The following is a 57,464-nucleotide window of genomic DNA, read 5'->3' as shown; positions in this document are numbered from 1 at the left end:
GTCGGCCGCGGCCTTCGCCGACTCCCGCTCGGCCTTGGCGGCCTGCTCGCCGGCGACCCGGAAGTTCGTCATCTGGTCGGCCATCTGCGTTGCCATCTGCCGCTGCATGGCCAGCTTGTCGATCAGCCCTTGCGGCGATCCGGCGGTCAACATGGCCGTCATGCCGTCGACGCGGCCGCCCATGTAGGTCGCGGCGGCGAGCTTGTTGACGGCGCCCTGGTACGACGCCAGCCGGGCCCTGGCCGCGTCGACGGCGGCCTGGGCGTCGTCGTGCTTCTTCTCCGCCGCATGCTCGGCCACCAACTTGTCGTTCAGGTCGAGCTGCGCGCTGTGCATCGCCTCGGTGGTCTGCTCGGCCTGGCGGGACAACTCGTTGAGTTTCGCCAGCGCGTCGTCGGCCGGGTCGGCCGAGACGTGCGCAGCAAGGACACCCGACAACACAGTGAAGCCCGCTAGCGTCCCGATGGCAGTTCGTGTGACGAAACGCGCAAACGGGTATCTAGAGTCAAGCCTCAAGATTTGCTTCCTTAAACGGCCACCGACGCGCAAGCGCCGTCGAGCTGGGTTTAGGTCTCAAACAGGTTACGAAACGATATCGACGTTTGTCCAAAGCGGGCGGTTAAGAAATTGGATAGATTTCTGTCATTATCGTGTGAACGACACTGACCGTCTCGTAAACCTTTGGCACACAAAGCATCTTAGGCGACGCCCGAATCGTGCTCGCGGCGGATAGGCACTAACCGCAAACGCGGAGCCAGGCCGACATCGGCAAGCACCGCCAACGCAGCGCATTCGTCTTCCAACAAAGTTTCCGGGACCCCGAGTATCACGCTGACTACACAATCGCGGCATCCGCGCCCGCGCACGGCGCACTCGTCGCAGTCGATCACGACCGGGGCGCCCGCATCCGGCGCCTCCGCGCCGTAGCTGTCGGGTCTGCTGCTTCGTGCCATCGGGATCGGTCCTCTCGGTCGGGCTGGGTGAACGTCGGGTCGGACTGTCCGAACCGTAACCGCAGCCACCGACAACCAGCCGGCGCCGCGTTTCGGCCGGCAACGGCCCCGACTCGCCCCGGCGTGGGAGCCGCGCGGGTGTCGGTGGTCGCGCTTAACCTCGCGGCCATGGGTGCCGGTGGTGCGACTCAGCTCAGCTTCGCCGACTTGGGGTCGCCCTTCGCCACCGCCGACGCCACCGCCGACGTCCCGCTGCGCGACACCACCTTCGTGGTGGTGGACTTGGAAACCACGGGCGGCCGCACGAAGAGCACGGACGGAAACGCCCCCGACGCCATCACCGAGATCGGGGCGGTCAAGGTTCGCGGCGGCGTGGTGCTCGGCGAGTTTGCCACGCTCGTCGATCCCGAACGCAGCATCCCCCCGCAGATCGTGCAGCTGACCGGCATCACCACCGCGATGGTGTCCGACGCCCCGACCATCGACGCGGTGCTGCCGATGTTCCTCGAGTTCGCCGGGGACGCGGTGCTGGTCGCCCACAACGCGGGGTTCGACATCGGATTCCTGCGCGCCGCGGCGGCGCGGTGCGAAATCCCCTGGCCCCGGCCGCAGGTCCTGTGCACGGTGCGGCTGGCCCGCCGGGTGCTCAACCGCGAGGAAGCCCCCAGCGTGCGGCTGGCCGCCCTGGCGCGGCTGTTCGCCGTCGCCACCCAGCCCACCCACCGCGCCCTCGACGACGCGCGCGCCACCGTCGACGTGCTGCACGCGCTCGTCGAGCGGGTGGGCAACCAGGGCGTGCACACCTATGCCGACCTGCGCGCCTACCTGCCGGACGTGACCCCGGCCCAGCGGCGCAAGCGGGTCCTCGCCGAGGGCCTGCCCCGCCGGCCGGGCGTCTACCTGTTCCGCGGGCCCTCGGGCGAGGTGCTGTACGTCGGCACCGCCGTCGACCTGCGCCGCAGGGTCGGCCAGTACTTCACCGGCGCGGACCCGCGCGGCCGGATGAAGGAGATGGTCAACCTGGCCACCGCGGTCGACCACGTCGAATGCGCCCACGGGCTGGAGGCCGGCGTCCGCGAGCTGCGGCTGCTGGCCGCGCACGCCCCGCCCTACAACCGCCGGTCGCGATTCCCGCACCGGTGGTGGTGGGTGGCGCTCACCGACGAGGCGTTCCCGCGGCTCGCGGTGGTCCGAGCGCCCCGCCACGACCGCGCCGTCGGCCCGTTTCGCCTCCGCCCCGACGCCGCTGATACGGCCGCCCTGTTGGCCCGCTTCACCGGCCTGCGAACCTGCACCGCCCGGCTGGGGCGCTCGGTCCTGCACGGCCCGGCCTGCGCCGAGGTCGAAGTGTCGCCCTGCCCCGCGGCGCGCGACGTCACGGCCACCCAGTACGCCGCGGCCGTGGCGCACGCCGCGGCGTTGATCGACGGCCTGGAGAACGGCGCCCTGGCCGCCGCCGTGGACCAGGTCACGGCGCTGGCCGAACGCCGACATTTCGAGAGCGCCGCCCGCCTGCGCGACCGCACCGCCACCGCCGTCGAGATCCTCTGGCGCGGCCAGCGGCTGCGCGCCCTGGCCGCCGTGCCCGAACTGATCGCCGCCGCGCCCGACGGGGAGGGCGGCTACCACCTCGCCGTCGTCCGGCACGGTCAGCTCGCCGCGGCGGGGCGCGCGCGGCGCGGGGTAGCCCCGATGCCGGTGGTCGACGCGATTGTGGCTGGCGCACAGGCGATTCTGCCGAGCGCGGCCCCGCTGGGCGGTGCGCTGGTGGAGGAGTCCGCCCTGATCGCGCGCTGGCTGGCCGGGCCGGGCGTGCGCATCGTGCGCGTCGACGACTCCCCCGACGCCGCCGGCTGGGCGTCACCGCTGCGCTCCGCGGGCGCATGGGCGGCGTGGGCGACCTCGGCGCGCTCTGCGCGGTTGGCGTACGAGCAAGCGGCCCAACGTGATTCAGAGCTGCTGGCCGAACCGCACCCATCGCGCGAGCAGCTGTTCGGCCGCACCGGAGTCGATCGCCGCGCTGGCGCGCTGCAGCCCGTCCTCCCACGCCGGCAACCATTCAGCGCGGCTGGATAATCCGGCGTGCGCGACGATCGCCCCGGCGGCGTTGAGCACGACCGCGTCCCGGACCGGGCCCTTGGCGCCGGCCAGCACGGCGCGCACCTCCGCCGCGTTGGCGTGCGCGTCGCCGCCCAGCAGGTCGCCCAGATCGGCCCGGGCGAAACCGAATCCGGCCGGATCGAAGGTCAGCCTGTCCACCGTCCCGGCCTGCACGCGCCAAATCGTGCTGGTGGTGGTCGTGGTCAGCTCGTCGAGCCCGTCGTCGCCGTGCACCACCAGCACGCTGGACCGGCGCGCGGCGAACACCCCCGCCATCACCTCGGCCAGGTTGGCGAATGCGCAGCCGATCAAGCCGGCCCGTGGCCTGGCCGGATTCGTAAGCGGCCCAAGCAGATTGAACACTGTCGGCACGCCGATCTCGCGGCGCGCCACGGATGCGTGCCGGTACGACGGGTGAAAAAGCGGCGCGAAGCAGAACCCGATGCCCAGCTGCGCGAGGCTCTGCGCGACCTGCTCGGGTTCCAGCTCGATGCGCACCCCGAGCGCCTCCAGCGTGTCGGCACCGCCGGACAACGACGACGACGCGCGGTTGCCGTGTTTGACCACCGGCACGCCCGCGGCGGCGACCACGATCGCCGCCATCGTGGACAGGTTGACCGTGTTGACGCCGTCACCGCCGGTCCCGACGATGTCCACGGTGTCGTCGCGCATACCGGCCGGCAGCGGGCGCGCGTGGCTCAGCATGACGTCGGCCAACTCGCTGACCTCGGCGGAGGTGGGCACCTTCATCGTCATCGCCACCGCGAAGGCGGCGATCTGGGCCGGGCTCGCGTCGCCGGCCATGATCTGCGCCATGGCCCAGGCGGCCTGGCCGCGGGCCAGGTCGTGCCCGCCGGTCAAGCTGGCCAGGATCCGCGGCCACGACGGCGCCGTCCCCGCCGCGCCGGCGGCGGAACCCCCGAGGGAGGAAGCCTCAGATGACAGAGCCACGCGCCGATGGTCCCACGAGGACCGGACCTCCCCCAACCACCGCGGAGGGCCGCCCGCTCCGGGCGTGGTCGCGACGCGAAAACATCAAATGCCGCCCCGGGTGGAGTTCAACAACTACAAAGCGTCATACTTGCGGATGTGACCAGCGCTGTAGGGACCTCAGGTACTGCAATCACGTCGCGGGTTCATTCGTTGAATCGACCCAACATGGTCAGTGTCGGCACCATCGTTTGGCTCTCCAGCGAGCTGATGTTCTTTGCTGGCCTGTTCGCGATGTACTTCACCGCGCGTGCGCAGTCGGGCGGAAAGTGGCCGCCGCCGCCGACCGAACTCAACCTCTATCAGGCCGTCCCGGTGACGCTGGTGCTGATCGCATCGTCGTTCACCTGCCAGATGGGGGTGTTCGCGGCCGAACGCGGCGACGTCTTCGGGCTGCGCCGCTGGTATGTGATCACCTTCCTGATGGGGCTGTTCTTCGTTTGCGGGCAGGGCTACGAGTACTACCACCTGGCCACGCACGGCACCACGATCCCGGGCAGCGCCTACGGCAGCGTGTTCTACCTGGCGACCGGGTTCCACGGGCTGCACGTCACCGGCGGTCTGATCGCCTTCATCTTCTTGCTGGCCCGCACCGCGATGAGCAAGTTCACCCCGGCGCAGGCCACCGCGAGCATCGTCGTGTCCTACTACTGGCATTTCGTCGACATCGTGTGGATCGCGCTGTTCACCGTGATCTATTTCATCCGATGAGCCGACGGCTCCGAATAACGGAATGAACAGGAGTGCTCGGTTGAAGAAACTGGGGTCCATGCGAAACCGGAAGCCGCGAAAAGCCGCGAGTGATCGCTCCCGGCGGCGCCTGCGCCGCCGCTTGTCGGGCGGGCTGCTGCTGCTGATCGCGCTGACCATCGCAGGCGGGCTGGCCGCCGTGCTGACGCCGCGCCCGCAGGTGGCCGTCGCCGACGAGTCGTCCTCGGCGCTGCTGCGGACCGGCAAGCAGCTGTTCGAGACGTCCTGCGTCTCGTGCCACGGCGCCAACCTGCAGGGCGTGCCCGACCGCGGGCCCAGCCTGATCGGGGTCGGCGAGGAGGCCGTCTACTTCCAGGTGTCCACCGGCCGGATGCCCGCGATGACCGGCGAGGCCCAGGCGCCGCGCAAGGAGCCGATCTTCGACGAGGCGCAGGTCGACGCCCTGGGCGCGTACGTGCAGGCCAACGGCGGCGGTCCCACCACGGTCCGCAACCCCGACGGCAGCCTGGCCATGAAGTCGCTGCGCGGCGACGACCTGGGCCGCGGCGGGGACCTGTTCCGGCTGAACTGCTCGTCCTGCCACAACTTCACCGGCAAAGGCGGGGCGCTGTCGTCCGGCAAGTACGCGCCGCCGTTGGAGCCGCCCAACGAGCAGCAGATCCTGGCGGCGATGCGGACCGGCCCGCAGAACATGCCGAAGTTCTCCGACCGCCAGCTGTCCTTCGAAGCGAAGAAGGACATCATCGGCTACATCAAGGCGGTCACCGAGGAGCGCCAGCCCGGCGGCTACGGCCTGGGCGGCTTCGGGCCCGCACCCGAGGGCATGGCGGCCTGGATCATCGGGATGGTCGCCGCCATCGGTTTGGCGCTCTGGATTGGGGCACGAGCATCATGAGCCGCGCCGAGACGATGCAGTGGGGGCACGCCCCCTCACCGCGGTGCGGTTGGGGGAACCCCCGCCCGCTTGCGGGGGCCGGCGCGATGTGGAGGAGCGGCGCATATGAGTGACGTGAATGCCGTCGGCGGCTCTGACACCGACAAGGGCGCCGCGCCAAGCGAACCCGACGAGGCGGCCCTGGCCGCGATGTCGCGCGAGGAGCTGGTGGCGCTGGGCGGCAAGCTCGACGGCGTCGAGACGATCGTCAAGGAACCCCGCTGGCCCGTCGAGGGCACCAAGGCCGAGAAGCGCGCCGAGCGCGGGGTTGCCCTGTGGCTGCTGCTCGGCGGTGGCTTCGGCCTCGCGCTGCTGTTGGTCTTCCTGTTCTGGCCGTGGGAGTACAAGCCCAAGAACGCCGCCGGCAGCCTGCTCTATGACCTGGCCACCCCGCTGTACGGGCTGACCTTCGGGATGTCGATCCTGTCGATCGCGATCGGCACCATCCTCTACCAGAAGAGGTTCATCCCCGAAGAGATCTCGATCCAGCAGCGGCACGACGGCGCCTCCCGGGACATCGACCGCAAGACGGTCGTGGCGAACCTGACCGACGCCCTGGAGGGCTCGACGGTGCGCCGCCGCAAGGTGATTGGGGCGTCGCTGGGGCTGGGCCTCGGCGCGTTCGGTCTGTCCACCCTGGTGGCCTTCGCCGGCGGCCTGATCAAGAACCCGTGGAAGCCGGTGGTGCCGACCGCCGAGGGCAAGAAGGCCGTGCTGTGGACGTCCGGCTGGACCCCGCGGTACGCGGGCGAGACCATCTTCCTCGCGCGGGCCACTGGGTCCGCCGGCGCGTCACCGTTCATCAAGATGCGGCCCGAGGACCTCGACGCCGGCGGCATGGAGACCGTGTTCCCCTGGCGGGAGTCCGACGGTGACGGCACCACGCCGGAATCGCAGGAAAAGCTGCGCGCGATCAACCAGGGCGTCCGCAACCCCGTGATGCTCATCCGGGTCCGGCCGTCGGACATGCCCCGGGTGGTCAAGCGCCAGGGCCAGGAGAGCTTCAACTTCGGCGAGCTGTTCGCCTACACCAAGGTCTGCTCGCACCTGGGTTGCCCCGCTTCGCTTTTCGAGGAGCAGTCCTACCGGATCCTGTGCCCCTGCCACCAGTCGCAGTTCGACGCCCTGCACTTCGCCAAGCCGATCTTCGGCCCGGCGGCCCGCGCGCTGGCGCAACTGCCCATCACGATCGACTCCAACGGGTATCTGGTCGCCAACGGTGACTTCATCGAGCCCGTCGGACCGGCATTCTGGGAGAGGACGACAACATGAGTCCCAAACTGAGTCCCCCGAAACCGCCGAAGATCGGCGATGTCCTGGCCCGTCAGGGCGAAGACATCGACACCCGCTATCACCCGTCGGCGGCGGTGCGCAGGCAGCTCAACAAGGTCTTCCCGACGCACTGGTCGTTCCTGCTGGGCGAGATCGCGATGTACAGCTTCATCGTGCTGCTGCTCACCGGCGTATACCTGACGCTGTTCTTCGACCCGTCCATGGCCGAGGTCACCTATAACGGCGCCTACCAGCCGCTGCGCGGTGTGGACATGTCCAAGGCGTTCGCTTCGACCCTGGACATCTCGTTCGAGGTGCGTGGCGGCTTGTTCGTCCGGCAGGTACACCACTGGGCCGCACTGATTTTCGCGGCGTCCATCATGGTGCACCTGGCGCGCATCTTCTTCACCGGCGCGTTCCGCCGGCCCCGCGAGGCGAACTGGGTGATCGGTTCGCTGCTGCTGATCCTGGCCATGTTCGAGGGGTATTTCGGCTACTCGTTGCCCGACGACCTGCTGTCGGGCATCGGCCTGCGCGCGGCGCTCTCCTCGATCACGCTGGGCATGCCGGTGATCGGCACCTGGCTGCACTGGGCGCTGTTCGGCGGCGACTTCCCTTGCGGCGGTGTGGGTAACGAGTGCGCCACCCTGGGCACCATCATCCCGCGGATGTACGCCCTGCACATCCTGCTGCTCCCGGGGATCATCCTGGCGCTGATCGGGCTGCACCTCGCGATGGTGTGGTTCCAGAAGCACACCCAGTTCCCCGGCCCGGGCCGCACGGAGCAGAACGTCGTGGGCGTGCGCGTGATGCCGATCTTCGCGGTGAAATCCGGCGCGTTCTTCGCCGCGATCGTGGGTGTGCTCGGCCTGATGGGTGGGCTGTTGCAGATCAACCCCATCTGGAACCTGGGCCCCTACAAGCCATCTCACGTCTCGGCCGGCTCGCAGCCCGACTTCTACATGATGTGGACCGAGGGCCTGGCGCGTATCTGGCCGCCGTGGGAGTTCTACTTCTGGCACCACACCATTCCGGCCCCCGTCTGGGTGGCGCTGCTGATGGGCCTGATCTTCATCCTGCTGATCGTCTACCCCTTCCTGGAGAAGCGGTTCAGCGGTGACTACGCCCACCACAACCTGCTGCAACGGCCGCGTGACGCCCCGGTGCGCACCGCGATCGGCGCGATGGCGATCTCGTTCTACATGTTGTTGACGCTGGCGGCGATGAACGACATCATCGCGTTGAAGTTCCAGATCTCGCTGAACGCCACGACGTGGATCGGCCGCATCGGGATGGTGATCCTGCCGCCGGTGGTCTACTTCGTCGCCTACCGGTGGTGCGTGGCGCTGCAGCGCAGCGACCGCGAGGTGCTGGCACACGGCATCGAGACGGGCATCATCAAGCGGCTGCCGCACGGCGCGTACATCGAGCTGCATCAGCCGCTCGGCCCGGTCGACGACCACGGCCACCCGCTACCGCTGGAGTACCAGGGCGCGGCGCTGCCCAAGCGGATGAACAAGCTGGGCTCGGCCGGTTCACCGGGGCACGGCAGCTTCCTGTTCGCCGACCCGGCGTCGGAGGATGCGGCGCTGCGCGAGGCGGAACACAGCTCCGAGCAACGTGCCCTCACCGCCCTGCGCGAGCACCAGGAGACCACCGTCGGTTCAAACGGCAAGAACGGCGAGCACCACTAGCCTCGCGCTGGTTCGCTGACGGCCGTGCCGCATTGTTGGTGAGCGGCTCGTAGGACGGAGCCTGCGGTCAGGTACGCGGGCTTCAACTGGTCGCGCGCTTCGACGGGTAGGTCGGCCGCGCAGCGCAACACCATCAGGGCGAGCGCGCTATAGGTCGCGTACGGGATGACCAGCAGGTTGATGCGCGCGTCGGCCCCGATGACGGTCATCACGTGCTGGCGTTTCCGTTCCCACCCGGACCAGTTCAGGTCGGGTGGTCGCTGCAGCGGTGGCCAGTTGACGTGGATGGACTCGATTTCCCCCAGCAACGGGGTCAGGACGGCGACCAGCTCGGGCAACTCGTTGGTGATGCGGTCCGCGCGCGGCCACCACGCGCCGTCGATCGCCCGCCCGAGCTCACGCCCCACCGACAGGCGGACGGGGTTGGCTCGGCGCCGGCGTTCCGGCGATGCGGTCATCGACGCGCTCCGCGGTCGCGGCCAGGCACTGTTGCAACATCCACGGGCGGTTTCCTTCACGTCGGCGTCGTTCGCCCCGGCGAGCGCGGGGCGGACGGAGGAATCGCATTGCCCGTGAGTGGCCCGTACCGGTCGCACGGACCACCGCTGACAACGAAACGGCTCATAGTCGACGCTACGCCCCCGATGACCCGTCGGGACTGCCAGGGTGGCGCGCGGACGCGGAATCGCCCGGGCGCCGCGGAAACCAGGGCCCGCCCCCGCTGTTGCACTAGAGTGGCGAGTGCCTGACCGTGGCGCTGTCCTGGTGAGCGGGGGGCCAAAACGGTGAGGACGGGCGTAATGGCAATACAGGACTGGGCCGATGCGCCAGAGATCCATCCCTCGAAGATCCGCGTCGGAGACACCATCGGCACGCTGCGTCCCACGAAACTGCGCTACACCGTCAGGATGATCAGCGGCCCGCAGGCGACTCCCCGGCGTTGGACGTTCTTCGGCCGTGACGACCACGGCGCACAGCACACGGGCACGTTCGGCGAGGACGAATTGGTTCGCAGGTACGCCAAGGCGTCCTGATCGGCGCCTACTCGGCGTCGACGACCCGGCGCAGCTGGCGAACGTGCAGCCATTCGATCGCCGGCATCCCGGCGGTGACGACGCCGGCGATCGCGTACGCGACCCACGACGGGCCGTCGTGGCCCACGGCCATCAAGTAGGTCGCCGTCGCCACCGCGACCAGCGCCGCGCCCATCGCGGTGACCAACAGCACCGTGCCGCGCAACCAGACCCGATCGACCGTCTCACCCGACCATTCGGCATCGGGCGACGCGGCCGGCGCCTGGGGCCTCGGCTGCCGCGCCCGCTCGGCCGCGGTGCGCGGCGCCTGCGACATCAGCCGCACCGGGGGCCGGCTGGGCGCGGTCATCCCCCGGCCGGCCAGGTCGGTCTGGGCCATTCGGCGCGCCCGAATCAGCATCGGGATCGCCCCGGCGATGATCAGCGCCGAGACGACGATCACGGCATACAGCACCCACGAGGTGGAATGCGTGCTATCGGCCGCTTTGTGAAAGCCGCGGCCCAAGTCCGTCAGCGCGACGGCCGCGGCGACGCTCACGCCGAGCAACACCAGCCAGACGGCCGCGCACGCACCGATCAGGATGCGGTCGATGACGTCCGGTGAAATGGTGTCGTCGCCACGGCGGTACGCCGAATACCTGCTCACCATCAGCAGCTCGTCTGCGGTGCGTCGTTGGTGTTCGACGACAGGACCGTTCCGTCGCTCGTCGTGATCGAGCAGTTGAGCCGGCTGACCCGGAAAAGGCTGGACGCCTCGACGGAGCCCACGTCGGACTGCGAGATCGGCGTGACGGTCATCGACCACGGGATGTACACGTTGTGCTGCGTACGCCGCCGCCCTGAGGCGTCGACGTAGGTCACCGAGATGATGTCCCCGGGCGCCTTGGTGCCGGTGACCGAGTAGGTCACCTGCCGCGGGCCGGCCGGGGTGGTCGGCGGCGGCGGCGCCGCGGCGGTCGAGGTGGCCGGCGGCGGCGCGGGCGCGGGCGCCGGCGGTGGCGGCGGCGGTGTGGGCGTCACCGTCACGGTCTGGGTCTCCGTTGCTGTCGGGGGCGGCGGCTCGGTCGTCGTCGGCGGCGGCGGCGGAGGCGGCGGTGGCTTGGTGGTCGTGATCTCGTCTTGCAGCGGCGGCGTCGATCTCACGGTGGTGGTGGTGTTGGGGTTGGCCAGCTTGGTGGTGTCGGTGCGCGCGAACAGCAGCGACACCGACACCACGAGCGCGATGGCGGCCACGATCGCGGCGATCCCGACCACCCACGGCCAGCGCGGGGCGGCGTGTTCGTCCTCGCCTTCGGCCGACTCGTCGAACGTGTCGTAGTCGTAGAGCCCGAGGTCGGCCGGTAGGTACGGCCCGCTGATGAAGTGCTCGGACTCCGGGGCCGAATAGGCCCGCGAATAGGCGTCGGTCTGACCCGTTTGGTCGGCCCCCGGCTCGGCGCCGTCGTCGAACGGTTCGAGCTCGTCCTCGACCCCGGCGTCGTCGGCGTCCGCGGGGTCGGAGCCGGAATCCGGTTGGTGGGGAGCCTCGCTCACGGAATCGGGTTCCTCAGGTTCCCATTCCGGCGGTTTCGGCCCACTCATCTCTGCCTGCCCTGTCCGACTGCCTCACCAGCGCGCGGGGCCCCGCGGCCATACCGTTGCGCGCGCGCTTGAGAAATTGTCAATTGCCTGGGCAAAACACTACCGAACGCAGAGGGGCAAAGAAGTCTTGGCGAAGCGGCCACAGATCACGTGATCTGATTGTGACCTTTACCGATACGAATCAGTGCTTCTCGGGACCGACGTAGTACTCGAAGACCAATCCCGCGACCGATGCGAGGACGAACATCACGCCCGCGGCGATCAGCCAGGGCAGCCACAGCGCGATTCCGACCGCGGAGACCGAGGCCGACAACGCGATCAGGATCGGCCACCAGCTGTGCGGGCTGAAAAAGCCCAATTCACCTGCTCCGTCGCTGATCTCGGCGCCTTCGTAGTCCTCGGGTCGAGTGTCGATGCGACGCGCGACGAACCGGAAGAAGGTGGCCACGATCAACGCCAGTCCCCCGGTCAGCGCCAGCGCGGTCGTGCCGGCCCACTCCTCGCCACCTGTGGCGAAAAGCGCTGTCAGCACCCCATAAAGCACCGCAACCAAAATGAAAAACCCGGCGATGAATTCGAAAAGCCTGGCTTCAATATGCATTTGGTGTCCTAACCTACTGGCTTCCGGCCAACTGACCGCGCTTGGTGTCGAACGGGTGAGTGGTCACCGCGAGCGGCGCCTGACCGATCGCCTGCAACGCTTGCGCGTTGCTCTTTCCGTCGATCCGCTGCTGCAGGTAAGCCTTGAAGTCGTTGGGCGGCACCACCCGAACCTCGAAGTTCATCATCGAGTGATACGTGCCACAGAACTCGGCGCAGTGCCCGACGAAAGCCCCCGCCTTGCTGATGTCGTCGACCTGGAAGACGTTCACCGAGTTGTTCGCCTCGGCGTTGGGGATCACGTCGCGCTTGAACAGGAACTCGGGCACCCAGAACGTGTGGATGACGTCGGCCGAGGCCAACCGGAATTGGATGCGCTTGCCGGTGGGCAACACCAGCACCGGGATTTCGTCGCTGGTGCCCAGGATTTCGACCTTATCGAAGTTCAGGTAGGTGCGGTCGGAGGTGTTGAGCCCGCGGACCGGGCCGACGAGCTCCTCACCGTGGGCGTCCTTGCCCTCGGGCTTGGAAACCATCGCGTTCTTGCGGGCCTGATCGACACCGTCGTAGGTCAGCATGCCGTCCTTGAAGTCGACGCGCTGGTAGCCGAACTTCCAGTTCCACTGGAAGGCGGTGACGTCGACCACCACCTCGGGGTCCTTGTCGACATGCAGCATCTTCTCCTGCACCACGACCGTGAAGTAGAACAGCACCGAGATGATCAGGAACGGCGTCACCGTGAGCACCAACTCCAGCGGCATGTTGTAGCCGAACTGGCGCGGCAGCTCGGTGTCGGTGGCCTTCTTGCGGTGGAAAGCCGACGCCCAGAAGATCAGGCCCCACACGATGACCCCGACAACCAGCGAGGCGATCGTCGCGCCGATCCACAGCTCGCGGTTGATGTGGGCCTGCGGGGTGATGCCCTTGGGCCAGCCCAGGGCCAGCGCGTCCGACCAGGTGCATCCGCTCAGGGTGACCGCCAATACGCCGAACGTCGCGGCCAGCGCCAACGGCCGCAGACGACGGGACCCACCCCGCCGAACGCCCCCGGAACGGCGGCCAGAAAGGCTCTCAAACCTGCCCTGCGACAAACGTTGCGAACGGACCTGCTCGCGAGGTGTCACGTTGGCGCCTCCTGCTCGGATATCGAATACTACGCAGCGTAGACCACGCCGCTTACCCGAGCGACGAAACCCCGGCCCGTCACGGGTGTGCGGCGCCACAGTCGGCGGCCGAGTGCGGCATACTGGGGCGCCGTGTGTGGTCTGCTGGCGTTTGTCGCTGCCCCGGACAGTGCCAGTGACGACGCTGCCGCCCGGGCCGACGACGCGATCGCGCGCGCGTCGCATTTGATGCGCCACCGCGGCCCCGACGAGGCGGGCACGTGGACCGACCCGGGCGCCGACGGGTCCGTCGTATTCGGCTTCAACCGGCTGTCGATCATCGACATCGCGCATTCCCACCAGCCGCTGCGGTGGGGGCCGGCGGAGGCGCCCGGCCGCTACGTGCTGGTGTTCAACGGCGAGATCTACAACTACCTGGAGCTGCGCGACGAACTGGCCGCCACCCACGGCGCCGTTTTCGCAACCGACGGTGACGCCGAGGCCATCGTCGCCGGCTACCACTACTGGGGCGCCGACGTGCTCACCCGGCTGCGCGGCATGTTCGCCTTCGCGCTGTGGGACACCGCCACCCTCGAATTGTTCTGCGCCCGAGACCCATTCGGCATCAAGCCGCTCTTCATGGCGACCGGCGCCGGTGGCACCGCGGTGGCCAGCGAGAAGAAATGCCTGCTGGACCTCGCCGAGTTGGTCGGATTCGACACCGGGATCGATGAGCGGGCCGTGCAGCACTACACCGTGCTGCAATACGTGCCCGAGCCCGAGACGCTGCACCGCGGGGTGCGCCGCCTCGAATCGGGCTGCTACGCGCGGATCACGGCCGGGCGGCAACCGGAGGTCACCCGCTACTTCGTGCCGCGGTTCGCCGCCACACCGATCACCCGCGGCACCGAGCAGGCCCGCTACGACGAGATCACCGCGGTGCTCGAGGACTCGGTGGCCAAGCACATGCGCGCCGACGTCACCGTCGGGGCGTTCCTGTCCGGCGGGATCGACTCCACCGCCATCGCGGCGCTGGCCATCCGGCACAACCCCAAGCTGATCACCTTCACCACCGGTTTCGAGCGGGAGGGCTTCTCCGAGGTCGACGTCGCGGTGGCCTCCGCCGAGGCGATCGGCGCCCGCCACATCGCCAAGGTGGTCCACCCGGACGAGTTCGTCGCCGCCCTGCCCGAGATCGTCTGGTATCTCGACGAACCGGTGGCCGATCCTGCGCTGGTGCCGCTGTTCTTCGTCGCCCGCGAGGCCCGCAAGCACGTCAAGGTGGTGCTGTCCGGGGAGGGCGCCGACGAGCTGTTCGGCGGCTACACGATCTACCGGGAACCGTTGTCGCTCAAGCCTTTTAACTACCTCCCGCGGCCGCTGCGACGGTCGATGGGCAAGGTGTCCAAGCCGCTGCCGGAGGGGATGCGGGGCAAGAGCCTGCTGCACCGCGGCTCGCTCACGCTCGAGGAGCGCTACTACGGCAACGCCCGCAGCTTCTCCGACGCCCAGCTGCGCGACGTGCTGCCCGGCTTCCGCGAGGAGTGGACCCACACCGACGTCACGGCCTCGGTGTACGCGCAGTCGAAGGGCTGCGACCCGGTGGCGCGCATGCAGCACATCGACCTGTTCACCTGGCTGCGCGGCGACATCCTGGTCAAGGCGGACAAGATGACGATGGCCAACTCGCTGGAGCTGCGGGTGCCGTTCCTGGATCCGGAGGTGTTCGCCGTGGCCTCGCGGCTGCCGGTCGAGGCCAAGATCACCCGCACCACCACGAAGTACGCGCTGCGCCGGGCGCTGGAGCCGATCGTTCCCGGGCACGTGCTGCACCGGCCCAAGCTGGGGTTCCCGGTGCCCATCCGGCACTGGTTGCGCGCCGGCGAATTGCTGGACTGGGCCCACGGGTTGGTGGCGTCCTCGCAGGCCGGTCACCTCGTCGACCTGGCGGCCGTGCGGCGGATGCTCGACGAGCACCGCAACGGCGTCAGCGATCACAGCCGCCGGCTCTGGACGCTGCTGATCTTCATGCTCTGGCACGCGATCTTCGTCGAGCACAGCGTGGTGCCGCAGATCAGCGAGCCGGTGTATCCCGTCCAGCTCTAGCGCCGGTTCTACCGCGAGCAGACGCAAAATCGCGCTCTGGCGGGGCGAGCGACGCGATTTCGCGTCTGTTCGCCAGGCTCAGGCGAGCACCGCGGCGATCTCGTTGGCCGCGTCCTCGCCGTAGGCGCCCGCCAACCGGCTCACCGCGGTCTCGCGATTCCACTTCCAGTTCTGCGTTCCGGTGGATTCCAGGACCAGCACGGCGACCAGCGAGCCCAGCTGCGCGGAGCGCTCGAGGCTCAGGCCGGCGCTGCGCCCGGTGAGGAAGCCCGCGCGGAACGCGTCGCCGACGCCGGTGGGGTCGGTCTGGCTGGTCTCGGGCACCACGCCGACGCGGGTCGTCGTGCCGTCGGGCTCGACGATGTCCACGCCCTTGGGCCCCAGCGTGGTCACCCGCAGCCCGACCTTGCCCTGCACGTCGGCCTCCGACCAGCCGGTCTTGTTGAGCAGCAGCTCCCACTCGTAGTCGTTGGTGAACAGGTAGGCGGCGCCGTCGACGAGCCTGTCGATCTCGTCGCCGGACAGGCGGGGCAGCTGTTGGGACGGGTCGGCGGCGAAGGCCAGGCCCAGTTTGCGGCACTCCTCGGTGTGCACCACCATCGCGGCCGGGTCGTTGGCGCCGATGATCACCAGGTCCGGCTCGCCGATGGACGACACCACGTCGGCGAGCTTGATGTTGCGGGCCTCCGACATCGCGCCGGGGTAGAACGACGCGATCTGGGCCATGTCCTCGTCGGTGGTGCAGGTGAAGCGCGCGGTGTGGGCCGTCTTCGAGATCAGCACGTTGTCGCAGTTGACGTTGTGCGATTGCAGCCACTGCCGGTAGTCGTCGAAGTCGTCACCGGCCGCGCCGACCAGCGCCACGTCACCACCGAGCACGCCGATGGCGTAGGCGATGTTGCCCGCCACGCCGCCGCGGTGGATCACCAGGTCGTCGACCAGGAAACTGAGCGATACCTTCTGCAGATGTTCAGCCAGCAGGTGTTCGGAAAACTTGCCGGGGAACCGCATCAAATTGTCGGTCGCAATCGAACCTGTCACCGCGATCGTCACGAATGTCTCCGCCCTTCGTTAGCAAGGTTATCTAGCTTACGCACGCGCCTCGACCGTCGCCGCGTCCACGGTCGGCGCGAAGCGGTGCGCTAGCCTCCCTAGGGAACTCGCTCCAGTCGCCGGGACACGAAGCGCGGTCGGGTTTCCCGCACCAGCCCGTCTACCAGTCCCCGTCTACCACCGTAGGAGACCACGATGGCAGGTCCGCACTCGCCGAACCACACCGTCGGCGGCGGCGGACCCGAACCAACAGAGTCTCAGCCGCTCGAGTTTCCGGACGACCCCCGCGCCGGCGGCGCGGCTCCCGCCAATTATGCCGGTCAGGCACCGCCGATGCCGTACCCGCAGCGGCGGTCCTCCAAGCGGCGGCTCGTAATCGGCATCCTGTTGGCCGTGGCGCTGGCGGCCGCCCTGACCGTGGCGATCGTCTACGGCGTGCGGACCAACGGGGCCAACACCGGCGCCACGTTCTCCGAGGGCGCCGCCAAGACGGCGATCCAGGGGTATCTGGACGCGCTGGATCACCGCGACATCGAGGAGATCGAACGCAACGCGCTGTGCGGCATGTACGACGGCGTCCGCGACAAACGGTCCGACCAGGCGCTGGCCAAGTTGAGCAGCGACGCGTTCCGTAAGCAGTTCTCCGAGGTCGAACTGACCTCGATCGACAAGATCGTCTACCTGTCGCAGTACCAGGCCCAGGCGCTGTTCACCATGAAGGCGTCGCCCGCTGCCGGGGGCCCGATGCGTGGTGAACTGCAAGGCATCGCCCAGCTGCTGTTTCAGCGGGGCCAGATCATGGTGTGCTCGTACGTGCTGCGCACCGGCGGCTCGTACTGAGCGGAAGCTACCCGCTCAGTTGAAGGAGTCGCCGCAGGCGCAGGAGCCGGTGGCGTTGGGGTTGTCGATCGTGAAGCCCTGCTTCTCGATCGTGTCGACGAAATCGATGGACGCGCCCTCCACGTACGGCGCGCTCATCCGGTCCACCGTCAGCGTCACGCCGCCGAAGTCCGCGGTCAGGTCGCCGTCGAGCGTCCGGTCGTCGAAGAAGAGGTTGTAGCGCAGGCCCGCACACCCCCCCGGCTGGACCGCGATCCGCAACGCCAGGTCATCCCGCCCCTCCTGGTCGAGCAGGGACTTTGCCTTGGTGGCGGCGGCCTCGGTCAAGATAACGCCGTGCGTCTTGGCGGTCGACTCGTTTTGCACCGTCATTGCTTCTCCTACATGCCTCTCGTTGGCTGGGTCTTCAGGCGGGGCCCGAGAAAGTCCACTTCCTCAACGGTACCTTGCAGGACCGCTATTCCCGAGTCGTGCCGCCACCACGGACGCCAGCCCCATGAGCTGATTCGCCGCGTCGGCCTGCGCCAGCCGCACCGATCCGGCGTGCTCGGCGATGGAGAGGGCGGCCATGATGCCCGCCGAGCGGACTGTGGCATTGTCCAGGCCCACCTGCCCGGCCAGCACGATCACCGGCACTCCCCGCGGCCGGGCCGCGTCGGCGAGATAGCCCACCACCTTGCCGTGCAGCGACTGCTCGTCGAATCGGCCTTCCCCGGTGACGATCAGCTCCGCCATGTCCAGGTCGTCGGCCAGGCGGGTGTGATGGGCGATGATCGCCGCGCCCGACTCGCAGCGGCCGCCCAATGCCAGCAGCCCGGCGCCGATACCCCCTGCCGCGGCGGCCCCGGGTTCGGAGCTCACGTCGCGGCCGGCGACCGCTTCCAGGATGAGCGCCCACGCCTGCAGGCGCACCTCCAGCGCCGCCACGGTGACCGTGTCCGCCCCCTTCTGCGGGCCGAAGACCCTGGCGGCTCCCCAGGGCCCGAGCAGGGGGTATTCGGTGTCGGACGCGGCGATGAGCTCCACGTTGGCCAGCTGGCGGCGGGCGGAGTCCAGGCCACCGAGTTCGGCGATCATGCCCTGCCCGCCGTCGGTGCACGCGCTGCCGCCCAGCCCGACCACGATCCGCGTCGCCCCGGCCCGCAACGCCTCGGCGATCAGCTGCCCCACTCCCCTGCTGTGCGCCGCCATCGCGGTCTCCGGGGTGGGCGGACCGCCCAGCAGGGCCAGGCCGCACGCTTGCGCGCACTCCAGGTAGGCGGTCGTCGTGGCGGGATCGAACACCCAGGCGGCCTCCACCATCGTGGACAGCGGCCCGGACACCCGCAGCCGCCGCGCCTTGTTCAGCCGGCTGGCGAGCACCTCGACGAAGCCGGGGCCACCGTCGGACTGCGGGGCGACGATGAACCGATCGCCCGGCCGGCTCCGGGTCCACCCGGTCGCGATGGCCGCCGCGGCCTCCACCGCGGTCATGCTGTCGCCATAGCAATCGGGGGCGACCAGGACGAGCATGGCCGGCAGCTGCAGACGCCCGGGAGCGAGGCCCAAAGCAGCATCGTCCGAGGCCATGGTGCCGTCGTCCATCACAGGCAGCCGTTCATCACTGGTAAGAGTAGGGCCAAGTGAGGCGCTGACGCAGGTCTAATAGCAAGGCATTCCAAGCCGATTCCGGACCGGCCCGTCCGCGAAGTAACCTGGCCTCTGTGAAGTTGATGGGCCGCAAGAAGGGCCAGGACGAGGACCTTGACGAGAGCGCGGCGGCGCTCGATGCCGCCGGCGCCCCCGAGACGTCTCGTGGCGTGCGCGGGACGACCCGCAAGGGCCGGCCGACGCCGAAACGCAACGAGGCGCGGCGCACCGCGCGCAAGGGTCCGGTCGCGCCCGCACCGATGACCGCGTCCGAGGCGCGGGCCCGCCGCAAGTCGCTGGCCGGTCCCAAGCTCAGCCGCGACGAGCGCAGGGCCGACCGGGCCGCCAACCGCGCCAAGATGGCCGATCGCCGCGAGCGCATGATGGCCGGCGACGAGGCGTACCTGTTGCCGCGCGACAAGGGCCCGGTTCGGCGCTACGTGCGCGACGTGGTCGACGCCCGGCGCAACCTGCTTGGCCTGTTCATGCCGGCGACGCTGTTCTTGATGTTCGCCCTGTTCACCACGCCGCAGCTGCAGCTCTACGTCTCCCCGGCGATGCTGCTGCTGATGGCCGTGATGCTGGTCGACGGGCTGCTGCTGGGCCGCAGGGTGAGCAAGCTGGTGGATGCGAAGTTCCCCGACAACACCGAAAGCCGTTGGAAGCTGGGTCTTTACGCCGCCAGCCGGGCGTCACAGATGCGCCGGCTGCGGACGCCGCGGGCCCAAGTCAAGCGCGGCGCCGATGTCAAGTAGGCCCGCCTGAGCGCGGTGCGCACGCTGGTGCTCGGCGGGATCCGATCGGGCAAATCCCGGTGGGCCGAGGACACCATCGCCGGGACGCTGCCGGCCGGCCAGCGGGTTTGTTATCTGGCCCCCGGCCCGGTCGGGGACGGCGACGCGGACTGGGCGGACCGGGTCGCCGAGCACCGCGGCCGCCGGCCCAGCCATTGGTCGACGGTCGAAACCGACGACATCGCAAGCCAATTGCGCGCGGCGCCGGACACTCCGACGCTCGTCGACGACTTGGGCTCGTGGCTGACCGGCACGCTGGACCGCCATCACGGGTGGGACGGCGGGTCGGTCGCCGCGCCCATCGACGCAATGCTCGCCGCCGTCGGCGACTTCAACTCCACGCTGGTGCTGGTCAGCCCGGAGGTCGGGCTGACCGTGGTGCCGGCCACCGCGTCCGGGCGCCGGTTCGCCGACGAATTGGGCAGCCTCAACCAGCGCGTCGCCGAGCTCTGTGACCGGGTGGTCCTGGTGGTGGCCGGGCAGGCGGTGCCGATCAAGCCGTCGGGGACGTGATGGAGTTCGCCCCGGTATCGCCGCCCGACGCGGGTGCCGCCGCGGCGGCCCGCGCCCGCCAGGACACCCTGACCAAGCCGCGGGGCGCGCTGGGCCGCCTCGAAGACCTGTCGGTGTGGCTGGCCTCGTGTCAAGGGCATTGCCCGCCAAAGCAATTCGAACGCGCCCGGGTGGTGGTGTTCGCCGGTGACCACGGTGTCGCGCGGTCCGGGGTATCGGCCTACCCGCCGGAGGTGACCGCGCAGATGGTCGCCAACTTCGAGGCCGGTGGGGCGGCCATCAACGTGCTGGCCGACCTCGCCGGCGCGACCGTGCGTGTCGCGGACCTGGCGGTCGCCGGTGACGCGCCGACGGACCGGATCGGCGCCCACAAGGTGCGCCGGGGCAGCGGGGACATCGCGGTCGAGGACGCGCTGTCCGACGACGAGACCGCCGCCGCGATCGCCGCGGGCCGGGCCATCGCCGACGAGGAGGTCGACGCCGGGGCCGACCTGCTGATCGCCGGGGACATGGGCATAGGGAACACCACGCCGGCGGCGGTGTTGGTGGCGGCGCTGACGAACGCCGAGCCGGTCGCGGTGGTGGGCTTTGGCACCGGGATCGACGACGCAGGCTGGGCACGCAAGACGGCCGCGGTGCGCGACGCCCTGTTCCGGGTGTCGCGCGTGCTGCCCGACCCGGTGGCGTTGCTGCGCTGTGGCGGCGGCGCCGACCTGGCCGCGATGGCGGGTTTTTGCGCGCAGGCCGCGGTGCGGCGCACCCCGCTGCTGCTCGACGGGATGGCGGTGACGGCCGCCGCGTTGGTCGCCGAGCGGCTAGCGCCCGGCGCCCGGCTGTGGTGGCAGGCCGGTCATCGGTCCACCGAGCCCGGTCATGCGCTGGCGCTCACCGAACTCGGCCTGGAGCCGATCCTGGACCTGCGGATGCGGCTGGGTGAGGGCAGCGGCGCCGCGCTGGCGCTGCCGGTGCTGCGCGCCGCGGTGGCCACGCTGTCGTCGATGGCCACCTTCACCCAGGCCGGCGTGTCCGACCGGCCCGCCGCCCCACTGTGATGCGTTCGCTGGCAACGGCTTTCGCATTCGGGACGGTCCTGCCCGTGCCGGGGTCGCACGATGCTCCGGTGGGCCGCGGCGCCATGACGGCGCTGCCCGTGGTGGGCGCCGTCCTGGGGACGCTCGCCGCCGCCGTGACGTGGGGCGGGGCTCACGTGTTCGGGCCGTCTTCCGCGCTGTCCGGCCTGCTCGCGGTCGCGGCGCTGCTGTTGGCGACCCGCGGCCTGCACGTCGATGGTGTCGCGGACACCACCGACGGGCTGGGCTGTTACGGGCCGCCCGAGCGGGCCCTGGCGGTGATGCGCGACGGGTCGACCGGCCCGTTCGGCGCGGCGGCCGTCGTCCTGACGATCGCGCTGCAGGGGCTGGCCTTCGCGGCGCTCGGGGCGGCGGGCAGGCCGGGGCTCGCCGGCATCGCCGTGACGGTCGTCGCCGGCCGGGTGGCCGCGGTGCTGGCCAGCCGCCGGACGGTGCCGGCGGCTGCGGGCAGCGCGCTGGGCGCGCGGGTCGCGGGCAGTCAGCCGCTGATCGTCGCGGCGGCCTGGGTCGCGGCGCTGCTGATGGCCGCGCTGGTCGCCGGGCCGCGGCCGTGGCAGGGGCCGGTGGCGGTGCTGGCGGGCCTGGGCTGCGGCGCGGTGTTGGTGCGGCACTGCGTGCGCCGATTCGGCGGCATCACCGGCGACGTGCTGGGCGCCGCGATCGAGCTGACCACGACGGTGAGCGCCGTGGCGCTCGCCGGGCTGGTGCGGTTCTAAGGCGGCGGGCCGGCTAGCCCAGGCGCGCCATCCAGCCATGCGTGTCGGCGAACGTGCCGCGCTGGATCCCGGTCAGGGTGTCGCGCAGCGCCATCGTCACCTCGCCGGGCTGGCCGTCGGCGACGGTGAACTCGGTGTCGCCGTACTTCACGTGCGAGACCGGGGTGATGACGGCGGCGGTACCGCACGCGAACACCTCGGTGATCTCGCCGGCGGCGGCCTTCTTCTGCCATTCGTCGATGTCGATCTTGCGTTCCTCGACCGAAAATCCCGCGTCAATTGCCAACTGCAGCAACGAATCCCGGGTGATTCCCGGCAACAGCGAACCGGACAACTCCGGCGTGACCAGCCGCGCCGACCCGCCGCTGCCGAACACGAAGAAGATGTTCATGCCGCCCATCTCCTCGACGAAGCGCCGTTCGACGGCGTCCAGCCACACCACCTGGTCGCACTCGTGGGCGGCGGCCTCGGCCTGCGCCAGCAGCGAGGCGGCGTAATTGCCACCGAACTTGGCCGCGCCGGTGCCGCCCGGGCTGGCCCGCACGTAATCCGTCGACACCCAGACCGTGACGGGGTTGATGCCGCCCCTGAAGTACGCGCCGGCCGGTGACGCGATCAGCAGATAGCGGTACCGCTTGGACGGCCGCACACCCAATCCCGGCTCGGTGGCGATGATGAACGGACGCAGATACAACGCATCCTCCCCGCCGGCCGCGGGGACCCAGGGCTTGTCGACGGCGATGAGCTGGCACAGCGAGCCCATGAACAGCTCGTCGGGCAGGTCGGGCATCGCGAGGCGCCGCGCCGACAACCGCATCCGCGCGGCGTTGGCCTCGGCGCGAAACGACACGATCGAATCGTCGGCCCAGCGGTACGCCTTGAGCCCTTCGAAAATCTCCTGCGCGTAGTGCAGCACGATCGCCGAGGGATCCAGCTCGATCGGGCCGTACGGGATGACGCGCGCGTTGTGCCAACCCCGCTCGTCGTCGTAGTCGATCGACACCATGTGGTCGGTGAAGTACTTGCCGAAACCGGGCTCGGCCAGGATGGATCCACGTTCGGCGTCGGTCGCCGGATTGGCCGAACGTGAAACCGTGAACTCGAGGGAGCCGCTGGTCATGGGGCTGATTGTATATCCGCCTGCGACCGGGCTTTTCACCCGAACCGGCGGCACTAACGGGTTTTCGCGTCGACGAAGGGCGGCCGCACGACTTCGCACTCCGCGGCGCGGCCGCGAATGTCGACCGTGACCCGCTGGCCGTCCTCGACGGCGGCGCCGGTGTCGATCAGCGCCAGCCCGATGCCGACTTGCAGCGTCGGCGAAAACGTTCCCGAGGTGGTGACCCCGACCGGCGTCTCACCGGCGAGCACCGTCAGACCGGGCCGCAGCACACCGCGTCCGACCATCCGCAGGCCGCGCAGCAGCCGTCGCGGTCCGGCCGCCTTCTCCGCCAGCAGCGCGTCCCGGCCGAAGAACGCGTCCTTCTTCCAGCCGATCGCCCAGCCGCATCGGGCCTGCAGCGGCGAAATGTCCAGCGCCAGTTCGTGCCCGTGCAGCGGGTAGCCCATCTCGGTGCGCAGCGTGTCGCGGGCGCCCAGACCGGCGGGTTCGCCGCCGGCGGCGCCGACCGCGGCGGCCAGCGCGTCGAACACCACGCCGGCGGATTCCCACGGCGGTAGCAGCTCGTAGCCGTGCTCCCCGGTGTATCCGGTGCGGCACACCCGCACCGGCACCCCCGCGTAAGACGCGTCGGCGTAGCCCATGTAGTCCATGTCCACCGGCAGGCCCAGCCCGCCGAGCACCTCCGCCGACCGGGGGCCCTGCACCGCCAGCACCGCGTAGGACCGGTGCTCGTTGGTGATGGTGAGGCCCGCCCCCAAACCGGAGTCAGCCGCCGCCTGCAGCGCCTCGACCACCGCGGCGGTGTTGGCTGCGTTGGGCACCAGGAAGATCTCGTCGTCGTCGACGTAGTAGGCGATCAAGTCGTCGATGACCCCGCCGGATTCGGTGCAGCACAAGGTGTATTGGGCCTTGCCCGGGCCGATGCGGCTCAAGTCGTTGGTGAGCGTCGAATTGACGAACTCGGCGGCACCCGGCCCACGAATCAACGCCTTGCCGAGGTGGCTGACGTCGAACAGACCGACCGCGTTGCGGGTGGCATTGTGTTCGCTGACGGTGCCGGCATACGACACGGGCATGAGCCAGCCGCTGAACTCGGCGAAACTGGCCCCCAACGCGCGGTGGCGGTCTTCCAACGGGCCATGCTGTAGGTCATCGGTCACGACGGTTCACCCTAATCGCGGGGGCTGGCACACTTGGGTGGGTGGTCGATTCCCCGGACTTCGCGGCGCTCGAGGCCGCCGGAATCGCCAACGCGCGCGAGCGGGCCGACCTGATCAAGTACCTGGACGAACTCGGCTTCACCGTCGACGAGATGGTGGAAGCCGAGCAGCGTGGGCGACTGTTCGGCCTCGCCGGTGACGTCCTGCAGTGGTCGGGGCGCCCGATCCACACGATCGCGGCGGCGGCCGAACAACTCGGCTTGTCGCCCGAGCAGGTCACGCAGGCGTGGGGTTTGCTCGGCCTGACAGTCGCCGGCCCCGACGTTCCGGTGCTGAGCCAGGCCGACGTCGACGCGCTGGCCACCTGGGTGGCCTTGAAGGCGGTGGTGGGTGAGGACGGCGCGTTCGGTTTACTGCGGGTGCTCGGCGCCGCGATGGCCCGGCTCGCGGAGGCCGAGTCGACGGCGATCCGGGCCGGCACGCCGGACATCCAGATGACCTACACCAACGACGAACTCGCCACGGCGCAGGCGTACCGCGCGGTCGCGGAGTTCGTCCCCCGCATTTCGGCGCTCATCGACGTCGTCCACCGGCACCATCTGACCAGCGCCCGAACCCACTTCGAAGGCGTCCTGCGCGACACCTCGGCAAGCGTGGTGTGCGGCGTCGGCTTCGCGGATCTGTCCGGCTTCACCGTGCTCACCCGCGCGCTCACCCCCGCGCAACTCTCCTATCTGCTCAACGAGTTCGCCGGCACCGTCGCGGACGTGGTGCATCGCGACGGCGGCCGGGTGGTGAAGTTCATCGGCGACGAGGTGATGTGGGTGAGCGCGTCAGCCGAACGCCTTGCCAAGGCGGCGGTCGACCTGGTCAACCATCCACGGGCGCGCGAGGAGGGTCTGCAGGTCCGCGCCGGCCTGGCCTTCGGCTCCGTCCTGGCGATCAACGGGGACTACTTCGGCAGCCCGGTCAATCTCGCGGCGCGACTGGTCGGGGCCGCGGCCCCGTGCCAGATCCTGGCCGATTCGGCGCTGCACGAACAGTTGCCGAACTGGCTGGCGACGCCGCGTGGCCCCTTCGAGCTCAAGGGTTTTGACACCCCCACGATCGCCTTCGAGCTGCACGGCGAGGACTCCCCCGATCTCGGCTCGGGCTCCGGCGATTAGGGTAACTGCCCGTGACCACCGATTTGAGCTATGACAGCCCCTCCGTCAACGTCGCCGCAACGCTGCCGAAACGCGGGGCGGGCTCTTCGGTATTGATCGTGCCGGTCGTCTCGACCGGCGACGAGGACAGGCCGGGGGCGGTGGTCGCCCCCGGCGAATCGCTGCTGCCGGCCGAGGCGGTCACCGAGATCGAATCCGGGCTGCGCGCACTGGACGCCACCGGCGGCAGCGAGCAGGTCCACCGCCTGGTGGTGCCGTCGCTGCCGGTGTCCAGCGTGCTGACGATCGGCCTGGGCAAGCCGCGACCCGAGTGGCCCGCCGACACCATCCGGCGGGCAGCCGGTGTGGCGGCGCGTTCGCTCGGCAGCGCCGAGGCGGTGCTCGTCACGCTGCCCGGCGACTTCAGCGCCGACGTCTGCTCGGCGGCCGTCGAGGGCCTGATCCTGGGCAGCTACCGGTTCACCGAATTCCGCAGCGGCAAGACCGCGCCGAAAGACAAAGGGCTGCGCAAGATCACCGTGCTGTCCGCCTCGAAGGACGCCAAAGCGGCCAGCGCGCACGGCGCCGCCGTGGCGACCGCGGTGGCCACCGCCCGCGACTTCGTCAACACGCCCCCGAGTCACCTCTTCCCCGCCGAATTCGCCAAGCGCGCAAGGGCTTTGGGTGAATCGGTGGGCCTCGAGGTGGAGGTGCTCGACGACAAGGCGCTGCAGAAGGCCGGCTACGGCGGCGTGATCGGCGTCGGCCAGGGCTCGTCGCGGCCGCCGCGGCTGGTGCGGCTGACCCACCGGGGCTCGAAGCTGGCCAAAGGCAAGCAGGCGAAGGCCGGAAAGAGAGTGGCGCTGGTCGGCAAGGGCATCACGTTCGACACCGGCGGCATCTCGATCAAGCCGGCGGCGTCGATGCACTACATGACCTCGGACATGGGCGGCGCGGCCGCGGTCATCGCCACGGTGGCGTTGGCCGCGCAGCTGCGGCTGCCGATCGACGTGATCGCCACCGTGCCGATGGCCGAGAACATGCCGTCGGGCACGGCGCAGCGCCCGGGTGACGTGCTGACGCAGTACGGCGGGATCACCGTCGAGGTGCAGAACACCGACGCCGAGGGCCGGCTGATCCTGGCCGACGCCATCGTGCGGGCGTGCGAGGACAACCCGGACTACCTGATCGAGACGTCCACCTTGACCGGCGCGCAGACGGTGGCGTTGGGCGCCCGGATCCCGGGCGTGATGGGGAGCGAGGAGTTCCGCGACCGGGTCGCCGCGATCTCGCAGCGGGTGGGCGAGAACGGCTGGCCGATGCCGCTGCCCGACGAACTCAAGGACGACCTGAAGTCCACGGTGGCCGACCTGTCCAACATCAGCGGTCAGCGCTTCGCCGGCATGCTGGTGGCCGGGGTGTTCCTGCGGGAGTTCGTCGCCGACGGGGTGGGCTGGGCGCACATCGACGTGGCCGGCCCGGCGTACAACACCGGCGGCCCGTGGGGGTACACGCCCAAGGGCGGTACCGGTGTGCCGACCCGCACCATGTTCGCGGTGCTCGAGGACATCGCCGAGAACGGCTAGCGCTTTCCCGTCATCAGCGAGAAGACCGCTCGCTGCACCGTGCGGCGCGGCCAGCCCGTCGCCCCGTCGGCGGCCAGCGCGGCGTTGGCCGCGTTGCGGCCGCAGGCGCCGTGCACGGAGCCGCCCGGGGTGGCCGACGCGCTGCCCAGATACAGCCCCTGCACCGGGGTTTCGGCCCGCCCCATACCGGGCGCCGGGCGAAAGATCAGCATCTGCTGCAGCTGCGCCGTGCCACCGTTGAGCGCGCCCATGTGCAGGTTGGCGTCGCTGGCCTCCAGGTCCGACGGGCGTTGCACGAACCGGTCCACGACCGCCGCACCGAAACCCGGCGCGTGTTCCTCGATGACCCGGTCCACCGCGTCGGCGAGCCGATCGGCCGACGCGTCGTCGGCCACGTCGCGCGGCAGATGCGTGTAGGCCCACACACTTTCGGTGCCCTTCGGCGACCGTGTCGGATCGGCTGTGGTGGTCTGGCCCAACAACATGAAGGGATGCTCGGGCAACACGCGAGTGTTCAGGTCGGCCATCCAGCGGACCAGCCCGTCGCCGTCGGCGCCCAGATGGACGGTGCCCACGCCGTGCAGGTTGTTCGCCCGCCACGGAACGGGCGCTCCCACGGCGTAGTTGACCTTCACCACCGGTGGGTCCCACATGAAATGCTCGAGGTCGCGTAACAGCTTGGGCGGCAACGCATCCGGCGGCAGCATGTCGCAGAACAATCGGGGGGCCGTCACGTCGGCGACGATTGCCCGCCGCGCCGCAATCGTGCGCCCCTCGGCCGTCGTCACCCCGACCGCGCGGCCACCCCGCACCTGGATGCGGGAAACGTTCTGGTTGCACTCGATCCGCGCGCCCGCCGAGCGGGCCCGGCTGACCAGGGCGGCCGTCAACTGCCCGGAACCGCCGACCGGAACCGGCCAGCCGCAGTCCTGGGCCAGCATCGTCATCAGGAATCCCATGGCGCCGCTGATCGGCGCGTCCGGCGGGGCGTCGGCGTGCATTGCGTTGCCCAGCAACAACACTCGCGGGGCTTCGCCGGCGAACAACTCGCTCGCCATGGTGTTGGCCGGCTGCACCAGCAGGCGTGCCACCCGCAGCGCCTCCGACGTGCCGAGCCTGCTCAGCAGCCGCAGCAGCGGGCGCACGGGCGGGAAGGGCGCCAGCATGGCGTCCAGCAGCGGCGCCTTGATCCGCTCCCACAGGTCGACCAGGCGCCACCAGTTGTCGCCGTCCGCCGGCTCGCGGCGCGCCAATTCCGTTGCGGTGCGGGCGGGGTCGCGGTAGATGACTGGCGGATCGTCGTCGGCCGCGCTGCGCGGATGGCCCACCACCGCCGGCGCGTGTGACCACCGCAGCCCGTGGTCTTCCAGCCGCAGCGCCGCGATCGCGGGCGAAGCCACCGTCATCGGGTAGTACGAGCTGAACAGGTCGGTGATGTATCCCGGTGTCAGCTCGGCGCTGCGCACCGCGCCGCCCGGTTCGGGCTGGGCTTCCAGCACCACGACGTCCCAGCCCGCGTCGGCCAGCATGGCGGCGGCGACGAGTCCGTGGTGTCCCGCGCCGATGACGACGGCGTCGGCGGTGTCCCGCGCGTTCATTTCACCTGGCTGGGCACCTTGCGCTCCGCCAGAGCCCCCAGCCGCCAGAGGCACTCCTTGTTGCGCGGGTAGGCCGCGGCCAACGCCACCGAATTGGGAATGGCCGCCATCGGGCCTTCGGCGGGCACCTCGATCATCTCCACCCGGCAGCCCTGCGGCGTCTCGTGCAGCAGCATCGTGATCCGCGCGGCGCCCAGTGGCCCCAGGCGAGCGCACAGCACCAGCTTGTGCGGCGGTTCGCACTCGAGGGCCACCGTCGCGTCGTTGATGACCAACGGCCAGATCCCGATCGAGTGCCTGATCGACGACCCGGGCTCGGGCCAGTTGGGGTCGACGGCCCGCATGCGGCTGTTGCCCACCACCCACTGGGTGTAGGTCCACCCTTGGGCGAGCACTTCCCACACCCGCTCGCAGGGCGCGGCCACGTCCCGCGTCGGAATGAGTACCACGGCCAGATTCCCCCTCTCGGTTACCGCGGCGGAATACCCACCAACGGGGCGCTGAATCCGGCCGACTCGGGGTTTACCGGTGCTGTCCAGCGGTTAATCTCCCACGGTCGAAAGCCCGTACGAAGAAAGGCGAGATCGTGACAGTGCGACGGTTGATCCTGGTTGTGGGCGCCGTGCTGCTGCTGGCCGGCGTGATCGGGCTGTTGGCGCCGGTGTCGATTTCCGACGGCAACGGCCATTCGATCGGGTGCGGAAACGCGGTCGCCACGGACCTGTCGGCGGCCAGAAACGCCAACAACAACAGCGTGGCGAGCATCCCGATCCTCAATCAGGTCGTACCGCACACCGACTATGTGGCGCAGTGTCAGTCGTCGGTGGGCAGTCGCCGCACGTGGTCGATCCCGCTGGCGGTCATCGGACTGCTCGCGATCGGCGGCGCGTTGTTGACGGGCCGCCAAGGCGCGGCGCGGGCGAGCACCTAAGCCCGGATCAGATCACGCGCAGTCGCGCCGCGTTGCGCAATCCTTGCGGCGCCAGGCGCGAAAGGCCATACAGCGCATAGGCTTCCGGCGCGACCGGGCGGATTGGCTTCTTCTTCTGGACCGACGACAGGATCGCATTGGCGACCTTGTCGGGGCCGTAGTGCCGCAGCGCGAACATCTTGCCGAGCTGGCCGCGGCGACCGTCGACCTGTTCACCCTTTCCGGCGGGCGCGTCGAAGCGGGTGGTGTTGATGATGTTGGTGTCGATGACGCCCGGGCAGATCGTGGTCAGCCCCACCCCGGCGACGTCGAGTTCGGCGCGCAGGCAGTCGGAGAACATGTAGGTCGCCGCCTTCGACGTGCAGTAGGCGTTCAGCGACTGCAGCGGGGCGTAGGCGGCCATCGACGAGACGTTGACGATGTAGCCGCCGGTGCCACGCTCCACTAGCCGCCGCGCGAAGGAACGGCACCCGTTGACCACGCCGCCCAGGTTGACGTCGAGCACCCGGTCGAACTGCTCGGCCGGGGTGTCCAGGAATCCGCCCGCGTGCCCGATGCCGGCGTTGTTGACGACGATGTCGGGCACCCCGTGCTCGGCGCTGACCCGCTCGGCGAACGCCTCGACGGCCTCGGCGTCGGAGACGTCGAGCACGTAGGCATGCGCGACGCCGCCGCGGGTGGCGATCTCGGCGGCCGTGGCCTTGACGGCCGCTTCGTCGATGTCGCTGATGACCAGCTCCGCCCCCTCCCGCGCGAACGCGAACGCCGTCTCGCGACCGATTCCGCTGCCGGCGCCGGTCACCGACACCAGCGTGTCGCCGAAGGACCCGCGGGGGCGCCCGACCTGCGCGCGCAGCAGCGCGCGGCTCGGCGGCTTGCCTTCGGCCCAATCGGCGAAGTCGTGCACCGCGGCGGCCATCACTTGCGGGTGCGACATCGGCGAGAAGTGGCCGGCCTTGATGTCGCGCCGCCACAGCCGCGGCACGAAGCGCGGCGTGTGGTCGTAGCCGTACGGCCGCACGTACTTGTCCTTGGTGTTGACGATCAGCTGCACCGGCACGTCGACGACGTGGATGCCCTGCCCGCGGCCGGAGAACGAGCGAAAGTAGTTGGCGGGGTAGGTTTTCACCGAACGGGCCGCGTCGCGCGCCAGCTGGGGCGAGTGGTGGATCTGTTCGACCGGGATGTTGTCGACGGCGTTGCGCCGCAGCGCCGGGACCGACATCGTCAGCCGAAGGAACAGCGGCGCGAGCACCGGGATCGAGAAGAACAGCATGTAGCTGAACCGCAGCGCCTGACTGACCGCGCGGGCGAAGGTGCGCGGGCGCCATGGTTGGCGCAGGCCGGTGAAGATGTAGTCGACCAACTGTTCCTGGCTCGGGCCGGACACCGAAGTGAAGGTGGCCACCCGGTCGCCGGCGCCGGGCCGCTTCAGGTAGTGCCACACGCCGACCGAGCCCCAGTCGTGGGCGAGCACGTGCACCGGCCGACCGGGGCTGAGTTCGCCGGTGACCGCGGCGAAGTCGTCGGCGAACCGGTCCATGGTGTAGGCCGACACCGGCTTGGGCGCCGAGGACGAACCGACGCCGCGGTTGTCGTACCGCAGGATGCGGAACCGATCGGCCAGCAGGGGCACGACACCGTCCCACAGCACGTGGGAGTCGGGAAAGCCGTGCACCAGCACGACGGTGGGGCCGTCGGGATTCCCCTCTTCGTAGACGGCGATTCGCGCGCCGTCGGCGCTATCGACGAAATGCTGAGGTAGCTGTGGTGTTGCCGGCATCTTCGACCTCCCCGCTGGAACGGCAGTGGCCACACCGTAGCAAGGGTGTTCGGGAAGTCCCGGCAACGTCCGCCCTGGATGTGTGCCGGCGTGGACGCAGTGACAGGATAGTTTTGGATAGCTACTTTCCAACGGCTAGCGAGATGTTCGACCCACTCCGACCCACGAGCGATCGAGGAGTCAAAAACGATGGCCTTCTCTGTCCAGATGCCCGCACTCGGTGAGAGCGTCACCGAGGGGACGGTCACCCGCTGGCTCAAGCAGGAAGGCGACACGGTCGAACTCGACGAACCCCTCGTCGAGGTGTCCACCGACAAGGTCGACACCGAAATCCCGTCGCCCGCCGCCGGTGTCCTGACCAAGATCGTCGCCCAGGAGGACGACACCGTCGAGGTGGGCGGGGAGCTGGCCGTCATCGGCGACTCGTCCGACGGCGGCGGTTCACAGGCGGCTCCGCAGGCGCCCAGCCAGCCCGAGCCGCAGGCCGAATCCGCCCCGCCGGCCCAGCCCGAGCCCGAGCCCGAGGCGGCCGCACCCGCCCAGCCCGAACCCGAACCCGCGCCGCAGAGTTCCGGCGGCGGCGACGCGACCCCGGTGCTGATGCCCGAGCTGGGCGAGTCGGTGACCGAGGGCACGGTGACCCGCTGGCTGAAGAAGGTCGGCGACTCGGTCGGCGTCGACGAGGCGTTGGTCGAGGTGTCGACCGACAAGGTGGACACCGAGATCCCCTCACCGGTGGCCGGTGTGCTGGTCAGCATCACCGCCGAGGAGGACGCCACCGTGCCGGTCGGCGCGGAGCTGGCGCGGATCGGCACCGGCTCCGAGGCCGCGTCCGCCCCGACTCCCCCACCCGCTCCCAAGCCGGAACCCAAGCCCGAGCCGCCCAGGGCCGAACCGCCCAAGGCCGAGGCGAAGCCCGAGCCGCAGCCGGTGTCCCAGCCGGCGCCCGCGCCGAAAGCCCAACCGGCGCAAGCACAACCAGCTGCCGAGCCCGGCGGCTCGGGCCCGGACGGTGCGCCGTACGTGACCCCGCTGGTCCGCAAGCTGGCCACCGAGAACGGCATCGACCTGGCCCAGATCACCGGCACCGGCGTCGGCGGCCGCATCCGCAAACAGGACGTGCTCGCCGCCGCGGAAAAGAAGCAACAGGCGCAGAAGGCGCCCGCCCCGGCCCAGGCGCCCGCCGCTCCCGCCGCCGATGGCAAGGCGGCCCCGGCGGACGCGCCCGCCCCGGCGCCGGCGTTGGCGCACCTGCGCGGCACCACGCAGAAGGCGAGCCGGATCCGCCAACTCACCGCGAACAAGACCCGGGAATCCCTGCAGGCCACCGCCCAGCTCACCCAGACGCACGAGGTCGACATGACCCGGATCGTCGGGTTGCGGGCCAGGGCGAAGACCGCATTCGCCGAGCGCGAGGGGGTCAACCTGACCTTCCTGCCGTTCATCGCCAGGGCGGTGATCGATGCGCTGAAGATCCACCCCAACATCAACGCCAGCTACAACGAGCAGACCAAGGAGATCACCTACTACGACGCCGAACATCTCGGCTTCGCCGTCGACACCGAGCAGGGGCTGCTCTCCCCCGTCATCCACAACGCCGGCGACCTGTCGCTGGCCGGGCTGGCCCGGGCCATCGCCGACATCGCCGCGCGCGCCCGGTCGGGCGACCTCAAGCCCGACGAGCTGTCGGGCGGCACCTTCACGATCACCAACATCGGCAGCCAGGGCGCGTTGTTCGACACCCCCATCCTGGTTCCGCCGCAGGCCGCCATGCTGGGCACCGGGGCGATCGTGAAGCGGCCCCGGGTGATCGTCGACGAGTTCGGCAACGAGTCCATCGGCGTCCGGTCCATCTGCTATCTCCCGCTGACCTACGACCATCGGCTCATCGACGGCGCTGACGCAGGACGCTTCCTCACCACGATCAAGCACCGGCTCGAAGAGGGAGCGTTCGAGGCCGACTTGGGTCTTTAGGAGGACTGGCGAACCGTGGCCAAGCCCGTCATCGCCATCGCGGGTTCGTCCGGCCTGATCGGATCCGCCTTGACCGCCGCCCTGCGCGCGGCCGACCACCGGGTGTTGCGCATCGTGCGCCGGGCGCCGTCGAATTCCGACGAGCTGCACTGGAACCCCGAGAGCGGCGAATTCGACGTCGACGCGGTCTGCGACGTCGACGCCGTCGTCAACCTGTGCGGCGTCAACGTCGGCCAGCGCCGCTGGTCGGGCGCCTTCAAGCAGGGCCTGCGCGACAGCCGCATCGCGCCCACCGAAGTGCTGGCGCATGCCGTCGCCGACGCCGGGGTGGCGACGCTGGTCAACGCCAGCGCGGTTGGCTACTACGGGGACACCAAGGACCGCGTGGTCGACGAAAACGACCGCGCGGGAAAGGGATTCCTGGCCCAGCTGTGCGAGGACTGGGAAGCCGCGACGCTGCCGGCCCAATACGGGGGCGCCCGGGTGGTGCTGGCCCGCACCGGCCTCGTGTTCTCCCCGGCCGGCGGCGCGCTGGGGCGGTTGCGGCCGTTGTTCAGGACGGGCCTGGGGGCTCGGCTGGGTAGCGGCCGCCAATACATGTCCTGGATCACCCTGGAGGACGAGGTGCGAGCGCTGCTGTTCGCGATCACCAATCCGGCGCTGTCCGGCCCGGTCAACATGACCGGGCCCGCGCCCGTCACCAACGCCGAATTCACCACCGCCTTCGGCCGCGCCGTCAACCGCCCGACCCCGTTGATGATGCCGGGCTTCGCGGTGCGGGCCGCGCTCGGCGAGTTCGCCGACGAGGGCGTGCTCATCGGTCAGCGCGCCATCCCGTCGGCGCTGGAGCGGGCCGGTTTCGAGTTCCACCACAACACCATTGGCGAGGCGCTCGGCTACGCCACCGCCCAACGCGACCACGACTAGCGGGTCCGGCGAGTGTCACGCCAGCGTGGCTGACGCCGCCCAACGTCACGCCAGCGTGACGCGGCGCTGCGGGGCGCATGCCCGGCGAGTACCGTCGCGAACGTGATCGATTCCATCCGGTCCAGCCGGGCCGCGATCGACGTCCGCCAGCTCGGGACCGTCGAATACCGCACGGCCTGGCAGCTGCAGCGCGAACTGGCCGACGCCCGGGTCGCCGGCGGCAGCGACACGCTGCTGCTGCTGGAGCACCCGCCGGTCTACACCGCGGGGCGGCGCACCGAGCCGCACGAACGCCCGGTTTGCGACCCGCGCGTCGCAGATGTCATAGACACGGACCGTGGCGGCAAGATCACCTGGCACGGCCCGGGGCAGCTGGTCGGGTATCCGATCATCGGCCTAAGCGAGCCGCTCGACGTGGTGAATTACGTTCGGCGCCTCGAAGAGGCGCTGATCAAGGTGTGCGGCGACCTGGGGTTGGAGACGTGCCGGGTGCACGGCCGGTCCGGGGTGTGGGTGCCGGGCCGTGCCGGGCGGCCCGATCGCAAGGTCGGCGCCATCGGCGTCCGGGTCGCGCGCGCGACCACGCTGCACGGGTTCGCGCTCAACTGCGACTGCGACCTCGACGCGTTCGGCACCATCGTGCCGTGTGGGATCAGCGACGCCGGCGTGACCTCGTTGTCGGCCGAGTTGCGGCGTCCGGTGGCGGTGGACGACGTCCGTGCGGCCGTCGCCGACGCCGTCTGCGACGCCCTCGACGGGGCCCTTCCGGTCCGGGAACAGCCCGGCACGCGCGTAGCATCGGCGATGTGACTGTCGCACCAAGGCCTGATGTCGCCGCTGCCGCGGCCCCGCCAGGCAGGCGACTGCTGCGCCTCGAGGTCCGCAACGCGCAAACCCCGATCGAGCGCAAGCCGCCGTGGATCAAGGTCCGGGCCCGCATGGGGCCCGAATACACCGAGCTGAAGGGTCTGGTTCGCCGTGAGGGGCTGCACACGGTCTGCGAAGAGGCCGGCTGCCCCAACATCTTCGAGTGCTGGGAAGACCGCGAGGCCACGTTCCTGATCGGCGGGGACCAGTGCACCCGGCGCTGCGACTTCTGCCAGATCGACACCGGCAAGCCGGCCGCCCTGGACCGCGACGAGCCAAGGCGCGTCGCCGAGAGCGTGCTGACCATGGGATTGCGCTACGCCACGATCACCGGGGTGGCCCGGGACGACCTGGCCGACGGCGGGGCCTGGCTGTACGCCGAGACGGTGCGCGCGATCAAAGAGCTCAACCCCTCGACCGGTGTGGAGCTGTTGATCCCCGACTTCAACGGTGAGCCCGCGCGGCTTGCCGAGGTGTTCGAATCGCGCCCGGAAGTGTTGGCGCACAACGTCGAAACCGTGCCGCGGATATTCAAGCGGATCCGGCCGGCGTTCAGCTACCAGCGCAGCCTGGACGTCATCACCGCGGCGCGTGACTTCGGGCTGGTCACCAAGAGCAACCTCATCCTCGGGCTCGGCGAGACGCCCGACGAGGTGCGCACCGCCCTGGCCGACCTGCGGGGCGCCGGCTGCGACATCGTCACCATCACCCAGTACCTGCGTCCGTCCACGCGGCACCACCCGGTCGAGCGCTGGGTGCGGCCCGAGGAGTTCGTCGGGTTCGCCCGCGACGCGGAGGGGCTGGGCTTCTCCGGGGTGCTGGCCGGACCGCTGGTGCGGTCGTCCTACCGGGCGGGCCGGCTCTACGAGCAAGCGGCGCGCGCCCGCGCCTGAAGCTGCCGCGCCGCCGTAGCGGTCCGCGCCGATACGTATTCTTTGACTATGGCTAAACCCCGCACCGCCGCTGAGAACAAGGCCGCCCGGGCACAGGCGCAGGCCGCGCGCAAGGCCGCCGCGAAGGAGCGCCGCGCCCAGCTGTGGCAGGCGTTCAACATGCAGCGCCGCGAGGACAAGCGGCTGCTGCCCTACATGGTCGGCGCCTTCGTCGTCATCGTGGCCATCTCGGTGGGGGTCGGCGTGTGGGCCGGCGGGCTGACGATGATCACGTTGATCCCACTCGGGGTGGTGCTGGGCGCGCTCGCGGCGTTCATCGTCTTCGGCCGTCGTGCGCAAAAGAGCGTCTACAGCAAGGCCGAGGGCCAAACCGGCGCGGCCGCATGGGCTTTGGACAACCTGCGCGGCAAGTGGCGGGTGACGCCGGGGGTGGCCGCGACCGGTCACCTCGACGCGGTGCACCGGGTGATCGGCCGTCCCGGCGTCATCCTGGTCGGCGAAGGATCCTCGGCCCGGGTCCGGCCGCTGCTGGCCCAGGAGAAGAAGCGCACCGCCCGGCTGATCGGCGACGTGCCGATCTACGACCTGGTCGTCGGCAACGGCGACGACGAGGTCCCGCTGGCCAAGCTGGAGCGCCATCTCAACCGCCTGCCGGCCAACATCACCGCCAAACAGATGGACACGTTGGAGTCCAGGTTGGCCGCCCTGGGGACGCGGGCCGGCGCCGCCGTCCTGCCGAAGGGTCCGCTCCCCAACGCCGGCAAGATGCGCGGGGTCCAGCGCACCGTGCGGCGCAAGTAGCCCCCGCCCTTCCCGGTCAGCGCCGCACGACCGCCGTCGCCGTCAGCCGGTCCTGCATGCCGCGGCCGTCCCAATCGGTGAACAGCGCCGGGACGACCATCCCGACGAGTGCGCCCCGCACCACCGCCCGGACGACGCCGACCGCCCCGCGCCCATCGACCGTCACCACCTGCAGCCCCAGCGCCAACTGGCCGGGCGTGAAGCCGAACAGCCGCACCGAGACCACCCCGAGCACGAACCAGACGCCCAGCACCGCCGTCGCCAACGTGTGTTCGGAGAAGACGCCGAAGCGCAGGGCCAGGGCCGCCAGACCATAGGAGATCAGCCAGTCGATCATCAGCGCGCCCAGCCGGCGTCCCATCGGGGCCAGGGATCCCGGTCCGGTTTGCGGCAGCCCCAACCGCTCGCCGGGATAGGTGGACGGCGAGTTCGGCGTCATCGCCTGAGCCCGAGCTTCGACTCGTTTCGCAACCCCGGATGAACGGTGCGCCCGGGCACCGGAAGAGATACGATCCAGCGGTCCATGGCCCCACAATAGAACCCGCCGGCGGCGGCGCCTCTTTTGTGAACAACATGGGTCGCGTAACGTGCGCGCAACACGGGGTTGACTGGCGGGCAACATCCGCTCCATAGCGTCAGGCCGCGGATCACACCAAGTAAAGGAGCATTTCTGTGACGGAAACGACGCCCGACGACGTTTTCAAACTCGTTAAGGACGAGGACGTCGAATTTGTCGATGTCCGGTTCTGTGATTTGCCAGGCATCATGCAGCACTTCACAATTCCGGTTTCGTTTTTCGACCAAAGCGTCTTCGAGGACGGCCTGGCCTTCGACGGCTCCTCGATCCGCGGCTTCCAGTCCATTCACGAATCCGACATGCTGCTCCTGCCCGACCCCGCGACGGCGCAGATCGATCTGTTCACCGAACACAAGACACTGAACCTGAACTTCTTCGTGCACGACCCGTTCACCCTGGAGCCCTACTCGCGCGACCCGCGCAACATCGCCCGCAAGGCCGAGAACTACCTGATTAGCACCGGCGTCGCGGACACCGCCTACTTCGGCGCCGAGGCCGAGTTCTACATCTTCGACTCGGTCAGCTTCGACTCGCGCACCAACGGCTCCTTCTACGAGGTCGACGCGATCTCGGGCTGGTGGAACACCGGCGAGCCCACCGAGAACGACGGCACCCCCAACCGCGGCTACAAGGTCCGCCCCAAGGGTGGGTACTTCCCGGTCGCTCCCGTCGACCACTACGTGGACCTGCGCGCCCAGATGCTGTCGAACCTCATCAAGGCCGGCTTCAGCCTGGAGAAGGGCCACCACGAGGTGGGCACCGGCGGGCAGGCCGAGATCAACTACAAGTTCAACACCCTGCTGCACGCCGCCGACGACATGCAGCTGTACAAGTACATCGTCAAGAACACGGCCTGGCAGAACGGCAAGACCGTCACCTTCATGCCCAAGCCGCTGTTCGGTGACAACGGGTCGGGCATGCACACGCACCAGTCGCTGTGGAAGGACGGCAACCCGTTGATGTACGACGAGACCGGTTACGCCGGCCTGTCGGACACCGCGCGGCATTACATCGGCGGCCTGCTGCACCACGCCCCGTCGCTGCTGGCCTTCACCAACCCGACCGTCAACTCCTACAAGCGACTGGTCCCGGGCTACGAGGCGCCGATCAACCTGGTCTACAGCCAGCGCAACCGCTCGGCGTGTGTGCGTATCCCGATCACCGGCAGCAACCCGAAGGCCAAGCGCCTCGAGTTCCGTTGCCCGGACTCGTCGGGTAACCCGTACCTGGCGTTCGCGGCCATGCTGATGGCCGGGCTGGACGGCATCCGGAACAAGATCGAGCCGCAGGCCCCGGTGGACAAGGACCTCTACGAGCTCCCGCCGGAGGAGGCCGCCAACATCCCGCAGGCGCCGACCCAGCTGTCCGCGGTCATCGATCGTCTGGAAGAGGACCACGAATACCTCACGGAGGGCGGCGTTTTCACGCCCGACCTGATCGAGACGTGGATCAGCTTCAAGCGCGAGAACGAGATCCTGCCGGTGCAGATCCGCCCGCACCCGTACGAGTTCGCGCTGTACTACGACGTGTAAGTCGCAAGCGAAACCACCCGCGCCGGCCGCCGCCGCGCGGGTGGTTTCGTTTTGGCGGCGGCCCCTGGGTTAGCGGCTGGCGCCGGAGAGGCAGGGAGTGCGCGTGGGGTTTCACGAGAACGCGATCCTGCGGTGGGTCGCCCGACACCAAAAGCCAGCCGCTGCAATAGAAGCGGTCCACGCCGCAGCCCTGTTGGTCAAAGCCGAAAGTTCAGATTTAAACTCTTGCGGCGGCAACCGATCCGGCGTTAGCTTCTCGGTCATGATTATCAGCAGCGCGCAAGCAATGGTCGGTGGCGGAGCCGGCGGGGGCCGCTTCGGCGGCGGAGCCGGCGGAGGCTTCGTCGGTGGCGGAGCCGGCGGGGGCTTCGTCGGTGGCGGAGCCGGCGGAGGCTTCGTCGATGGCGGAGCCGGCGGGGGCCGTTAACCGATCACACGATCGGCCCGGGCGGCTCGTCGGGTTCGGCGGCGCCTCCCAGGTCGAGTTGCATCCACGCAATGTCGTGCCAGCGACCGTGTTTCCATTCGACGCGACGATGTAGGCCGGCGTCGTGAAACCCGAACGACCGGTGAAATCCGTTGCTGGCCTCGTTCGGTTGAGTGATTCCGGCGAAAGCCCGCCGATGACCGCGTTCGGCGAGCCGGCGTAGTAGCTCCGCATAGAGTCGGCGGCCGGCGCCCGTGCGGTGACGGTCGCGGTCGACATAGATTCCGGTCTCGACCGACCACTGGAAGCTGGGCAGGCGCCTGAGCACGTGGCCGTAGGCGAAACCCACGACCTGGCCGTCCCGTTCGAGCACCAGCCATTCGTGGGCGTCGGTGATGCGGGCGGCCATCTCCCCTGCGCTCGGAACTTCGATTTCCCAACTGATCGCGGTGTCCTCGACGTACGGGCGGTAGATCGCACGGCACGCCTCGGCATCCCGCGCGGACGCCGGACGCACCCGGCCGATTGGCATGCCCATCATTCTTTCAGGCCGACAAGGGATTACAAACGGCCGCCCACCCGTCATCGAACTCGCCAGACTGAAATCATGGCGCACGTTTGCGGCGTGTCGTCGCCACTGGTTATGTGTCGCGGCCCAAAGCCGACCGAGAAGGCGAGAATCAAGCCCTAGCCGTCGAGCGCCAAGTCCTTGCGGAAGCGCTGCATGCCGTCGATCTTGTCGTCCAACGACGCGTCCGGACCCGCGTAGAACATCCACGGCATGGTGATGATGCCGGTGATGCCGGCCTCGGCGGCGCGTTGATAGTCGGCGGTGGTGAAGGCGTCGGTCAGCGGCGTCAGGACGGTGAAATCGTCCATCGACAAACCATTTTCGGCACGCAGCTCCCGCAGCTTGCCCACGGCCTCGACGGCGCGTTCGGTCTTGATCAGATCACCGATCCAGCCGTCGTTGCGGGCGGCGCGGCGCAGCGCGATGTCGCTGAGCCCGCCGACATACACCGGTATCGGCGGCGGCGTCGGCTCCATCTCCAGCCGCGGTGTCGGGTAGAACGCGCCGTCGAACTCAGTCCAGCCCGGCTGCCACAGCGCCCGCATCAGGTCGATGATCTCGTCGGTCCGCTTCCCGCGGGCGTCGAACCGCTCGCCCATCAACGCGAATTCCTCGCGGCACCACCCGACGCCGATGCCGAGCTCCACCCGGCCGGACGCCAGAACCGCCGCGGTGCCAATGGCTTTGGCAGCCGAGTACGGGTTTCGCATCGCGGGAATGTAGACGGTGGTGACGAAGCGCAGCCGCGTGGTGACCTGAGCCAGCGCACCAACCAGCACCCACGGATCGGGCCAGTCGGTGAACGGCTGCCAGCGGCGCTCGCCGTCCTTGGTGTACGGGTACGGCGTGTCCAGGGTCTCCAGGTTGACGACGTGGTCGGGGATCCCGATGCCGTCGTAGCCCAGTTCGTCGGCGGCCTTGGCGAGTTCGATGATCTCCGGGGTGTTCAGAAAGGCGCTGCTGATGTAGAACTTCATTCGAGTTCCCGCGCCCACGCCGGCTCGATGAACACGCCCTCGGCCTCGACGGTGACCCCCGTAGCATCCGAAATCGTGCCGCGTGCGAAAACCTTGACGCCCTCTGCGCGGTCGATCCAGGCGTCGCACCGCAGCGGACCTAAGGGAGTGCCACGGAGGTACTTCACGCTGATGGTTCCGGTATAACGCGCCTTGGACAGTCCGTCGCTGGCCGCCTCGCCGAGCAAGTGGTCGAGTATCAGTGCGCTGACGCCGCCGTGCACCAGACCGGGTGGACCCTCGTAGGCGCATCCGAGGACGAATTCGCTCGAGCAGCGCCCGTCGCCGTCGTGGCGGACGACGACCGGCGGGGCGATCGGATTGCACAGACCCACCACGGCGTTGCCCAGCGGCAGTGTGCGACCTTCGACCCGGAAGCTCACTCCAACGGGCCTGATCCGTTGGCGCAGCAGTTCGGTGACCGCTTCAATCTCCCCGCGCGCCTTGGCGACAACGTCGTCGTCAGTTTCGGTCCGGATGGTGGCATCGATGAGTTGGCGAACCGCGTCGGCGAGCGGCGCGTACAGCGCCGTTACCCGGTCGGCCTCCGCCGTGCTCAACGGATGGAACATCGCATCGTAGACGCCGGTCTCCTGACTCAACTCCCAAACACCTTCCGTACCACGGCTTTTGCCCGCCTCGTCACCCGCAGATAGTTGTCCAAGAACTCCCCGCCGTCGTCGGTGGGCCAGCCCGCGGCCACCGCGACCGCGTTGAGCTGGCGCCCCGGCCCGGGCAGCTGATCGGTCGCCTTGCCGCGCACCAGCACCAGCGCGTTGCGGGCCCGCGTCGCGGTCAGCCATGCCTGCCGCAACAGGTCGACCTCCTCGGCGGGCACCAGCTCGGCCGCCGCGATCGCGTCGAGGCACTGCAGCGTCGAGGTGTTGTGCAGGGCGGGAATCTCGTGCGCGTGCCGCAGCTGCACCAGCTGTACCGTCCATTCGACGTCGGCCAACCCCCCGCGGCCCAGCTTGGTGTGCGTGTTGGGGTCGGCGCCGCGCGGCAACCGCTCGGCGTCCACCCGGGCCTTGACGCGGCGAATCTCCCGCACCGCCTCGGCGGATACCCCGTCGGGCGGGTAGCGCGTCTTGTCGGCCATCAACAAGAACCGCTGGCCCAGGTCCGCGTCGCCGGCCACCGCGTGCGCCCGCAACAGGGCCTGGATCTCCCACGGCTGCGCCCACTGCGCGTAGTAGGCGGCGTAGGAACCCAGCGTGCGCACCAGCGGCCCCTGGCGGCCCTCGGGCCGCAGGTTGGCGTCCACCTCCAGCGGCGGGTCGACGCTGGGCGTGCCCAGCAGCGTGCGCACCTGCTCGGCGACCGTCGTCGACCATCGGATCGCCACCGAGTCCTCGACACCGGGCGCCGCCTCGCACACGAACATCACGTCGGCGTCGGACCCGTATCCCAGCTCGGCGCCGCCCAGCCGGCCCATGCCGATCACCGCGATGGCCGCCGGCGCTCTTCCTTTTTCGGAGCCGTCCTTGGGGAGGTTGGCGCGAATGATGGCGTCCAACGCGGCCTGCAGCACGGCCACCCACACCGAGGTCAGCGCCCGGCACACCTCGGTGACCTCGAGGAAGCCGAGCAGATCGGCCGATCCGATGCGAGCCAGTTCCCGGCGGCGCAGCGTGCGGGCGGCGGCGATCGCGCGCACCGGGTCGGGGTGCCGGCTGGCCGAGGCGATCAGGGCCCGGGACACCGTGGCGGGGTCCGTCTCGAGCAGTTTGGGACCGGCCGGACCGTCGCTATAGTCCTGAATCACCCTGGGCGCGCGCATCAGCAGATCCGGCACATAGACGGAGGTGCCCAGCACATGCATGAGCCGCTTGGCCACGGCGGGCTTGTCGCGCAGCGTGGACAGATACCAGGTCTCCGCGGCGAGCGCCTCGGACAGGCGCCGGTAGGCCAACAGCCCGCCGTCGGGGTCGGGGGCGTACGACATCCAGTTCAGCAGCCTGGGCAACAGCACCGATTGCACGCGGCCCCGCCGGCCGCTCTGGTTCACCAGCGCCGACATGTGTTTCAGCGCGGTCTGCGGCCCCTCATAGCCGAGCGCGGCCAGCTGCCGTTCGGCGGCCTCCGCGGTCATGCCGTGTCCGATCTCCAGGCCGGCCGGCCCGATCGACTCCAGCAGCGGCTGATAGAAGAGCTTGGCGTGCAGCTGCGACACCCGCAGGTTCTGGTGCCGCAACTCCCGGCGCAGCACGCCCGCCGCATCGTGGCGCCCATCGGGCCGGATGTGCGCGGCCCGCGCCAGCCAGCGCACCGCCTCCTCGTCCTCGGCGTCCGGCAACAGATGGGTGCGCTTGAGCCGTTGCAGCTGCAGCCGGTGCTCGAGCAGACGCAGGAACTCGTAGGAAGCGGTCAGGTTCGCGGCGTCCTCGCGCCCGACGTAGCCGCCCTGACCCAACGCGGCCAGCGCGTCCACCGTGGACGCCACGTGCAACGAGTCGTCGCTGCGGCCGTGCACCAGCTGCAGCAGTTGCACCGCGAACTCCACGTCGCGCAGGCCGCCGCTGCCCAGTTTGATCTCCCGGCCGCGCACGTCGGCGGGCACCAGCTGCTCGACCCGGCGACGCATGGCCTGCACCTCGACCACGAAATCCTCACGCTCGCAGGCGACCCAGACCATCGGCATGAGCGCGCTCAGGTACCGCTCGGCGAGTTCTTGATCACCAACGGCCGCGCGGGCTTTCAGCAACGCCTGGAACTCCCAGGTCTTCGCCCAGCGCTGGTAGTAGGCGATGTGCGACTCGACCGTGCGGACCAGCTCACCGCTGCGACCCTCGGGCCGCAGCCCGGCGTCGACCTGGAAGAAGGCCGACGACGCCACCCGCATCATTTCGCTAGCCAGCCGGGTGGTCAGCGCATCGGCGCGCTCACCGACGAAGATGACGTCGACGTCGCTGACGTAATTCAGTTCGCGCGCACCGCATTTGCCCATCGCGATGACCGCCAGCCGTGGCGGCGTCCGGTCTCCGCACACGGTGGCCTGGGCCAGCCGCAGCGCGGCGGCCAGCGCGGCGTCCGCCAGGTCCGACAGCTGGGCGCCCACCACGGTGAACGGCAGCACCGGTTCGTCCTCGACCGTCGCGGCCAGATCGAGCGCGGCCAGGACCAGCAGGTGGTCCCGGTACAGGTTCTGCAGGCGCGGCACGGCCGAGGCGGGGTCGGCCGACGCCTCGTCGACGCACGCGGTGAACGACGCGCACAGCTCCTCGTGCGAGGGCAGTTTCGCCTTGCCGCGCAACAGTTTCCATGACTGCGGATGTACGGCGAGGTGGTCCCCCAGCGCCAGCGACGAGCCGAGCACCGCGAACAGCCGCCCGCGCAGCGGGCGCTCGGTGAGCAGTGCGGCGTTGAGCTCGTCCCAGCCGGTCTCGGGGTTCTCCGCCAGCCGGATCAGGGCGCGCAGCGCGGCGTCGGGGTCGGGTGCGCGCGACAGCGACCAAAGCAGGTCGACGTGGGCCTGGTCGTCGTGGTCGTACCAACCCAGCTGCGCCAGGCGATCGCCCGCCGGAGGGTCGAGCAAGCCCAGCCGTCCCACGCTGGGCAGCCGGGGGCGCTGCGTCGCGGGTTTGGTCACGACCACGACGGTATCGCAACCCGCGTACCCGGCAGGGGCAAGGCGGGCTCGAGTCGGTTACAGCGACAGGTAAGTGCTCAGCTCGTAGGGCGTGACGTGGCTGCGGTAGTTCGCCCACTCTGAGCGCTTGTTGCGCAAGAAGAAGTCGAAAACGTGCTCCCCCAAGGTTTCCGCGACGAGCTCGGAGGACTCCATCGCGCGCAGCGCGCTGTCCAGGCTCGTGGGCAGCTCGCGGTAGCCCATCGCGATCCGCTCCTCGGGGGTCAGGTCCCATACGTTGTCCTCCGCCTGGGGCCCCAGCACGTAGCCCTTCTCCACCCCGCGCAGCCCGGCGGCGAGCAGCACGGCGTAGGTCAGATACGGGTTGCAGGCCGAGTCCGGGCTGCGCACCTCGATGCGCCGCGACGACGTCTTGTGCGGGGTGTACATCGGCACGCGCACCAGAGCCGACCGGTTCGCCGCGCCCCACGACGCCGCGGTGGGCGCCTCGCCGCCGTGCACCAGCCGCTTGTAGGAGTTGACCCATTGGTTGGTGACCGCGCTGATCTCGGAGGCGTGCTCGAGGATCCCGGCGATGAACGACTTGCCCACGTCGGAGAGCTGGAGCGGGTCGTCCGGGCTGTGGAACGCGTTGACGTCCCCCTCGAACAGGCTCATGTGGGTGTGCATCGCCGAACCGGGGTGCTCGGCGAACGGCTTGGGCATGAAGGACGCCCGCGCGCCGTTATCGATCGCGACCTCCTTGATGACGTAGCGGAACGTCATCACGTTGTCGGCCATCGACAGGGCGTCGGCGAAGCGCAGGTCGATCTCCTGCTGGCCGGGCCCGCCCTCGTGGTGGCTGAACTCGACCGAGATGCCCATGAATTCCAGGGCCTCGATGGCGTGCCGACGGAAGTTGGAGGCCGAGTCGTGCACCGCCTGGTCGAAGTAGCCGGCGGTGTCGACCGGAACCGGCCTCGTCCCGTCGTCCGGGCCCGGCTTGAGCAAGAAGAATTCGATTTCGGGGTGCACGTAGCAGGAAAAGCCGAGGTCGTTGGCCTTCTGCAGCTGGCGGCGCAGCACGTGCCGCGGGTCCGCCCAGGACGGCGAGCCGTCCGGCATGGTGATGTCGCAGAACATCCGCGCCGAGTGATGGTGACCGGAGGAGGTGGCCCAGGGCAGCACCTGGAAGGTCGACGGGTCGGGGTTGGCCACCGTGTCGGATTCCGAGACCCGCGCGAAGCCCTCGATCGAGGAGCCGTCGAAGCCGATGCCTTCCTCGAAGGCACCTTCGAGTTCGGCCGGGGCGATGGCTACCGATTTGAGCGTGCCGAGCACATCGGTGAACCACAGCCGAACGAAGCGGATATCCCGCTCCTCCAGTGTGCGGAGGACGAATTCCTTCTGGCGATCCATAACCGAAACAGTAGGCAACAGCTGTTAATTCTGTGTTACCGACTCGCGGTCGGAACCGTTGCGAACATTGCAAACATGCTGCTCAGTGCGGTCAAGACTGGCACCGGTAGGCCGGGGGCGGCAGCGTGCCGGCGACCAGGTAACGCGTGACGGCGGAGTCCACGCATTGGTCGCCGTTGAACACCGCGGTGTGCTGCGTGCCGTCGTAGGTGATCAGCGGCCCGCCCAGCTGGCGGGCCAGGTCAACCCCCGCCTGGTACGGGGTGGCCGGGTCGTGCGTGGTGGAGACGACGACGACCTTGCCGGGCGCGGCGGGCGAGGCGGCGTGCGGCGTCGACGTGGCCGGCACCGGCCACAGCGCGCACAGGTCGCGGGGGGCGTTCCCGGTGAACTGGCCGTAGCTGAGGAAGGGGGCGGCCTGGCGGATGCGCTGATCGGCGGACACCCAGCTCGCCGAGTCCTTCGGCGTGGGCGCGTCGACGCAGCGGATCGCATTGAAAGCATCCTGATCGTTGGTGTAGTGCCCGCTGCGGTCGCGGCCCTCGTAGTCGTCGGCGAGCAGCAGCAGGTCGCCCGCGTCGGTGCCGCGCTGCAGCCCGAGCAGCCCACTGGTCAAGTACTTCCAGTGCGCCGGGGTGTACAGCGCGTTGATGGTGCCGGTGGTCGCGTCCGCGTAGCTCAAGCCGCGGGGGTCCGAGGTGCGGCCCGGCTTGGCCACCAGCGGGTCGACCAGGGCGTGGTAGCGGTTGACGAACTGGGCCGGATCGGTGCCCAGCGGGCAACCCGGCGAGCGGGCGCAGTCGGCGGCGTAGTCATTGAAGGCGGTTTGGAATCCCGCCATCTGCTGGACGTTTTCGTCGACCGGGCCGACGGTCGGGTCGATCGCGCCGTCCAGCACCATCGTCCGCACGTGGGCGCCGAACCTCTCCAGGTACGCGGTGCCCAGCTCGGTGCCGTAGCTGTAGCCGAGGTAGTTGATCTGATCCTCGCCCAGCGCCTGGCGGACCATGTCCATGTCGCGCGCCACCGACGCGGTGCCGACATTGGCCAAAAAACCGGTCCCCATCCGGCTCACGCACTGCTGAGCCTGCTGTTGGTAGAGCTGTTCGATGTGCGCCACCCCGGCCGGGCTGTAGTCGACCATCGGCTCGCGCCGATAGGCGTCGAACTCGGCGTCCGTGCGGCAGCGCAGGGCCGGGGTCGAATGGCCCACTCCCCGGGGGTCGAAGCCGACCAGGTCGAAGTTGCGCTGGATGGGCGAGCCCTCCAGGTCCGGCGCCATGCCGGCCACCATGTCGACCGCGGACCCGCCGGGCCCGCCCGGGTTGACCAACAGCGAGCCGATCCGTTGGCCGGTCGCCGGGACGCGGATCACCGCCAGCTTGGCTTGTCCCGCACCGGGATTGTCGTAGTCGACCGGGACCGAGACGGTGGTGCACTGCGCGGTGGGGATATCCTTTGTGTCCGTGGCGAATTGACCACAATCCCCCCACGGCTGCGGCGTCGCGGCGGACGGCTTGGGGGCCGGGGTCTGCCCCGCGCCGGGTTCCGGGGTCGCGCCGGCCGCGGGCAATGCCACCGCGGACTGCCCGACCAACAGCCCGAATGACAGCAGCGCCGAGCTCAAGGATCTCAGGCGCGACATGGCTGTCATCGTGTCAGCCTCGGGTCCCCGAAGCGGCGCGAAACGGTTACGCCTTGGTCTCGTCTGCGCCCCTCGTGCGGCGCGTTGGATTGCGCTCGACCTCAGACCCGTACGCGCGCTAGCACTTTGCCCCGCTGGGCGGCGTGGCGCCGCCGACCAGATACGCCGTGACGTAGTTGTCGATGCACCCGTCTCCCTGGAACACGACCGTGTGCTGGGTGCCGTCGTAGGTGAGCAGCGAACTGCGTAGCTGGTTGGCCAGATCGACGCCGGCCTTGTACGGGGTCGCCGGGTCGTGGGTGGTCGACACCACCACGGTCGGCGCCAGCCCGGGCGCGGAGATGGTGTGCGGCTTGCTCGTTGGCGGTACCGGCCAGAACGCGCACGTCCCCAGGGGCGCGTCGCCGGTGAACGTGCCATAGCTCATGAACGGGGCGATCTCCCGCGAGCGCCGGTCTTCGTCGATCACCTTGGCCCGGTCGGTGATCGCCGGCTGGTCGACGCAGTTGATCGCGACCCGGGCGTCGGTGGCGTTGGTGTAGTGACCGTGCGCGTCGCGGCGCATGTACATGTCGGCCAGGGCGAGCAGGGTGTCGCCCCGGTGGTTGACCAGTTCGCTCAGGCCGTCGGTCAGGTGGTGCCACAACGTCGGCGAGTACAACGCCATGATGGTGCCGACGATGGCGTCGCTATAGCTCAGCCCCCGTGGGTCGTTCGTCGGTGCCGGCCTGCCGACCATCGGGTTGTTGGGGTCGACGAGCGGGTCGACCAGGCTGTGGTAGACGTCGACGGCCTTGGCCGGGTCGGTGCCCAGCGGGCAGGTCGGTTGCTTCGCGCATTCGGTTGCGTAGTCGTTGAAGGCATCCTGAAATCCCTTGGCCTGCCGCAGGTCCGCCTCGATCGGGTCGGCGTTGGGGTCGACGGCGCCGTCGAGGATCATCGCGCGCACCTTGTCCGGGAAGGCCTCGGCGTAGGCCGAGCCGATCCGGGTCCCGTAGGAGTAGCCGAGGTAGGTCAGCTTGTCGTCGCCGAGCGCCGCGCGGATCGCGTCCAGATCCCGCGCGACGTTGACCGTGCCGATGTTGGCCAGAAAGTTCTTGCCCATCTTGTCGACGCAGCGGCCGACGAATTCCTTGGTCTCGTCCTCGATGTGGGCCACGCCCGCCGGGCTGTAGTCGACGTTCGGCTCGGTGCGCAGCCGGTCGTTGTCGGCGTCGGAGTTGCACCAGACCGCCGGCCGGGACGACCCGACCCCGCGCGGGTCGAAGCCCACCAGGTCGAACCGTTCGCGCACCCGTTTGGGCAACGACTGCACGACGCCCAGCGCGGCCTCGATACCGGATTCGCCGGGGCCGCCCGGGTTGATCACCAACGAGCCGATCTTGTCCCCGGTCGCGGGGAAGCGAATCATCGCCAGCGTCGCCACGTCACCGTCGAGGTGGTTGTAGTCGACGGGCACGGCCAGCTTGCCGCACATCGCCCCGGCGGGAATCTTGGCCTTCGGGTTCGCCGACTTACAAGGTGTCCACTCGACCGCCTGCCCCAGCTTCGGCTCGGCCAGCACGGCACGCCCGCCGACGACGCGCACGCAACCCGCGAGAAGGAGCGCTACGGCAGCGACCGTTGCCCAAACCAGCAGCGTGCGCGCGACCTTGACGCGGCGAGACAGACCCATGCCAACATATGCTGCCAGAGGAAACCTGAGATCCTCATGAGCGGCACCACCGTCCCGCCACCAGGTGCCGCCAGCAGCTCTGCCATCGCTTCCGCAAACTCGTCGGCCATCTCCCACAAGTCGGGCAATAGCTCCGGGGCGCGAAAAAAAGCCGGCGTCGGTCCACTGGGGCGCCGCAGGCCCGCATGGTATGGCTCACATCACACGGACGGTGCAACGGCGCAGCCGAGATGGCAGAATGGCACCGTCAGACGAACCCGGGGACCCGATCAGGGCCACGAGGATCGACCCGACCACCACTAGGGACAATGATGTCTGAGCAGAACGTTTATGGTGCGGCCACGTCCGAGCACACCCAGCCGCTCACCAAGATCCGCACCCACCACCTGCAGAAGATGAAGGCCGAAGGGCACAAGTGGGCCATGCTGACGGCCTACGACTATTCGACCGCCCGTATTTTCGACGAAGCCGGCATTCCGGTCCTGCTGGTCGGCGACTCGGCCGCCAACGTCGTCTACGGCTACGACACCACGGTGCCCGTCTCGATCGACGAGATGATTCCGTTGGTCCGCGGCGTGGTGCGCGGCGCCCGGCACGCCCTGGTCGTCGCGGACCTGCCGTTCGGCAGCTATGAGGCGGGACCGGCCGCGGCCTTGGCGTCCGCCACCCGCTTCATGAAGGAGGGTGGCGCGCACGCCATCAAACTCGAGGGCGGCGAGCGGGTGGCCGAGCAGATCGCCTGCCTCACCGCGGCGGGCATCCCCGTGATGGCCCACATCGGGTTCACGCCGCAGAGCGTGAACAGCCTGGGCGGCTTCCGGGTGCAGGGCCGTGGTGACGGCGCGGAACAGACCGTCGCCGACGCGATCGCCGTCGCCGAAGCCGGGGCGTTCTCCGTCGTCATGGAGATGGTGCCGGCCGAACTGGCCACCCAGATCACCGGCAAGCTGACCATCCCGACCATCGGCATCGGGGCGGGCCCGAACTGCGACGGCCAGGTACTGGTCTGGCAGGACATGGCCGGCGTCAGCACCGGAAAGGCCGCCCGCTTCGTCAAGCGGTTCGCCGACATCGGTGGGGAATTGCGGCGGGCCGCAATGCAATATGCGCAAGAGGTGGCCGAGGGGGCTTTCCCCGCCGACGAGCACTGCTTCTGACGGATTCTGCGCACCGCCGCAGCCAAATTCGAAACTCGTTGTCTGGCAAGCGGGTACGATTGCTCTTGGGTAAGGTCTCGACTTAAGCAAGGGTGAGCACATCGACCGGGGGACTCGCGGTGACTTCGTGCACCGCCGAACGGTGCTGAAGATACCGCTGCTACTGGCAGGAGGCACCGCACTGGCCAAGGCACCACGCGCGGGGGCGCAGCCCGCGCCGGGCACCTCGCCGCAGGCGGGCCGCTGGTCCGTTGAGCGTGCCAACCGCTGGTATCAGGCGCAGGGCTGGCCGGTCGGTGCGAACTACATCACGTCGAACGCGATCAACCAGCTGGAGATGTTTCAGTCGGAGACGTTCGACGCCCGACGCATCGACACCGAGTTGGGCTGGGCCCGCGCCAACGGGCTCAACGCGATCCGGGTCTTCCTCCACGACCAGCTGTGGACACAGGACCAGCGCGGGTTCCAGGCCCGCCTCGCCCAGTTCGTCGACATCGCGGCGCGCCACGACATCAAGCCCCTGTTCGTGTTGTTCGACTCCTGCTGGGATCCGCACCCAGAGGCCGGCCCGCAGCGCGCGCCGACGCCCGGCGTGCACAACTCCGGTTGGGTGCAGAGCCCGGGTGCGCAGCGCCTCGGCGACCGTGGCTACGCCCAGACCCTGCGCGGCTACGTCACCGGGGTGCTCACCCAGTTCCGCACCGACGACCGCGTTTTGGGTTGGGACCTGTGGAACGAGCCCGACAACCCGTCGAAGTACTACCGCTCGATCGAGCGGGACGACAAGCTCGACCTCGTGGCCGACCTGCTCCCCCAGGTGTTCGGCTGGGCCCGCTCGGTCGACCCGTCCCAACCGCTCACCAGCGGCGTCTGGGACGGCGAGTGGGCCGACCCAGGGCGGCGCAGCGTGATCAGCGGCATCCAGCTGGACAACTCCGACGTGATCACGTTTCACTCCTATGCCGCACCGGCGGAGTTCGAGAGCCGCATCGCCGAACTCACACCCCAAGGGCGCCCCATCCTGTGCACCGAATACATGGCCCGCTCGCTGGGCAGCACCGTCCAGGACATCCTGCCCATCGCGAAGCGCTACAACGTCGGCGCCTTCAACGGGGGCTTGGTCGCCGGGAAAACCCAGACCGTATTCCCCTGGGACTCATGGGAGCACCCCTACCCCGCGGTGCCGGCCGAGTGGTTCCACGACCTGCTCGCGCCCGACGGACGGCCGTTCCGCGAGCCCGAGGTCCAGGCGATTCGCGAGCTGAGCGGCCTGGCGATGCATCTCCGCGAAGACCCGCCGCCCGGCTGAGCGACCGACAGCGGTTCTCCGAACGTCGGCCCCTGCCACACGGCGCCCAGCTTCGCCGATCGCGTTACCGCCGTATGGCAGGCTATGGGAGCCCATCACCACCGTCCCCGACGTTCAAGGCCGCGGCGACGCGCCCTCAACGGAGCCGAAAATGCCTGCAAAAGCGCCCCAGACCTCCCGCCATTTAGAGGTCGAGCGCAAGTTCGATGTCGGCGAGTCCGCCGTGTCACCTTCGTTCGAAGGCATTGCCGCGGTGGCGCACGTCGACAAGTCGCCGACCCAGACGCTGGACGCGACGTACTTTGACACCCCGAACCAGGACCTGGCCCGCAACAAGATCACACTGCGCCGCCGGACCGGTGGCTCCGACGCGGGGTGGCACCTGAAGCTGCCGACCGGACCCGAGGCGCGCACCGAGGTCCGGATGCCGCTGGACGCTTCCGGCCCCGACACGGTGCCGGAGGAGTTGGTGGACGTCGTGCTGGCGATCGTCCGCGACCGACCCCTGGTACCGGTCGCGCGCATCACCACCCAGCGCGAAAGCCAGGTGTTGTACGGCGCCGACGGCGCACCGTTGGCGGAGTTCAGCAATGACCACGTCACCGCATGGTCGGCCCGTACCTCCGAGGACGCCGACCTGGAGCCCACCCAACAGGAGTGGCGCGAGTGGGAACTCGAACTCGTCGAGTCCAACGGGGCCCCGGACACCGACCTGCTCAACCGGCTGGGCAACCGGCTGCTGGACGCCGGCGCCGCACCCGCCGGCCACGCCTCCAAGCTGGCCCGGGTGCTCGGCACGACGCCGCAACCCGACGCCGACCCCGCCGAGCACCCGCTGCAGCGCGCGGTGGCCGCCCAGATCCGCGAACTGCTGGTGTGGGACCGCGCGGTGCGGGCCGACGCCTTCGACTCCATCCACCAGATGCGGGTCACCACCCGTAAGCTGCGCAGCCTGCTGCGCGACTACCAGGAGTCGTTCGGATTGCCCGATGACGGGTGGGTTCTCGACGAACTGCGTGAGCTGGCCGGCATCCTCGGCATCGCGCGCGACGCCGAGGTGCTCGCGGAGCGTTACGAGCGCGAATTGGATGGGCTGACAACGGATTTGGTGCGCGGGCCGGTGCACGAGCGCCTGGTCGGCGGTGCGAAGCGCCGCTACCAGACCGGCCTGCGGCGGTCGCTGATGGCCATGCGGTCGCAGCGCTATTTCCGCCTGCTCGACGCCCTCGACGAGATCGCGGCCCAATCGCCAGGCAGCGCGACGGGCGGGGACCACGCACCGGTCACCATCGACGCCGCCTACAAGAAGGTGCGCAAGGCCGCCAAGGCCGCCGCCCAGGTTGACGAAGACCACCCCGACCATCCCCATGAGCGCGACGAGGCGATCCATCGGATCCGCAAGCGGGCCAAGCGCCTTCGCTACACCGCCGCGGCCACCGGTGCGGACACGGTGTCCGAACAGGCAAAGGCCGTCCAGTCGCTGCTAGGCGATCACCAGGACAGCGTGGTCAGCCGGGAGCACCTGCGACACGAGTCCGAGGCCGCGCACACCGCGGGCGAGGACACCTTCACCTACGGCCTGCTGTACCAGCAGGAGGCCGACCTGGCCCAGCGGTGCGAGCAGCAGCTCGACGACGCGTTGCGCAAACTCGCCAAGGCGGTGCGCAAAGCACGGCGCTGACGGGGCGGACGAGTTGGCCTGTAAGCCGGATTCTGTTCTGCGCGTCACCGGTGACCGGAGACGCGCAGCGGCGACCATCCATCTGGACACACCGTTGCCGGGTGCCTCGAGCGGCCTACCCGCAGGCTCGGGCGAGCAACCCTCGAACGCCTGCGCGGCCGCACCTCACGGCGCGGCCTTCTTGGCCTTGCTTCGGGTGGGGTTTGCCTAGCCACCCCGGTCACCCGGGATGCTGGTGCGCTCTTACCGCACCGTTTCACCCTTACCACCGCGAGGGTGGCGGTCTGTTTTCTGTGGCACTGTCCCGCGAGTCACCTCGGATTGCCGTTAGCAATCACCCTGCTCTGTGAAGTCCGGACTTTCCTCGAACCGCCTTGCGACGGTCCGCGGCCGCCCGGCCAACTCGTCCGCGACGATCCACGGTACTACCCGCGCGATTCCGGGGCCAGCAGCTTTCCCCCTGCCCCGCTGCGGCGGCTCTATCGTGGACCTCGCAGGCAGGCAGACGGAAGGACGCCGATGTCCCGGTGGAAGAAGCGCGTCGACTCCGGCGACTGGGACGCCGTCGCCACCACGATCGACGAGTACGGCGGGGCGCCGCTGCCCCGGCTGGTCACCGACGCCGAGGCGGCCCGGCTCCGCCGGCTCTACGACGACGACAGCCTGTTCCGCTCGACCATCGACATGGCGCCCAGGCGGTACGGCGCCGGCCAGTACCGCTATTTCCACGCGCCCTATCCCGACCCGATCGAAGAACTCAAACAGGCGCTGTACCCGCGCCTGTTGCCGATAGCCCGCGACTGGTGGGCCAAGCTGCGCCGCGACGCGCCCTGGCCGGACAGCCTGGACGACTGGCTGGCCACCTGCCACGCGGCGGGCCAGACCAGGTCCACCGCACTGATGCTCAGGTACGGCCCCGGCGACTGGAATGCGTTGCATCGAGACCTGTACGGCGACTTGGTCTTTCCGCTACAGGTGGTGATCAACCTGAGCCGCCCCGACACCGATTACACCGGCGGCGAATTCCTGCTCGTGGAACAGCGGGCGCGCGCGCAATCCCGTGGCACGGCAACCCAATTGCCGCAGGGGCACGGGTTCGTGTTCACCACGCGCGAGCGGCCGGTGCCCTCGAGCCGCGGCTGGTCGGCGGCACCGGTGCGCCACGGTGTTTCGGTCGTGCGGTCCGGCGAACGCTACGCCATGGGGCTGATCTTTCACGACGCGGCCTGAGGGAAGACCATTGCCCAACGGTGACGTTGGTGCCAGTCTGACCAGATGACAGAAACCGAAGGGTTCGTCGACCAAACGATGACGGGTCTCGCGGAGCCGCAGCCGATGTACAAGGCGTTGCGCGAATCGAGCCCGGTGTTCCGGTCGCCGCAGGCGGTCGTTCTGAGCCGGTTGGCCGACATCGAGATGGCGCTCAAACATACGGAACTGTTCTCGTCGAACATGGACGCCGTCGATCTGGGCAATGTGCGGCCGCTGATCCCGCTGCAGGTCGACCCGCCCGAGCATGCGAAGTACCGCCGCATCCTCGATCCGCTGTTCACCCCGCGGGAGATGGCCCGCCGCGGGCCCGGCGTCACCGAGCTGGTGAACGAGATGATCGATCGCTTCGCCGACCGGGGCGAATGCGACTTCCACGCCGAGTTCGCGGTCCCCCTGCCATGCACCGTTTTCCTGCAGCTGCTCGGGTTGCCGCTGGAAGACCTCGACAAGTTCCTGGAATGGAAGGACGGCGTGATCCGCCCGGAGGGCGACTCCGGCTTCGACCGCCGCCACGAGAGCTCCGCCGGGGTCGCCGAACAGATCTACGACTACTTCGACCGCGCCATCGACGACCACATCGCCAGCCCCCGCGACGACGTGCTGTCGGCGATGATCGCGGCCGACATCGCCGGGCAGCCGCTGTCGCGCGAGGAACTCCTCGACATCTGCTTCCTGTTCCTGATCGCCGGCCTGGACACCGTCACCGACTCGCTCGACTGCTTCTTCGTGTACCTGGCGCGCCATCCCGACCACCGTCGCCAGCTGGTCGAGCAGCCCGACGTGCTGCCCAGCGCCGTCGAGGAATTGTTGCGTTGGGAGACACCGGTGCCCGGCGTCGCCCGAGTCGCCATCCAGGACGTCGAGGTGGGCGGGTGTCCGATCAGCAAGGGCGAGCGGGTCAGCCCGTTGCTGGGGGCGGCCAACACCGACCCCGCCGAGTTCATCGATCCGGAGCTGGTGGACTTCACCCGCAACCCGAACCGGCACCGCGCCTTCGGCGGTGGCCCGCACCGGTGTCTCGGCTCCCATCTGGCCCGCATGGAACTGCGGGTGGCGTTGCGCGAATTCCATCGCCGCATACCCGATTACGAGATCAAGCCCGGTACCGAGCTGGCCTACACCGCCGCGCTGCGTTCGGTGGAGTCACTGCCGCTGGTGTTTTCGGCGTCATGACCCGCCCAGCCGTCGACGATGCAGTGGGGGCACCTCCCGCTTGCGGGGGACGCAGCGGTGAGGAGGAGGCGGCGTGACTAAAGTAGCCGTCGACGCCGATCGCTGCACCGGGCACGGCCGCTGCTACACCCTGGCGCCCGACGTCTTCGACGCCGACGAAATGGGCCACTCCGTCCTACTCGTCGACGACGTCTCGGGCGAGCTCGAGGCGCAGGCCGTCACCGCGGAGCAAAACTGCCCCGAAGACGCCATCTCCCTAACACGTTGAGGCGGAACGTGACTGCGGTGAGCGCTGCGCCGTCGAACGAGCGGATGATCGCCGGGGTCGCCGCCGCGTCCGTCGCGCTCGGGGTGGCCCAGCTGGTGGGCATCGGATTCGGTGCGCGGGCCGACGCCCGGGCCGCGATCGGCGCGGCCGTCGTCGACCTGACGCCGGGCCCGGTCAAAGAGTGGGCGATTCAGACCCTGGGCTCGCTGGACAAACTCTTCCTCGCCGTGGCCGTGCTGGTGGTGATCGCCGCGATCGCCGCCATTGCCGGCTCGTTCGAGACGCGGCGCCGCCCGGTCGGCAGCGCGGTGATCGCCGCGGCGGGCGCGCTCGGCTGCGTCGCGGTGCTGTCGCGGCACGGCGCGACGGCACTCGACACGATCCCGACTATCGCGGGCACGGCCTGCGGCGTCGCGGCCCTGCGCCTGCTCACCCGTCGTTTCCAGCCGGTCGCCGACGATACCGGCGACCACGAACAGCCGGATGCCGGCAGGCGCAGGTTGGTCGTGCTCGGCGTGCTGGGATTCGGGGTCGTGAGCGGCGTGGCGGGCGCGGTCGTCACGCGGGTTGGTGCATTCGGTGGCCGCGGACCGCGCCGGCTTCGCGCTGCCCAAACCGCGCACCCCGGCGCCCCCGATACCCGCCGAGGTGCAGCCGAAAGGCGTTGCGTTGCCGAGCTTTGTCACGCCGAGCGCCGACTTCTACCGCGTGGACACCGCGCTCACCCTCCCCCAACTCAGCCATTCCGACTGGCGGCTGCGCCTGCACGGCATGGTGAACCGAGAAGCCACTTACGGCTTCGCCGACCTGGCCGGATTTGAGGTCGTCGACAAGGTGGCGACGCTCACCTGCGTGTCCAACCCCGTTGGCGGCGACCTGATTTCGACCGGGGTCTGGACGGGCTATCGCCTGGCCGATCTGTTGGCGGCGGCCGGTGTGCACCCGGAGGCCGACATGGTGCTGTCGACGTCGGTCGACGGGTTCACCGCCGGCACGCCGGTCGACGCGCTCACCGATGGTCGCGACGCGCTGCTGGCGGTCGCCCTCAACGGTCAGCCTCTGCCCATCGAGCATGGCTACCCGGCCCGGCTGGTCGTGCCCGGGCTTTACGGATACGTATCGGCAACCAAGTGGGTCGTCGACCTGGAGCTGACCCGCTTCGACAAGGCGCAGGCGTACTGGACGCGGCAGGGCTGGGCACCGCGTGCGCCCGTCAAGACCGAGTCGCGGATCGACGTGCCGAAGGACGGTCAACGGGTGCCTATGGGCCCCGTGGTGTTCGGCGGTGTCGCGTGGGCGCAGAACCGTGGGGTGCGGGCCGTGGAAGTCCGCATCGACGACGACGCGTGGCAGCCGGCCGAACAGGGCGCGAGCTACTCGAACGAGACGTGGCGGCTGTGGAGCTTTCCCTGGCAGGCGAAAAACCCTGGGCGGCACACCATCACGGTGCGTGCCACCGACAACACCGGGGCCACCCAGACGTCGGACATGGCCACTACCGTTCCCGACGGCGCCACCGGCTGGCACACGGTGGGCTTCACCGTCACCGGGAGTTGACGCACTATCTCGACGAGAGCTTCCGCCAGCTGACCACCGCGATCACGGCGCCGATCACCGCCGTGATGGGACCGATGACCGACCAGGTCGTGGTGTTGCTCATCGGGCTACCGCC

The 57,464-nt window shown here is 69.5% G+C and carries 51 protein-coding genes, 1 other RNA gene and 2 pseudogenes (2 of these 54 only partly in view); 28 read left to right on the top strand and 26 right to left on the bottom strand.

Annotated features, from left to right (window positions below; genetic code table 11):
* Both ripC and BRW65_RS32300 read right to left on the bottom strand, forming a co-directional pair.
* Positions 1 to 516: the beginning of a peptidoglycan hydrolase RipC gene (gene ripC, locus BRW65_RS14140; protein ID WP_073875605.1), read on the bottom strand. It extends 636 nt beyond the left edge of the window; 516 of the gene's 1,152 nt are visible here — the first part of the coding sequence; its start codon is at positions 514 to 516; its stop codon lies beyond the left edge, outside the window.
* A gap of 182 nt (positions 517 to 698) precedes the next feature.
* Entirely contained in the window at positions 699 to 953 is a 255-nt protein-coding gene (locus BRW65_RS32300) for a hypothetical protein (RefSeq protein WP_073875603.1), read from the bottom strand.
* A gap of 168 nt (positions 954 to 1,121) precedes the next feature.
* Here BRW65_RS32300 and BRW65_RS14130 point away from each other — a divergent pair.
* Positions 1,122 to 2,966, top strand: a pseudogene (locus tag BRW65_RS14130) (DEDD exonuclease domain-containing protein); the annotation flags it as partial.
* Here BRW65_RS14130 and trpD read toward each other — a convergent pair.
* Positions 2,904 to 4,004: an anthranilate phosphoribosyltransferase gene (gene trpD / locus BRW65_RS14125; protein ID WP_073875601.1), complete on the bottom strand. Its 1,101-nt coding sequence runs from the start codon at positions 4,002 to 4,004 to the stop codon at positions 2,904 to 2,906. The pseudogene BRW65_RS14130 and the gene trpD sit on opposite strands and share 63 nt — an antisense overlap.
* A 138-nt stretch (positions 4,005 to 4,142) precedes the next feature.
* On the opposite strand from trpD, the gene ctaE reads away from it, so the two are divergent.
* The 4 genes from ctaE (at position 4,143) to qcrB (ending at position 8,654) form a co-directional block, all read left to right on the top strand.
* A complete protein-coding gene (ctaE, locus tag BRW65_RS14120; protein ID WP_067274561.1) occupies positions 4,143 to 4,754 on the top strand; it encodes an aa3-type cytochrome oxidase subunit III in 612 nt (203 codons plus the stop codon).
* A 40-nt stretch (positions 4,755 to 4,794) separates the two neighbouring features.
* Positions 4,795 to 5,649: a cytochrome bc1 complex diheme cytochrome c subunit gene (gene qcrC, locus BRW65_RS14115; RefSeq protein WP_073875599.1), complete on the top strand. Its 855-nt coding sequence runs from the start codon at positions 4,795 to 4,797 to the stop codon at positions 5,647 to 5,649.
* Positions 5,650 to 5,754: 105 nt separating this feature from the next.
* Positions 5,755 to 6,960 (top strand): cytochrome bc1 complex Rieske iron-sulfur subunit, encoded by a 1,206-nt coding sequence (gene qcrA, locus BRW65_RS14110; RefSeq protein ID WP_073875597.1) that lies wholly within the window; start codon positions 5,755 to 5,757, stop codon positions 6,958 to 6,960.
* Positions 6,957 to 8,654: a cytochrome bc1 complex cytochrome b subunit gene (gene qcrB, locus BRW65_RS14105; RefSeq protein WP_073875595.1), complete on the top strand. Its 1,698-nt coding sequence runs from the start codon at positions 6,957 to 6,959 to the stop codon at positions 8,652 to 8,654. Before qcrA ends, qcrB begins: the two co-directional genes overlap by 4 nt.
* Here qcrB and BRW65_RS14100 read toward each other — a convergent pair.
* Positions 8,651 to 9,112 (bottom strand): DUF5994 family protein, encoded by a 462-nt coding sequence (locus BRW65_RS14100; RefSeq protein ID WP_073875593.1) that lies wholly within the window; start codon positions 9,110 to 9,112, stop codon positions 8,651 to 8,653. The two genes, qcrB and BRW65_RS14100, sit on opposite strands and share 4 nt — an antisense overlap.
* A 342-nt stretch (positions 9,113 to 9,454) precedes the next feature.
* Here BRW65_RS14100 and BRW65_RS14095 point away from each other — a divergent pair, with 342 nt between their 5' ends.
* Positions 9,455 to 9,688: a hypothetical protein gene (locus tag BRW65_RS14095; protein ID WP_073875591.1), complete on the top strand. Its 234-nt coding sequence runs from the start codon at positions 9,455 to 9,457 to the stop codon at positions 9,686 to 9,688.
* A gap of 7 nt (positions 9,689 to 9,695) precedes the next feature.
* On the opposite strand, the gene BRW65_RS14090 is transcribed toward BRW65_RS14095, so the two are convergent.
* The 4 genes from BRW65_RS14090 to ctaC all read right to left on the bottom strand — a co-directional run bounded on the left by BRW65_RS14090 (position 9,696) and on the right by ctaC (position 12,993).
* Entirely contained in the window at positions 9,696 to 10,337 is a 642-nt protein-coding gene (locus BRW65_RS14090) for a DUF2561 family protein (protein ID WP_073875589.1), read from the bottom strand.
* On the bottom strand, positions 10,337 to 11,269 hold the full coding sequence (locus BRW65_RS14085; protein WP_073875587.1) for an MmpS family transport accessory protein: 933 nt from the start codon (positions 11,267 to 11,269) through the stop codon (positions 10,337 to 10,339). Before BRW65_RS14085 ends, BRW65_RS14090 begins: the two co-directional genes overlap by 1 nt.
* Before the next feature lie 181 nt (positions 11,270 to 11,450).
* Complete coding sequence (locus tag BRW65_RS14080; protein ID WP_067281379.1) at positions 11,451 to 11,870, bottom strand: cytochrome c oxidase subunit 4; 420 nt, start codon at positions 11,868 to 11,870, stop codon at positions 11,451 to 11,453.
* Between the two features lie 13 nt (positions 11,871 to 11,883).
* On the bottom strand, positions 11,884 to 12,993 hold the full coding sequence (gene ctaC / locus BRW65_RS14075; protein WP_073875585.1) for an aa3-type cytochrome oxidase subunit II: 1,110 nt from the start codon (positions 12,991 to 12,993) through the stop codon (positions 11,884 to 11,886).
* 132 nt (positions 12,994 to 13,125) lie between these two features.
* Between ctaC and asnB the strand changes: the two genes are divergently transcribed.
* Entirely contained in the window at positions 13,126 to 15,078 is a 1,953-nt protein-coding gene (asnB, locus tag BRW65_RS14070; protein WP_073875583.1) for an asparagine synthase (glutamine-hydrolyzing), read from the top strand.
* A 78-nt stretch (positions 15,079 to 15,156) separates the two neighbouring features.
* Here the strand turns inward: asnB and BRW65_RS14065 are convergent, their stop codons facing one another.
* Complete coding sequence (locus BRW65_RS14065; protein WP_073875581.1) at positions 15,157 to 16,131, bottom strand: carbohydrate kinase family protein; 975 nt, start codon at positions 16,129 to 16,131, stop codon at positions 15,157 to 15,159.
* Between the two features lie 195 nt (positions 16,132 to 16,326).
* Here BRW65_RS14065 and BRW65_RS14060 point away from each other — a divergent pair, with 195 nt between their 5' ends.
* Entirely contained in the window at positions 16,327 to 16,971 is a 645-nt protein-coding gene (locus BRW65_RS14060; protein ID WP_073875579.1) for a hypothetical protein, read from the top strand.
* A 15-nt stretch (positions 16,972 to 16,986) separates the two neighbouring features.
* On the opposite strand, the gene BRW65_RS14055 is transcribed toward BRW65_RS14060, so the two are convergent.
* Positions 16,987 to 17,343 (bottom strand): HesB/IscA family protein, encoded by a 357-nt coding sequence (locus tag BRW65_RS14055; RefSeq protein WP_066951784.1) that lies wholly within the window; start codon positions 17,341 to 17,343, stop codon positions 16,987 to 16,989.
* A 63-nt stretch (positions 17,344 to 17,406) separates the two neighbouring features.
* A complete protein-coding gene (locus BRW65_RS14050) occupies positions 17,407 to 18,483 on the bottom strand; it encodes a glycerate kinase family protein (RefSeq protein ID WP_073875701.1) in 1,077 nt (358 codons plus the stop codon).
* A 191-nt stretch (positions 18,484 to 18,674) separates the two neighbouring features.
* Here BRW65_RS14050 and BRW65_RS14045 point away from each other — a divergent pair, with 191 nt between their 5' ends.
* From BRW65_RS14045 to BRW65_RS14030, 4 genes are read left to right on the top strand one after another with little or no spacing between them, the layout of a single operon-like run.
* The gene (locus tag BRW65_RS14045) at positions 18,675 to 19,355 is read left to right on the top strand and encodes a DUF3043 domain-containing protein (RefSeq protein ID WP_073875577.1); all 681 of its coding nucleotides are present in this window, start codon (positions 18,675 to 18,677) and stop codon (positions 19,353 to 19,355) included.
* A gap of 15 nt (positions 19,356 to 19,370) precedes the next feature.
* Positions 19,371 to 19,907, top strand: a complete 537-nt coding sequence (locus tag BRW65_RS14040) for a bifunctional adenosylcobinamide kinase/adenosylcobinamide-phosphate guanylyltransferase (protein ID WP_073875575.1) — start codon at positions 19,371 to 19,373, stop codon at positions 19,905 to 19,907.
* Entirely contained in the window at positions 19,904 to 20,959 is a 1,056-nt protein-coding gene (gene cobT / locus BRW65_RS14035) for a nicotinate-nucleotide--dimethylbenzimidazole phosphoribosyltransferase (RefSeq protein ID WP_139273090.1), read from the top strand. Before BRW65_RS14040 ends, cobT begins: the two co-directional genes overlap by 4 nt.
* Complete coding sequence (locus BRW65_RS14030; RefSeq protein ID WP_073875571.1) at positions 20,956 to 21,714, top strand: adenosylcobinamide-GDP ribazoletransferase; 759 nt, start codon at positions 20,956 to 20,958, stop codon at positions 21,712 to 21,714. The genes cobT and BRW65_RS14030 overlap by 4 nt, the downstream gene beginning before the upstream one ends.
* A gap of 13 nt (positions 21,715 to 21,727) precedes the next feature.
* Here the strand turns inward: BRW65_RS14030 and BRW65_RS14025 are convergent, their stop codons facing one another.
* Together BRW65_RS14025 and gcvT are read right to left on the bottom strand one after the other, a co-directional pair.
* The gene (locus BRW65_RS14025) at positions 21,728 to 22,834 is read right to left on the bottom strand and encodes a branched-chain amino acid aminotransferase (RefSeq protein ID WP_073875569.1); all 1,107 of its coding nucleotides are present in this window, start codon (positions 22,832 to 22,834) and stop codon (positions 21,728 to 21,730) included.
* Between the two features lie 53 nt (positions 22,835 to 22,887).
* Positions 22,888 to 23,997, bottom strand: coding sequence for a glycine cleavage system aminomethyltransferase GcvT (gene gcvT / locus BRW65_RS14020; protein ID WP_073875567.1), 1,110 nt, complete (start codon positions 23,995 to 23,997; stop codon positions 22,888 to 22,890).
* 41 nt (positions 23,998 to 24,038) lie between these two features.
* On the opposite strand from gcvT, the gene BRW65_RS14015 reads away from it, so the two are divergent.
* On the top strand, positions 24,039 to 25,163 hold the full coding sequence (locus BRW65_RS14015) for an adenylate/guanylate cyclase domain-containing protein (protein WP_073875565.1): 1,125 nt from the start codon (positions 24,039 to 24,041) through the stop codon (positions 25,161 to 25,163).
* Positions 25,164 to 25,174: 11 nt separating this feature from the next.
* Positions 25,175 to 26,728 carry a leucyl aminopeptidase gene (locus BRW65_RS14010; protein WP_167374040.1) on the top strand — a complete coding sequence of 518 codons (1,554 nt, stop codon included), beginning with the start codon at positions 25,175 to 25,177 and terminating at the stop codon, positions 26,726 to 26,728.
* Here the strand turns inward: BRW65_RS14010 and BRW65_RS14005 are convergent.
* Together BRW65_RS14005 and BRW65_RS14000 are read right to left on the bottom strand one after the other, a co-directional pair.
* Entirely contained in the window at positions 26,725 to 28,326 is a 1,602-nt protein-coding gene (locus BRW65_RS14005) for a phytoene desaturase family protein (RefSeq protein WP_073875561.1), read from the bottom strand. The genes BRW65_RS14010 and BRW65_RS14005 overlap by 4 nt on opposite strands.
* A complete protein-coding gene (locus tag BRW65_RS14000; RefSeq protein ID WP_244168086.1) occupies positions 28,323 to 28,775 on the bottom strand; it encodes an SRPBCC domain-containing protein in 453 nt (150 codons plus the stop codon). Before BRW65_RS14000 ends, BRW65_RS14005 begins: the two co-directional genes overlap by 4 nt.
* Positions 28,776 to 28,912: 137 nt before the next feature.
* On the opposite strand from BRW65_RS14000, the gene BRW65_RS13995 reads away from it, so the two are divergent.
* A complete protein-coding gene (locus BRW65_RS13995; RefSeq protein WP_073875559.1) occupies positions 28,913 to 29,257 on the top strand; it encodes an aminopeptidase in 345 nt (114 codons plus the stop codon).
* A gap of 7 nt (positions 29,258 to 29,264) precedes the next feature.
* Here the strand turns inward: BRW65_RS13995 and BRW65_RS13990 are convergent, their stop codons facing one another.
* The gene (locus tag BRW65_RS13990; RefSeq protein ID WP_073875558.1) at positions 29,265 to 31,040 is read right to left on the bottom strand and encodes an SDR family oxidoreductase; all 1,776 of its coding nucleotides are present in this window, start codon (positions 31,038 to 31,040) and stop codon (positions 29,265 to 29,267) included.
* A 189-nt stretch (positions 31,041 to 31,229) separates the two neighbouring features.
* On the opposite strand from BRW65_RS13990, the gene sucB reads away from it, so the two are divergent.
* The 5 genes from sucB to BRW65_RS13965 all read left to right on the top strand — a co-directional run bounded on the left by sucB (position 31,230) and on the right by BRW65_RS13965 (position 36,502).
* Complete coding sequence (gene sucB / locus BRW65_RS13985; RefSeq protein ID WP_073875556.1) at positions 31,230 to 33,014, top strand: 2-oxoglutarate dehydrogenase, E2 component, dihydrolipoamide succinyltransferase; 1,785 nt, start codon at positions 31,230 to 31,232, stop codon at positions 33,012 to 33,014.
* 15 nt (positions 33,015 to 33,029) lie between these two features.
* Positions 33,030 to 33,941, top strand: a complete 912-nt coding sequence (locus BRW65_RS13980; protein ID WP_073875554.1) for a TIGR01777 family oxidoreductase — start codon at positions 33,030 to 33,032, stop codon at positions 33,939 to 33,941.
* 102 nt (positions 33,942 to 34,043) lie between these two features.
* Complete coding sequence (gene lipB / locus BRW65_RS13975) at positions 34,044 to 34,751, top strand: lipoyl(octanoyl) transferase LipB (RefSeq protein WP_073875552.1); 708 nt, start codon at positions 34,044 to 34,046, stop codon at positions 34,749 to 34,751.
* On the top strand, positions 34,748 to 35,701 hold the full coding sequence (lipA, locus tag BRW65_RS13970; RefSeq protein ID WP_073875550.1) for a lipoyl synthase: 954 nt from the start codon (positions 34,748 to 34,750) through the stop codon (positions 35,699 to 35,701). Before lipB ends, lipA begins: the two co-directional genes overlap by 4 nt.
* Before the next feature lie 48 nt (positions 35,702 to 35,749).
* Positions 35,750 to 36,502 carry a DUF4191 domain-containing protein gene (locus BRW65_RS13965; protein ID WP_073875548.1) on the top strand — a complete coding sequence of 251 codons (753 nt, stop codon included), beginning with the start codon at positions 35,750 to 35,752 and terminating at the stop codon, positions 36,500 to 36,502.
* A gap of 16 nt (positions 36,503 to 36,518) precedes the next feature.
* Here BRW65_RS13965 and BRW65_RS13960 read toward each other — a convergent pair whose 3' ends face one another.
* Positions 36,519 to 36,941, bottom strand: coding sequence for an RDD family protein (locus BRW65_RS13960; RefSeq protein WP_073875546.1), 423 nt, complete (start codon positions 36,939 to 36,941; stop codon positions 36,519 to 36,521).
* 233 nt (positions 36,942 to 37,174) lie between these two features.
* Here BRW65_RS13960 and glnA (BRW65_RS13955) point away from each other — a divergent pair, with 233 nt between their 5' ends.
* Complete coding sequence (gene glnA / locus BRW65_RS13955) at positions 37,175 to 38,611, top strand: type I glutamate--ammonia ligase (RefSeq protein ID WP_073875544.1); 1,437 nt, start codon at positions 37,175 to 37,177, stop codon at positions 38,609 to 38,611.
* 431 nt (positions 38,612 to 39,042) lie between these two features.
* On the opposite strand, the gene BRW65_RS13950 is transcribed toward glnA (BRW65_RS13955), so the two are convergent.
* From BRW65_RS13950 to BRW65_RS13920, 7 genes are all read right to left on the bottom strand, one after another.
* A complete protein-coding gene (locus BRW65_RS13950) occupies positions 39,043 to 39,570 on the bottom strand; it encodes a GNAT family N-acetyltransferase (protein ID WP_139273088.1) in 528 nt (175 codons plus the stop codon).
* Between the two features lie 155 nt (positions 39,571 to 39,725).
* On the bottom strand, positions 39,726 to 40,586 hold the full coding sequence (locus tag BRW65_RS13945; protein ID WP_073875542.1) for a TIGR03619 family F420-dependent LLM class oxidoreductase: 861 nt from the start codon (positions 40,584 to 40,586) through the stop codon (positions 39,726 to 39,728).
* Positions 40,583 to 41,227 (bottom strand): PaaI family thioesterase, encoded by a 645-nt coding sequence (locus BRW65_RS13940; protein ID WP_073875540.1) that lies wholly within the window; start codon positions 41,225 to 41,227, stop codon positions 40,583 to 40,585. The genes BRW65_RS13945 and BRW65_RS13940 overlap by 4 nt, the downstream gene beginning before the upstream one ends.
* On the bottom strand, positions 41,224 to 44,220 hold the full coding sequence (locus tag BRW65_RS13935) for a bifunctional [glutamine synthetase] adenylyltransferase/[glutamine synthetase]-adenylyl-L-tyrosine phosphorylase (protein ID WP_073875539.1): 2,997 nt from the start codon (positions 44,218 to 44,220) through the stop codon (positions 41,224 to 41,226). The genes BRW65_RS13940 and BRW65_RS13935 overlap by 4 nt, the downstream gene beginning before the upstream one ends.
* A 51-nt stretch (positions 44,221 to 44,271) precedes the next feature.
* A complete protein-coding gene (gene glnA / locus BRW65_RS13930; RefSeq protein WP_073875537.1) occupies positions 44,272 to 45,612 on the bottom strand; it encodes a type I glutamate--ammonia ligase in 1,341 nt (446 codons plus the stop codon).
* Positions 45,613 to 45,703: 91 nt separating this feature from the next.
* A complete protein-coding gene (locus BRW65_RS13925; protein ID WP_139273086.1) occupies positions 45,704 to 47,266 on the bottom strand; it encodes an alpha/beta hydrolase in 1,563 nt (520 codons plus the stop codon).
* Between the two features lie 109 nt (positions 47,267 to 47,375).
* Entirely contained in the window at positions 47,376 to 48,932 is a 1,557-nt protein-coding gene (locus BRW65_RS13920) for an alpha/beta hydrolase (protein WP_073875534.1), read from the bottom strand.
* A gap of 311 nt (positions 48,933 to 49,243) precedes the next feature.
* Between BRW65_RS13920 and panB the strand changes: the two genes are divergently transcribed.
* The 3 genes from panB (at position 49,244) to BRW65_RS13905 (ending at position 53,079) form a co-directional block, all read left to right on the top strand.
* Positions 49,244 to 50,089 (top strand): 3-methyl-2-oxobutanoate hydroxymethyltransferase, encoded by an 846-nt coding sequence (panB, locus tag BRW65_RS13915; protein WP_073875697.1) that lies wholly within the window; start codon positions 49,244 to 49,246, stop codon positions 50,087 to 50,089.
* A 127-nt stretch (positions 50,090 to 50,216) separates the two neighbouring features.
* On the top strand, positions 50,217 to 51,398 hold the full coding sequence (locus BRW65_RS13910) for a 1,4-beta-xylanase (RefSeq protein WP_073875532.1): 1,182 nt from the start codon (positions 50,217 to 50,219) through the stop codon (positions 51,396 to 51,398).
* Between the two features lie 151 nt (positions 51,399 to 51,549).
* Positions 51,550 to 53,079, top strand: coding sequence for a CYTH and CHAD domain-containing protein (locus BRW65_RS13905; protein WP_073875530.1), 1,530 nt, complete (start codon positions 51,550 to 51,552; stop codon positions 53,077 to 53,079).
* A gap of 5 nt (positions 53,080 to 53,084) precedes the next feature.
* On the opposite strand, the gene rnpB is transcribed toward BRW65_RS13905, so the two are convergent.
* Positions 53,085 to 53,485: RNase P RNA component class A (gene rnpB / locus BRW65_RS13900), an RNA gene on the bottom strand.
* A 113-nt stretch (positions 53,486 to 53,598) separates the two neighbouring features.
* Between rnpB and BRW65_RS13895 the strand changes: the two genes are divergently transcribed.
* The 4 genes and pseudogenes from BRW65_RS13895 to BRW65_RS13880 all read left to right on the top strand — a co-directional run bounded on the left by BRW65_RS13895 (position 53,599) and on the right by BRW65_RS13880 (position 57,349).
* Positions 53,599 to 54,309 (top strand): 2OG-Fe(II) oxygenase, encoded by a 711-nt coding sequence (locus BRW65_RS13895; protein ID WP_073875528.1) that lies wholly within the window; start codon positions 53,599 to 53,601, stop codon positions 54,307 to 54,309.
* A gap of 45 nt (positions 54,310 to 54,354) precedes the next feature.
* A complete protein-coding gene (locus BRW65_RS13890; protein ID WP_073875526.1) occupies positions 54,355 to 55,524 on the top strand; it encodes a cytochrome P450 in 1,170 nt (389 codons plus the stop codon).
* Positions 55,525 to 55,597: 73 nt separating this feature from the next.
* Complete coding sequence (locus BRW65_RS13885) at positions 55,598 to 55,792, top strand: ferredoxin (RefSeq protein ID WP_073875524.1); 195 nt, start codon at positions 55,598 to 55,600, stop codon at positions 55,790 to 55,792.
* A 44-nt stretch (positions 55,793 to 55,836) separates the two neighbouring features.
* A pseudogene (locus BRW65_RS13880) lies at positions 55,837 to 57,349 on the top strand (molybdopterin-dependent oxidoreductase).
* Positions 57,350 to 57,353: 4 nt separating this feature from the next.
* Here the strand turns inward: BRW65_RS13880 and BRW65_RS13875 are convergent.
* Positions 57,354 to 57,464: the 3' portion of a hypothetical protein gene (locus tag BRW65_RS13875; RefSeq protein ID WP_073875522.1), read on the bottom strand. It continues 90 nt past the right edge of the window; only the last 111 of its 201 coding nucleotides appear in the window; its start codon lies off the right edge, out of view — the gene reads right to left on this strand; its stop codon occupies positions 57,354 to 57,356.

It is taken from the genome of Mycobacterium paraffinicum (assembly GCF_001907675.1).
Taxonomy (GTDB): Bacteria; Actinomycetota; Actinomycetes; order Mycobacteriales; family Mycobacteriaceae; genus Mycobacterium; species Mycobacterium paraffinicum_A.
The sequence above is the reverse complement of the archived record's forward strand: the minus strand, read 5'-3'. Positions and strand labels throughout refer to the sequence as shown.

Bases quoted from the DNA above. Each gene is read 5' to 3' on its own strand.
- BRW65_RS32300 (WP_073875603.1), bottom strand. From the start codon at position 953: ATGGCACGAAGCAGCAGACCCGACAGCTACGGCGCGGAGGCGCCGGAT.
- qcrA (WP_073875597.1), top strand. From the start codon at position 5,755: ATGAGTGACGTGAATGCCGTCGGCGGCTCTGACACCGACAAGGGCGCC.
- qcrB (WP_073875595.1), top strand. From the start codon at position 6,957: ATGAGTCCCAAACTGAGTCCCCCGAAACCGCCGAAGATCGGCGATGTC.
- BRW65_RS14100 (WP_073875593.1), bottom strand. From the start codon at position 9,112: ATGACCGCATCGCCGGAACGCCGGCGCCGAGCCAACCCCGTCCGCCTG.
- BRW65_RS14095 (WP_073875591.1), top strand. From the start codon at position 9,455: ATGGCAATACAGGACTGGGCCGATGCGCCAGAGATCCATCCCTCGAAG.
- BRW65_RS14090 (WP_073875589.1), bottom strand. From the start codon at position 10,337: ATGGTGAGCAGGTATTCGGCGTACCGCCGTGGCGACGACACCATTTCA.
- BRW65_RS14085 (WP_073875587.1), bottom strand. From the start codon at position 11,269: ATGAGTGGGCCGAAACCGCCGGAATGGGAACCTGAGGAACCCGATTCC.
- BRW65_RS14080 (WP_067281379.1), bottom strand. From the start codon at position 11,870: ATGCATATTGAAGCCAGGCTTTTCGAATTCATCGCCGGGTTTTTCATT.
- BRW65_RS14060 (WP_073875579.1), top strand. From the start codon at position 16,327: ATGGCAGGTCCGCACTCGCCGAACCACACCGTCGGCGGCGGCGGACCC.
- BRW65_RS14055 (WP_066951784.1), bottom strand. From the start codon at position 17,343: ATGACGGTGCAAAACGAGTCGACCGCCAAGACGCACGGCGTTATCTTG.
- BRW65_RS14050 (WP_073875701.1), bottom strand. From the start codon at position 18,483: ATGCTCGTCCTGGTCGCCCCCGATTGCTATGGCGACAGCATGACCGCG.
- BRW65_RS14025 (WP_073875569.1), bottom strand. From the start codon at position 22,834: ATGACCAGCGGCTCCCTCGAGTTCACGGTTTCACGTTCGGCCAATCCG.
- BRW65_RS14005 (WP_073875561.1), bottom strand. From the start codon at position 28,326: ATGAACGCGCGGGACACCGCCGACGCCGTCGTCATCGGCGCGGGACAC.
- BRW65_RS13990 (WP_073875558.1), bottom strand. From the start codon at position 31,040: ATGCCGGCAACACCACAGCTACCTCAGCATTTCGTCGATAGCGCCGAC.
- sucB (WP_073875556.1), top strand. From the start codon at position 31,230: ATGGCCTTCTCTGTCCAGATGCCCGCACTCGGTGAGAGCGTCACCGAG.
- BRW65_RS13965 (WP_073875548.1), top strand. From the start codon at position 35,750: ATGGCTAAACCCCGCACCGCCGCTGAGAACAAGGCCGCCCGGGCACAG.
- BRW65_RS13960 (WP_073875546.1), bottom strand. From the start codon at position 36,941: ATGACGCCGAACTCGCCGTCCACCTATCCCGGCGAGCGGTTGGGGCTG.
- BRW65_RS13950 (WP_139273088.1), bottom strand. From the start codon at position 39,570: ATGCCAATCGGCCGGGTGCGTCCGGCGTCCGCGCGGGATGCCGAGGCG.
- BRW65_RS13945 (WP_073875542.1), bottom strand. From the start codon at position 40,586: ATGAAGTTCTACATCAGCAGCGCCTTTCTGAACACCCCGGAGATCATC.
- glnA (WP_073875537.1), bottom strand. From the start codon at position 45,612: ATGGATCGCCAGAAGGAATTCGTCCTCCGCACACTGGAGGAGCGGGAT.
- BRW65_RS13925 (WP_139273086.1), bottom strand. From the start codon at position 47,266: ATGACAGCCATGTCGCGCCTGAGATCCTTGAGCTCGGCGCTGCTGTCA.
- BRW65_RS13920 (WP_073875534.1), bottom strand. From the start codon at position 48,932: ATGGGTCTGTCTCGCCGCGTCAAGGTCGCGCGCACGCTGCTGGTTTGG.
- panB (WP_073875697.1), top strand. From the start codon at position 49,244: ATGTCTGAGCAGAACGTTTATGGTGCGGCCACGTCCGAGCACACCCAG.
- BRW65_RS13905 (WP_073875530.1), top strand. From the start codon at position 51,550: ATGCCTGCAAAAGCGCCCCAGACCTCCCGCCATTTAGAGGTCGAGCGC.
- BRW65_RS13895 (WP_073875528.1), top strand. From the start codon at position 53,599: ATGTCCCGGTGGAAGAAGCGCGTCGACTCCGGCGACTGGGACGCCGTC.
- BRW65_RS13890 (WP_073875526.1), top strand. From the start codon at position 54,355: ATGACAGAAACCGAAGGGTTCGTCGACCAAACGATGACGGGTCTCGCG.